The organism is Bradyrhizobium sp. NDS-1 (assembly GCF_032918005.1).
In the GTDB taxonomy this organism is placed as follows: Bacteria; Pseudomonadota; Alphaproteobacteria; order Rhizobiales; family Xanthobacteraceae; genus Bradyrhizobium; species Bradyrhizobium tunisiense.
Window position 1 is genome coordinate 3808046 of sequence record NZ_CP136628.1, and the last position, 56308, is coordinate 3864353.

Annotated in this window: 54 protein-coding genes and 2 tRNA genes (1 of these 56 only partly in view); 35 read left to right on the forward strand and 21 right to left on the reverse strand. The window is 64.5% G+C overall.

Features of this window, described 5'->3' with window-relative positions; all coding sequences use genetic code 11:
• Positions 1-150 precede the first annotated feature (150 nt).
• From RX330_RS17985 to RX330_RS18000, 4 genes are all read left to right on the forward strand, one after another.
• Entirely contained in the window at positions 151-786 is a 636-nt protein-coding gene (locus RX330_RS17985) for an ATP-dependent Clp protease proteolytic subunit (protein ID WP_212089845.1), read from the forward strand.
• A gap of 457 nt (positions 787-1243) precedes the next feature.
• Positions 1244-2515, forward strand: coding sequence for an ATP-dependent Clp protease ATP-binding subunit ClpX (gene clpX, locus RX330_RS17990; protein ID WP_091965274.1), 1272 nt, complete (start codon positions 1244-1246; stop codon positions 2513-2515).
• Positions 2516-2835: 320 nt separating this feature from the next.
• Complete coding sequence (lon, locus tag RX330_RS17995) at positions 2836-5259, forward strand: endopeptidase La (protein WP_212089847.1); 2424 nt, start codon at positions 2836-2838, stop codon at positions 5257-5259.
• A gap of 74 nt (positions 5260-5333) precedes the next feature.
• A complete protein-coding gene (locus RX330_RS18000) occupies positions 5334-5738 on the forward strand; it encodes a GFA family protein (RefSeq protein WP_317243834.1) in 405 nt (134 codons plus the stop codon).
• Between the two features lie 142 nt (positions 5739-5880).
• Here RX330_RS18000 and RX330_RS18005 read toward each other — a convergent pair.
• Together RX330_RS18005 and RX330_RS18010 are read right to left on the reverse strand one after the other, a co-directional pair.
• Positions 5881-5957 (reverse strand) — tRNA-Val (locus RX330_RS18005).
• 142 nt (positions 5958-6099) lie between these two features.
• Positions 6100-6462 (reverse strand): hypothetical protein, encoded by a 363-nt coding sequence (locus RX330_RS18010; protein WP_317243835.1) that lies wholly within the window; start codon positions 6460-6462, stop codon positions 6100-6102.
• Between the two features lie 299 nt (positions 6463-6761).
• Here RX330_RS18010 and RX330_RS18015 point away from each other — a divergent pair, with 299 nt between their 5' ends.
• Positions 6762-7622, forward strand: coding sequence for a class I SAM-dependent methyltransferase (locus RX330_RS18015; RefSeq protein ID WP_317243836.1), 861 nt, complete (start codon positions 6762-6764; stop codon positions 7620-7622).
• 128 nt (positions 7623-7750) lie between these two features.
• Here the strand turns inward: RX330_RS18015 and RX330_RS18020 are convergent, their stop codons facing one another.
• From RX330_RS18020 to RX330_RS18045, 6 genes are all read right to left on the reverse strand, one after another.
• On the reverse strand, positions 7751-8731 hold the full coding sequence (locus RX330_RS18020; RefSeq protein WP_212089874.1) for a cation diffusion facilitator family transporter: 981 nt from the start codon (positions 8729-8731) through the stop codon (positions 7751-7753).
• A 2-nt stretch (positions 8732-8733) separates the two neighbouring features.
• Positions 8734-11952, reverse strand: a complete 3219-nt coding sequence (locus tag RX330_RS18025; protein ID WP_317243837.1) for an efflux RND transporter permease subunit — start codon at positions 11950-11952, stop codon at positions 8734-8736.
• Complete coding sequence (gene ihpB / locus RX330_RS18030) at positions 11945-12922, reverse strand: divalent metal ion exporter adaptor subunit IhpB (RefSeq protein ID WP_317243838.1); 978 nt, start codon at positions 12920-12922, stop codon at positions 11945-11947. The genes RX330_RS18025 and ihpB overlap by 8 nt, the downstream gene beginning before the upstream one ends.
• A complete protein-coding gene (ihpA, locus tag RX330_RS18035; protein ID WP_317243839.1) occupies positions 12919-14193 on the reverse strand; it encodes a divalent metal ion exporter subunit IhpA in 1275 nt (424 codons plus the stop codon). Before ihpA ends, ihpB begins: the two co-directional genes overlap by 4 nt.
• Positions 14194-14247: 54 nt before the next feature.
• Positions 14248-14610, reverse strand: coding sequence for a hypothetical protein (locus tag RX330_RS18040; protein WP_317243840.1), 363 nt, complete (start codon positions 14608-14610; stop codon positions 14248-14250).
• A gap of 117 nt (positions 14611-14727) precedes the next feature.
• Entirely contained in the window at positions 14728-14970 is a 243-nt protein-coding gene (locus tag RX330_RS18045; protein ID WP_212090464.1) for a hypothetical protein, read from the reverse strand.
• Positions 14971-15356: 386 nt separating this feature from the next.
• Here RX330_RS18045 and RX330_RS18050 point away from each other — a divergent pair, with 386 nt between their 5' ends.
• Positions 15357-16214 carry a hypothetical protein gene (locus tag RX330_RS18050; protein WP_317239311.1) on the forward strand — a complete coding sequence of 286 codons (858 nt, stop codon included), beginning with the start codon at positions 15357-15359 and terminating at the stop codon, positions 16212-16214.
• Positions 16215-16233: 19 nt separating this feature from the next.
• On the opposite strand, the gene RX330_RS18055 is transcribed toward RX330_RS18050, so the two are convergent.
• The 5 genes from RX330_RS18055 to RX330_RS18075 all read right to left on the reverse strand — a co-directional run bounded on the left by RX330_RS18055 (position 16234) and on the right by RX330_RS18075 (position 19437).
• Entirely contained in the window at positions 16234-17070 is an 837-nt protein-coding gene (locus RX330_RS18055) for an alpha/beta fold hydrolase (RefSeq protein WP_317239312.1), read from the reverse strand.
• Between the two features lie 19 nt (positions 17071-17089).
• Positions 17090-18340, reverse strand: a complete 1251-nt coding sequence (gene pepT, locus RX330_RS18060) for a peptidase T (protein WP_317239313.1) — start codon at positions 18338-18340, stop codon at positions 17090-17092.
• A 103-nt stretch (positions 18341-18443) separates the two neighbouring features.
• Complete coding sequence (locus tag RX330_RS18065) at positions 18444-18788, reverse strand: HU family DNA-binding protein (RefSeq protein WP_317239314.1); 345 nt, start codon at positions 18786-18788, stop codon at positions 18444-18446.
• A 209-nt stretch (positions 18789-18997) separates the two neighbouring features.
• Positions 18998-19074 (reverse strand) — tRNA-Asp (locus tag RX330_RS18070).
• A gap of 159 nt (positions 19075-19233) precedes the next feature.
• Positions 19234-19437 (reverse strand): hypothetical protein, encoded by a 204-nt coding sequence (locus RX330_RS18075; protein WP_212089891.1) that lies wholly within the window; start codon positions 19435-19437, stop codon positions 19234-19236.
• A gap of 488 nt (positions 19438-19925) precedes the next feature.
• Between RX330_RS18075 and RX330_RS18080 the strand changes: the two genes are divergently transcribed.
• The 23 genes from RX330_RS18080 to RX330_RS18190 all read left to right on the forward strand — a co-directional run bounded on the left by RX330_RS18080 (position 19926) and on the right by RX330_RS18190 (position 43003).
• Positions 19926-22172 carry a TonB-dependent siderophore receptor gene (locus RX330_RS18080; RefSeq protein WP_317243923.1) on the forward strand — a complete coding sequence of 749 codons (2247 nt, stop codon included), beginning with the start codon at positions 19926-19928 and terminating at the stop codon, positions 22170-22172.
• A 22-nt stretch (positions 22173-22194) separates the two neighbouring features.
• A complete protein-coding gene (locus RX330_RS18085) occupies positions 22195-23562 on the forward strand; it encodes a PepSY-associated TM helix domain-containing protein (protein ID WP_317239315.1) in 1368 nt (455 codons plus the stop codon).
• Between the two features lie 259 nt (positions 23563-23821).
• On the forward strand, positions 23822-24187 hold the full coding sequence (locus RX330_RS18090) for an NADH-quinone oxidoreductase subunit A (protein ID WP_212089895.1): 366 nt from the start codon (positions 23822-23824) through the stop codon (positions 24185-24187).
• A complete protein-coding gene (locus RX330_RS18095; RefSeq protein WP_167533053.1) occupies positions 24178-24765 on the forward strand; it encodes a NuoB/complex I 20 kDa subunit family protein in 588 nt (195 codons plus the stop codon). The genes RX330_RS18090 and RX330_RS18095 overlap by 10 nt, the downstream gene beginning before the upstream one ends.
• 11 nt (positions 24766-24776) lie before the next feature.
• Positions 24777-25391, forward strand: coding sequence for an NADH-quinone oxidoreductase subunit C (locus RX330_RS18100; protein WP_212089897.1), 615 nt, complete (start codon positions 24777-24779; stop codon positions 25389-25391).
• 2 nt (positions 25392-25393) lie between these two features.
• Positions 25394-26590 (forward strand): NADH-quinone oxidoreductase subunit D, encoded by a 1197-nt coding sequence (locus tag RX330_RS18105; protein WP_028136066.1) that lies wholly within the window; start codon positions 25394-25396, stop codon positions 26588-26590.
• Positions 26590-27555 carry an FkbM family methyltransferase gene (locus RX330_RS18110; protein WP_317239316.1) on the forward strand — a complete coding sequence of 322 codons (966 nt, stop codon included), beginning with the start codon at positions 26590-26592 and terminating at the stop codon, positions 27553-27555. The genes RX330_RS18105 and RX330_RS18110 overlap by 1 nt, the downstream gene beginning before the upstream one ends.
• Positions 27556-27567: 12 nt before the next feature.
• On the forward strand, positions 27568-28179 hold the full coding sequence (gene nuoE, locus RX330_RS18115; protein WP_011087680.1) for an NADH-quinone oxidoreductase subunit NuoE: 612 nt from the start codon (positions 27568-27570) through the stop codon (positions 28177-28179).
• Positions 28179-28379 (forward strand): hypothetical protein, encoded by a 201-nt coding sequence (locus RX330_RS18120; protein ID WP_212089909.1) that lies wholly within the window; start codon positions 28179-28181, stop codon positions 28377-28379. The genes nuoE and RX330_RS18120 overlap by 1 nt, the downstream gene beginning before the upstream one ends.
• Before the next feature lie 15 nt (positions 28380-28394).
• On the forward strand, positions 28395-29720 hold the full coding sequence (nuoF, locus tag RX330_RS18125) for an NADH-quinone oxidoreductase subunit NuoF (RefSeq protein WP_212089911.1): 1326 nt from the start codon (positions 28395-28397) through the stop codon (positions 29718-29720).
• A 5-nt stretch (positions 29721-29725) separates the two neighbouring features.
• A complete protein-coding gene (gene nuoG / locus RX330_RS18130) occupies positions 29726-31801 on the forward strand; it encodes an NADH-quinone oxidoreductase subunit NuoG (protein ID WP_212089919.1) in 2076 nt (691 codons plus the stop codon).
• A 10-nt stretch (positions 31802-31811) separates the two neighbouring features.
• Positions 31812-32879, forward strand: coding sequence for an NADH-quinone oxidoreductase subunit NuoH (gene nuoH, locus RX330_RS18135; RefSeq protein ID WP_131868155.1), 1068 nt, complete (start codon positions 31812-31814; stop codon positions 32877-32879).
• A 14-nt stretch (positions 32880-32893) separates the two neighbouring features.
• Positions 32894-33382 (forward strand): NADH-quinone oxidoreductase subunit NuoI, encoded by a 489-nt coding sequence (gene nuoI / locus RX330_RS18140; protein WP_026232873.1) that lies wholly within the window; start codon positions 32894-32896, stop codon positions 33380-33382.
• Between the two features lie 9 nt (positions 33383-33391).
• Positions 33392-34030, forward strand: coding sequence for an NADH-quinone oxidoreductase subunit J (locus RX330_RS18145; protein WP_063194767.1), 639 nt, complete (start codon positions 33392-33394; stop codon positions 34028-34030).
• Complete coding sequence (gene nuoK / locus RX330_RS18150; RefSeq protein ID WP_015685769.1) at positions 34027-34335, forward strand: NADH-quinone oxidoreductase subunit NuoK; 309 nt, start codon at positions 34027-34029, stop codon at positions 34333-34335. The genes RX330_RS18145 and nuoK overlap by 4 nt, the downstream gene beginning before the upstream one ends.
• A 61-nt stretch (positions 34336-34396) precedes the next feature.
• Positions 34397-36475: an NADH-quinone oxidoreductase subunit L gene (gene nuoL, locus RX330_RS18155; RefSeq protein WP_212089921.1), complete on the forward strand. Its 2079-nt coding sequence runs from the start codon at positions 34397-34399 to the stop codon at positions 36473-36475.
• Positions 36476-37984, forward strand: a complete 1509-nt coding sequence (locus tag RX330_RS18160) for an NADH-quinone oxidoreductase subunit M (protein ID WP_212089923.1) — start codon at positions 36476-36478, stop codon at positions 37982-37984.
• Between the two features lie 22 nt (positions 37985-38006).
• Positions 38007-39443: an NADH-quinone oxidoreductase subunit NuoN gene (gene nuoN, locus RX330_RS18165; RefSeq protein ID WP_317239317.1), complete on the forward strand. Its 1437-nt coding sequence runs from the start codon at positions 38007-38009 to the stop codon at positions 39441-39443.
• 1 nt (position 39444) lies between these two features.
• A complete protein-coding gene (locus RX330_RS18170; protein ID WP_212089927.1) occupies positions 39445-40251 on the forward strand; it encodes a biotin--[acetyl-CoA-carboxylase] ligase in 807 nt (268 codons plus the stop codon).
• Positions 40251-41921, forward strand: coding sequence for a ribonuclease J (locus tag RX330_RS18175; RefSeq protein WP_317239318.1), 1671 nt, complete (start codon positions 40251-40253; stop codon positions 41919-41921). The genes RX330_RS18170 and RX330_RS18175 overlap by 1 nt, the downstream gene beginning before the upstream one ends.
• Before the next feature lie 12 nt (positions 41922-41933).
• Positions 41934-42338 (forward strand): methylmalonyl-CoA epimerase, encoded by a 405-nt coding sequence (gene mce / locus RX330_RS18180; protein WP_212089931.1) that lies wholly within the window; start codon positions 41934-41936, stop codon positions 42336-42338.
• Positions 42339-42347: 9 nt separating this feature from the next.
• Positions 42348-42623, forward strand: a complete 276-nt coding sequence (locus tag RX330_RS18185) for a DUF1467 family protein (protein WP_212089933.1) — start codon at positions 42348-42350, stop codon at positions 42621-42623.
• A 32-nt stretch (positions 42624-42655) separates the two neighbouring features.
• Positions 42656-43003 carry a hypothetical protein gene (locus RX330_RS18190; protein ID WP_212089935.1) on the forward strand — a complete coding sequence of 116 codons (348 nt, stop codon included), beginning with the start codon at positions 42656-42658 and terminating at the stop codon, positions 43001-43003.
• A gap of 89 nt (positions 43004-43092) precedes the next feature.
• Here the strand turns inward: RX330_RS18190 and RX330_RS18195 are convergent, their stop codons facing one another.
• On the reverse strand, positions 43093-43356 hold the full coding sequence (locus RX330_RS18195; RefSeq protein WP_317239319.1) for a GlsB/YeaQ/YmgE family stress response membrane protein: 264 nt from the start codon (positions 43354-43356) through the stop codon (positions 43093-43095).
• Between the two features lie 28 nt (positions 43357-43384).
• Positions 43385-43852 (reverse strand): YidB family protein, encoded by a 468-nt coding sequence (locus RX330_RS18200; protein ID WP_317239320.1) that lies wholly within the window; start codon positions 43850-43852, stop codon positions 43385-43387.
• Positions 43853-44071: 219 nt separating this feature from the next.
• Here RX330_RS18200 and RX330_RS18205 point away from each other — a divergent pair, with 219 nt between their 5' ends.
• Together RX330_RS18205 and mtnK are read left to right on the forward strand one after the other, a co-directional pair.
• On the forward strand, positions 44072-44704 hold the full coding sequence (locus RX330_RS18205; RefSeq protein ID WP_317239321.1) for a class I SAM-dependent methyltransferase: 633 nt from the start codon (positions 44072-44074) through the stop codon (positions 44702-44704).
• A gap of 115 nt (positions 44705-44819) precedes the next feature.
• Entirely contained in the window at positions 44820-46130 is a 1311-nt protein-coding gene (mtnK, locus tag RX330_RS18210; protein WP_317239322.1) for an S-methyl-5-thioribose kinase, read from the forward strand.
• 80 nt (positions 46131-46210) lie between these two features.
• On the opposite strand, the gene RX330_RS18215 is transcribed toward mtnK, so the two are convergent.
• The gene (locus RX330_RS18215; RefSeq protein ID WP_317239323.1) at positions 46211-47194 is read right to left on the reverse strand and encodes a hypothetical protein; all 984 of its coding nucleotides are present in this window, start codon (positions 47192-47194) and stop codon (positions 46211-46213) included.
• A 6-nt stretch (positions 47195-47200) separates the two neighbouring features.
• Entirely contained in the window at positions 47201-47830 is a 630-nt protein-coding gene (locus RX330_RS18220; protein WP_317239324.1) for a LysR family transcriptional regulator, read from the reverse strand.
• A 20-nt stretch (positions 47831-47850) separates the two neighbouring features.
• Here RX330_RS18220 and RX330_RS18225 point away from each other — a divergent pair, with 20 nt between their 5' ends.
• Positions 47851-48351, forward strand: a complete 501-nt coding sequence (locus RX330_RS18225; protein WP_317239325.1) for a RidA family protein — start codon at positions 47851-47853, stop codon at positions 48349-48351.
• A 47-nt stretch (positions 48352-48398) separates the two neighbouring features.
• Positions 48399-49103 (forward strand): L-2-amino-thiazoline-4-carboxylic acid hydrolase, encoded by a 705-nt coding sequence (locus tag RX330_RS18230; RefSeq protein ID WP_317239326.1) that lies wholly within the window; start codon positions 48399-48401, stop codon positions 49101-49103.
• A 239-nt stretch (positions 49104-49342) separates the two neighbouring features.
• Here the strand turns inward: RX330_RS18230 and RX330_RS18235 are convergent, their stop codons facing one another.
• The 4 genes from RX330_RS18235 to RX330_RS18250 all read right to left on the reverse strand — a co-directional run bounded on the left by RX330_RS18235 (position 49343) and on the right by RX330_RS18250 (position 53471).
• Positions 49343-50371, reverse strand: a complete 1029-nt coding sequence (locus RX330_RS18235; protein WP_212089965.1) for an ABC transporter permease — start codon at positions 50369-50371, stop codon at positions 49343-49345.
• 12 nt (positions 50372-50383) lie between these two features.
• Positions 50384-51886 carry a sugar ABC transporter ATP-binding protein gene (locus tag RX330_RS18240; protein WP_317239327.1) on the reverse strand — a complete coding sequence of 501 codons (1503 nt, stop codon included), beginning with the start codon at positions 51884-51886 and terminating at the stop codon, positions 50384-50386.
• Between the two features lie 21 nt (positions 51887-51907).
• Complete coding sequence (locus RX330_RS18245) at positions 51908-52930, reverse strand: sugar ABC transporter substrate-binding protein (protein ID WP_212089969.1); 1023 nt, start codon at positions 52928-52930, stop codon at positions 51908-51910.
• 136 nt (positions 52931-53066) lie between these two features.
• Positions 53067-53471 (reverse strand): globin, encoded by a 405-nt coding sequence (locus RX330_RS18250; protein ID WP_317239328.1) that lies wholly within the window; start codon positions 53469-53471, stop codon positions 53067-53069.
• 473 nt (positions 53472-53944) lie between these two features.
• On the opposite strand from RX330_RS18250, the gene RX330_RS18255 reads away from it, so the two are divergent.
• Together RX330_RS18255 and RX330_RS18260 are read left to right on the forward strand one after the other, a co-directional pair.
• Positions 53945-54331, forward strand: a complete 387-nt coding sequence (locus tag RX330_RS18255; protein WP_317239329.1) for a DUF2946 family protein — start codon at positions 53945-53947, stop codon at positions 54329-54331.
• Between the two features lie 82 nt (positions 54332-54413).
• A protein-coding gene (locus tag RX330_RS18260; RefSeq protein WP_317239330.1) for a TonB-dependent receptor family protein crosses the window boundary here: on the forward strand, positions 54414-56308 show its 5' portion. Its footprint extends 313 nt past the window's final position; the window shows 1895 of its 2208 coding nt (coding positions 1-1895); it begins with the start codon at positions 54414-54416; the stop codon falls past the right edge of the window.

The window sequence follows — 56308 nt, forward strand, 5'->3', positions numbered from 1 at the left end:
TGTCAGGAGCGAATTGGGCTATATCTGTCGGTAGCCTTTCTGCTTCTTACCCAAGTTCCTGCATCACAGGACGTCCATCCGCCCCGGCAAATCCAGCCAGACTGGCAAGCCTGCCCGGCGGTGTCCGTCTCCGAAAACCCTAGGTGACTCATGCGCGATCCGGTTGAAACCTACATGAACCTCGTGCCCATGGTGGTCGAGCAGACCAACCGTGGCGAGCGCGCCTACGACATCTTCTCGCGCCTGCTGAAGGAGCGCATCATCTTTCTGACCGGGCCGGTCGAGGACGGCATGTCGACGCTGGTCGTCGCTCAGCTCCTGTTCCTCGAAGCGGAAAATCCGAAGAAGGAAATCTCGATGTACATCAACTCGCCGGGCGGCGTGGTGACGTCGGGTCTTGCCATCTACGACACCATGCAGTTCATCCGCCCGCCGGTCTCGACGCTGTGCACGGGGCAGGCCGCCTCGATGGGCTCGCTGCTGCTCTGCGCCGGCGAGAAGGACATGCGCTTCTCGCTGCCGAACGCGCGCATCATGGTGCATCAGCCTTCCGGTGGCTTCCAGGGCCAGGCCACCGACATCATGCTGCACGCCCAGGAAATCCTGAACCTGAAGAAGCGGCTCAACGAAATCTACGTGAAGCACACCGGCCAGACCTACAAGTCGATCGAGGACGCGTTGGAACGCGACAAGTTCCTGACCGCGAACGACGCCAAGGAGTTCGGCCTGGTCGACAGGGTCATCGACAAGCGCGCTGAGGAAGCGGCAGGAACGAAGACCCCGTAGCACCACTGGAACGCGACGCGATCCCTCGGCAGCCGCTTGGGATCGTCTCGCACCATCAGGGTTGCGTTCACGCTATGGACGCGTGTGCGCGTTGCAAAACGCGGTTTTGCGCCCTGCGGCAGGCAGAAAGTTCCGCTTTCGTGCTTGTTTTTCGTGGCAATCCAGCAACGTCGGGGTGATTTCGATCACTTCGCCCGTGCCAAGACCGGAAATCACGGTATTGTCACGGGTAGCCGACGACCCCCGATTAGCGAATTCTTGATAGTCGGGTGACAGCATGGTTGGCTACGATTGATCGGCTATGATCGCGGAGAATCGAGCGGCCGTGATTCGCACGGTGTGTAACGCGTAGGGTCTTTTTTGGTACGGAATTTGCTCTACTTAAGCTTCATGCCGGCCTTCGTGTCGGAATGGAGCGATCGAGCGGAACGGGATCGAACCGCGGACGGAGACATGAATGAGTAAGGTCGGCACGAGCGACTCCAAGAACACGCTATATTGCTCGTTCTGCGGCAAGAGCCAGCACGAAGTCCGCAAACTGATCGCGGGTCCCACGGTCTTCATCTGCGACGAGTGCGTCGAGCTCTGCATGGACATCATCCGCGAGGAGAACAAATCCTCGCTGGTCAAGTCGCGCGACGGCATTCCGACGCCGAAGGAAATCTGCAAGGTCCTGGACGATTACGTGATCGGCCAGAGCCATGCGAAGAAGGTCCTGTCGGTCGCGGTGCACAATCACTACAAGCGCCTCAACCACCAGACCAAGCACAACGACGTCGAGCTCGCGAAGTCGAACATCCTCCTGATCGGTCCGACCGGTTCGGGCAAGACGCTGCTCGCGCAGACGCTCGCCCGGATCCTGGACGTGCCGTTCACGATGGCGGATGCGACGACCCTGACCGAAGCCGGCTATGTCGGCGAGGACGTCGAGAACATCATCCTGAAGCTGCTTCAGGCCGCCGACTACAATGTCGAGCGTGCCCAGCGCGGCATCGTCTACATCGACGAAATCGACAAGATCAGCCGCAAGTCCGACAACCCCTCGATCACGCGCGACGTGTCGGGTGAGGGCGTGCAGCAGGCGCTGCTCAAGATCATGGAAGGCACGGTGGCTTCGGTCCCGCCGCAGGGCGGCCGCAAGCATCCGCAGCAGGAGTTCCTGCAGGTGGACACCACCAACATCCTGTTCATCTGCGGCGGCGCGTTCGCCGGCCTCGAGAAGATCATCTCGGCACGCGGACGGTCGACCTCGATCGGTTTCGCGGCCCAGGTGATGGCGCCGGAAGATCGCCGGACCGGCGAGATCTTCCGTCACGTCGAGCCCGAGGATCTCCTGAAGTACGGCCTCATCCCCGAATTCGTCGGCCGTCTGCCCGTCGTGGCGACGCTCGAGGATCTCGACGAGGCCTCGCTGAAGAAGATCCTCACCGAGCCGAAGAACGCGCTGGTGAAGCAGTACCAGCGGCTGTTCGAGATGGAGAACATCGAGCTGACCTTCGCCGACGAGGCGCTTGGCGCGGTTGCCCGCAAGGCGATCGAGCGCAAGACCGGCGCGCGCGGCCTGCGGTCGATCCTCGAGGCGATCCTGCTCGAGACCATGTTCGACCTGCCGGGCCTGGAAGGTGTGGAAGAAGTCGTGATCTCCCGCGAAGTCGTGGAAGGAACGGCGCGTCCGCTCTACATCTACGCCGATCGGTCCGATCGCGCCGTCGAGAACGCCAGCGCCTGATCTGGCGGCCGGAACGCTGCAATTGTATCCCCAAGTCGGGCTGCGGAAGTGTATCTCCGCAGCCGGTGTTGCGTCGCTTACCGCGTTGCGTAAGCGCCTGATGGCGCGTGTTTTTCGATGACTTGACACCCCCCGGGTCGATAGCCACCTAATGTCGGCGGCGAGCGAAAATTCTCTTCCAGATTCGCCTCAGTTCCGATCCGGCGAGCCGGTCCAACTCGTAGAGGACCGACCGGCCTTGCGGATCAATTCGGCACCTTGTGGCGGTTGCGCATGATCAGCGGGCTGCGTGCGAGGGGGTAAAGCAAAAGGAAAAGGCCATGACTAATCCAAAACCCCGGCCAACCATCGTTCATGGCGAAACGCACGCCTATCCCGTGCTGCCGCTGCGCGACATCGTCGTGTTCCCGCACATGATCGTTCCGCTCTTCGTCGGCCGCGAGAAGTCGATCCGCGCGCTCGAAGAGGTGATGAAGAACGATGCGCTGATCATGCTCGCGACGCAGAAGAACGCGTCCGACGATGATCCGGCGCCCGATGCCATTTACGAGACCGGTACGCTCGCCAGCGTGCTGCAGCTCTTGAAGCTTCCCGACGGCACCGTGAAGGTGCTGGTCGAAGGGCTCGAGCGTGCGCGCGTTCAGAAGTACACCGATCGCGCCGACTATTACGAAGCCACCGCCATTGCACTCGCCGACACCGATGCGAAGTCGGTCGAGGCCGAAGCGATGGCACGCTCGGTCGTGTCCGACTTCGAGAGCTATGTGAAGCTCAACAAGAAGATCTCGGCCGAGGTCGTCGGCGTCGTGCAGGCGATCACCGATTTCGCCAAGCTCGCCGACACCGTTGCCTCGCATCTCGCCGTCAAGATCGCCGACCGCCAGGGCATCCTGGAGACGCTGTCGGTCACCACGCGCCTGGAGAAGGTGCTGGGCCTGATGGAGAGCGAGATCTCGGTGCTGCAGGTCGAGAAGCGGATCCGCTCGCGTGTCAAGCGCCAGATGGAGAAGACCCAGCGCGAGTATTATCTCAACGAGCAGATGAAGGCGATCCAGAAGGAGCTCGGCGACGACGACGGTCGCGACGAGCTCGCCGATCTCGAAGAGAAGATCTCCAAGACCAAGCTTTCCAAGGAAGCGCGCGAGAAGGCGCAGCATGAATTGAAGAAGCTGCGCCAGATGTCGCCGATGTCCGCGGAAGCGACCGTCGTGCGCAACTATCTGGATTGGCTGCTGTCGATCCCGTGGAATAAGAAGTCCAAGGTGAAGAAGGACCTGGAGCAGGCGCAAGCCATCCTGGACTCCGATCACTACGGGCTGGAGAAGGTCAAGGAGCGCATTGTCGAGTATCTCGCCGTGCAGTCGCGTGCCAACAAGCTGACCGGACCGATCCTGTGCCTCGTCGGACCTCCCGGCGTCGGCAAGACCTCGCTCGGCAAGTCGATCGCGAAGGCGACGGGGCGCGAATTCGTGCGCGTCTCGCTCGGCGGCGTGCGCGACGAGGCCGAGATCCGCGGTCACCGCCGCACCTATATCGGCTCGATGCCCGGCAAGATCATCCAGTCGATGCGCAAGGCCAAGTCGTCCAATCCGCTGTTCCTGCTGGACGAGATCGACAAGATGGGCGCCGATTTCCGCGGCGATCCGTCCTCCGCCTTGCTCGAGGTCCTCGACCCCGAGCAGAACGGGACGTTCAACGACCACTATCTCGAGGTCGACTACGATCTGTCCAACGTGATGTTCATCACCACCGCGAATACGCTCAATATTCCGGGCCCCCTGATGGACCGCATGGAGATCATCCGGATCGCGGGCTACACCGAGAACGAGAAGGTCGAGATCTCGCGCAAGCATCTGATCCCGAACGCGGTGTCCAAGCACGGTCTGGATTCCAAGGAGTTCGCGATCGACGACGACGCGCTGCTGCTTCTGATCCGCCGCTACACCCGCGAAGCGGGCGTGCGTAACCTGGAGCGTGAGCTTTCGACACTCGCCCGCAAGGCGGTGAAGGAGCTGATGATCTCCAAGAAGAAGTCGGTCAAGGTCACCGAGAAGACTCTGGAAGAGCTGCTCGGCGTGCCGAAGTACCGCTTCGGCGAGATCGAGAGCGAGCCGCAGGTCGGTATCGTCACCGGCCTTGCCTGGACCGATGTCGGCGGTGAGCTGCTGACCATCGAAGGCGTCATGATGCCCGGCAAGGGCAAGATGACGGTCACGGGCAATCTGCGTGACGTGATGAAGGAGTCGATCTCGGCGGCGGCGTCCTATGTCCGCTCGCGCGCGATCAACTATGGCATCGAGCCGCCGATGTTCGATCGACGCGACATCCACGTGCACGTGCCGGAAGGCGCGACGCCGAAGGACGGTCCGTCCGCGGGTGTCGCCATGGCCACCGCGATCATCTCGGTCATGACCGGCATCCCGGTCCGCCACGATGTCGCGATGACCGGCGAGATCACGCTGCGCGGCCGCGTGCTGCCGATCGGCGGCCTGAAGGAGAAGCTGCTGGCTGCGGCCCGCGGCGGCATCAAGACGGTGCTGATCCCCGAGGACAACGCCAAGGATCTCACGGAGATTTCCGATGCGATCAAGGGCGGCATGGAGATCATCCCGGTCTCGCGCCTCGACGACGTCGTCGCCAAGGCGCTGGTGAAGAAGCCTGTGCCGATCGTCTGGGAAGAGGACACCAAGGTGACGGTGAAGCCGGACGGCGATGAAGCCGCCGGCGGCCTGACCGCTCACTGAGATCGCAGTTCGGAATGATGATAAAACGGCGCCTTCGGGCGCCGTTTTTTTATGGGGGCAGGGAGACGAGGGCGATGCAAGTCGACGGGCGATGCCATTGCGGGACAATCACCTTCGAGGCCGAGGTCGATCCGGAGGCGGTTTCGGTCTGCCACTGCACCGACTGCCAGGCGCTGACCGGCTCGCCGTTCCGGGTGACGGCCGTCTGCACCAGGGACGACGTCCGCCTGACCGGCGGCACGCCAAGAATCTACGGCAAACGCGGTGACAACGGCCGGATGCGCTTCCAGCACTTCTGCGCGGACTGCGGTTCCCCGCTGTTCACCAGCGGCGAGGGCGATCAGGCGGACGATTGGGGGATCCGCTGGGGCTCGATCCGCCAGCGTGACAAGCTGCGGCCGGTGAGGCAGATCTGGTGCCAGTCCGCAGCAGTGTGGATCGATGCCGTGCCGCTGCTGCCAGGAAGGCCAGGGGATTGAGGTGGGCTTGTCGAGCCAGGCTCGCGGCGGCAGCAGCCCGCCTACGCCCGTTGGGCTTCGGCGCGGCAGCCTTCGCTTGCTTCGCGCTCATGACCTTGCGGTGCTGGCTTGCCGAGCCGCAGTTCGCGAAGCGAGCGAAGGCTGGTGGGCGGTCACGGATTCGAACCGCGGACCCTCTCGGTGTAAACGAGATGCTCTAACCAGCTGAGCTAACCGCCCAAGTGCGCCTCTTTAGCGCCCCGGCGGGTGACGAAGCAAGAGCCGAGCACGGGCGAACTGGCCCCAATCGGCGGCTTGGTCACAGTTCTCCCGCTGGCGGCGAACTGCCCTGCAGCAGGCCCGGTGCAGGGCAATTCCCTTGTCAGGCCGTCTTGGTGAACATCGTCAGAACCCCGTCGGCGATGTTGATCGCGACGACTTGTGACGAACTCAAGCCCTTGGCCTTGAGCACGGACGCTGCCTCCGGCGTGGCGTCGATGGACTGCCGGAGCGACTGGATGTCTTGATCGGTTGTGTGCGCCACGAGTTCATCGACTTTCGCCCGCACGGCCGGCTGCAATTCCTTGACGTCGACAACCTGTATGCTCCGGATCACCGTGCTGGACTGTGTCGACGACTGTTCCTCGCCGGGTTGCGACGATGCGCCCTGTGCCTGCACCAGAGCCGGTGTTCCGAGCGAGAGAGCTGCAATGATGACGGATGCCGTGAAGCTGCGCATGGTCATGCCTTTCCAGTTTGAGGAACGGCGAACCTATCGAGGAAATCTGGTTGGCATCTGATTCCGATGTGTCCGTTCGGTGAAACCAATGCGGCCGTAATGCGCAGGCACGAGATCGGCTGCTTCGGGTCTGGAGGCATTTATGGCAAGGGGGCTGGCTGGGCCCGCAGCGTCGCGTAGGAGACCGGCGCAGCCAGCTCCGGTTCCGGGAAGGGGTGCGCCGGACATCCCAACGTGATATCGCCGGTGTGCGGTTGTAGAACCGCGACGGACGGGCATCGCGAAAGGGAATGACCGGAGACATCATGCAACAGCCCAGCGGACATGAGCAAAACGCCGACCAGATCGCCTATTGGAACGGCCCGGGCGGGCAGCGCTGGGCCGATCGCCATGCGGTCCAGGAGAAGTTGCTCGGGCCTATCGCCGAGGTGCTAATCGACCGCGCCAAGCCCGGGCCGGGCGAGCGCGTGATCGACGTCGGCTGCGGCTCCGGTGCGACGACGTTCGCGTTCGCGAAGGCAGTGGCGCCCGACGGGTTCGCGCTCGGCCTCGACGTCTCTGAGCCGATGCTGTCCCAGGCGCGTTCGCTGGCGCCGAAAGGCTTGCCGATCGATTTCGTGCTGGCGGATGCGACGGTTCATCCGTTCGAGCCGGCGAGCTATGATCTGCTCGCCTCGCGTTTCGGCGTGATGTTCTTCGCCGATCCCGTTGCGTCCTTCACCAATCTCCGCCGCGCGCTGAAGCCGACCGGTAGGCTCGCCTTCGTCTGCTGGCGCGAGCCGAAGGAAAATCCCTGGATGATGGCGCCGCTGATGGCGGTCTACAAACACGTGCCCAAAATGCCGCCGGTCGGGCCGGAGGAGCCGGGCCCGTTCGCATTCGCCTCGGAAGAGCGTGTGATGCGAATTCTCAAAGGCGCAGGCTTCACAGGCGTGGCGATGGAGCCGCATGATCTCGCGATGGACGTTGCCATCGGCGGCGGCCTCGATGCAGCCGTGGACGGCGCTCTCCAGATCGGCCCCGCCAGCCGCGCACTCCAGGGCCATCCGCCGGAGACATATGAAGCTGCCAAGGCTTCGATCCGCGAGGCGCTCGCACCGTTCCTGAAGGGGCAGAGCGTGGCGCTCCAGGGCGCGATTTGGATCGTGACGGCAAAGGCTGGGTAGGGCACCGCGCTCTCTCCGCGTCATTGCGAGGAGCGCGTGCGACGAAAGCAGTCCAGAGTCCCTCCGCGGCGACAGTCTGGATTGCTTCGCTGCGCTCGCGATGACGACGTGGACGGGGCTGTGCCGCCTCAAACCACATCATCGGGCGCCAGCGCGCAGCCGTTGTCGGGATGCGTTTCCACCTGAAGCGTGGTGTGGCCGATGCGGTAGGCGGTCTTCAGCATCTGCGCCGTCTCCATCAGGAACGCATCGCCGGTGCCGGCGGGCATGACGAGGTGGCAGGTCAGCGCCGTCTCGGTGGTCGAGATCGGCCAGACGTGGAGATCGTGGATCGCCGAGACACCGGGCCGCGCGAGCAGGAACGCCCTGATCGCGGCGAGGTCGGTGCCCTTGGGCGCTGCTGCCATCGACATGTCGATGGAGCCGCGCAAGAGGCTGGTCGTGCTCCAGAGGATGGTGGCGCAGATGACGAGGCTGGTGACGGGGTCGAGCCAGAGCCAGCCGGTCCAGATGATCAGCGCGGCGGAGACCACGACGCCGAGCGAGACCGCGGCGTCGGCGGCCATGTGCAGGTACGCGCCTTCGATGTTGATGTCGTCCTTGCGCCCGCTCGCGAACAGCAGGGCCGTGAAACCATTGATCAGGATGCCGATGCCGGCGACCACCATCACGGTCACGCCTGCGACCGGCTCCGGCTCGCGCAGGCGCAAAATCGCCTCCCAGCCGATCGCGCCGGTTGCGACCAGCAGGAACACCGCATTGGCCAGCGCCGCCAGGATGGTGGAGGCGCGAAAGCCGTAGGTGAAGCGGCCGCTCGGCGCCCGCCGCGCCGCGATCGAGGCGCCCCAGGCCACGACTAGGCCGAGCACGTCGGACAGGTTGTGGCCGGCGTCCGCGAGGAGGGCGGTGGAGTTGCCGATATAGCCGTAGACCGCTTCGGCCACGACCAGCGCGATGTTGAGCGAAATGCCGATCGCGAAGGCCTTGCCGAAATTCGCGGGCGCGTGGACATGCGAGTGATCATGGCCATGACTGTGGTCGTGACCATGACCATGCGTATGGTCGCCATGATCATGGTGGTGATGACCGTGGTGGTCGTGGCCGGCCAATCCTAACGCTCCCGGGAAGTCGCCAAATCAGACGCCATTGTAGGCGTTTCACTTGCCCCGTCACGGCGGAACAGCATGTAGAGCGCCGGCAGCACCAGCAATGTCAGCACCGTCGAGGAGAGGATGCCGCCGATCACCACGGTCGCAAGCGGCCGCTGCACCTCGGCGCCGGCGCCGGTGGCGAGCGCCATCGGCACGAAGCCCAGTGAGGCGACGAGGGCCGTCATCAAGACCGGCCGCAGCCGCGTCAGCGCTCCCTCGCGCACGGCATCCACGACGGAATGCCCCTCGCTGCGCAGGCGCTCGATGAAGGCGATGATGACGAGGCCATTGAGCACGGCGACGCCCGACAGGGCGATGAAGCCGACACCGGCGCTGATGGACAGCGGGATGTCGCGCAGCAGCAGCGCCGCAACGCCGCCGGTCAGCGCCAGTGGCACGCCGGAGAACACCAGCGCCGCATCCGCCGCCGATCCCATCGCCATGAACAACAGCAGGAACACCAGCAGCAGCGCCACCGGCACCACGATCGTCAGCCGTTTGGTCGCCGAGACCAGCTGCTCGAACTGCCCGCCCCAGCCGATCCAATAGCCGGGCGGCAGCTTGACCTTCTCCGCCACCGCCGCTTCCGCCTCGGACACGAAGGAGCCGAGGTCGCGCGCGCGGACATTGGCCGTGACGACGATCCGCCGCTTGCCGTTCTCGCGGCTGATCTGGTTCGGACCGGGCGTCGCATCGACGGTCGCAACCGAGGACAGGGGCACATAGCGCATCTGGGTGAGCGGGGAGGTGGCCAGTGCCGTTCGAACGGCAGCGCCGGAGCCGGCCTCCTCACCGGGCGGCAGCGGGATCGGGATGGCCCTGATGGCCTCGAGATTGCCGCGCAAATGCTCGGGCAGGCGCACGACGATGTCGAAGCGGCGATCGCCCTCGAACAGCTTGCCGGCCGACTTGCCGCCGACCGCGATCTCGACGATGCCCTGCACCTCGCTGATGCTGAGCCCGTAGCGGGCGAGCGCCTGGCGGTCGAGCCGGACGGTGAGGATCGGCAGGCCCGCGACCTGCTCGATCTTGACATCGCTGGCGCCGCGGATGCCGCGAATTGCGGCCTCGACCTGCTTTGCAGCCCCTTGCAGGATGTCGAGATCGTCGCCGAAGATCTTGACGCCGACATCGGTGCGCACGCCGGAGATCAGTTCGTTGACACGGAACTGGATCGGCTGGGAGATTTCATAGGCGCTGCCGGGAATCTCGTCAGCGGCATGCTCGATGGCCTCGATCACCTCGGATTTCGACTTGTCCGGGTCGGGCCATTCGGCGCGCGGCTTCAGCATGACGTAGCCGTCGGTCTGCGCCGGCGACATCGGATCGGTCGCGATCTCCGCGGTGCCGATGCGGGTGAAGAACTCCTTCACCTCAGGGATCCGCACGATGCGCTTTTCCAGTGCCTTCTGCAGGTCCAGCGATTGGGTGAGGCTGGTGCCGGGAATCCGGATCGAGGCCAATGCGACGTCGCCTTCGTCCAGGCTCGGAATGAACTCGCCGCCCATGCGCGAGGCGGCGATGCCGCTTGCGACCACGATGACGACGGCCATCATGGCGACGGCGGCCCGGTTGTCGATGGCAAACCGAAGCAGGGGGAGATAGGCGCGCTTCGCCGCCCGCATGAACAGGTTTTCGTGCTCGGACACCTTGCCGGTGACGAAGATGGCAACGGCCGCCGGCACGAAGGTGACGGAGAACAGCACGGCGGCGCCGAGCGCCATCAGCACGGTCAGCGCCATCGGCGTGAACATCTTGCCTTCGACGCCGGTCAGCGTCAGCACCGGCAGGTAGACCACCGCGATGATCAGCGTTCCGAACAGGCTCGGCTTGATGACGTCGCTCGACCCGCGCAGGATCGCGCGCAGTCGTTCGGGCGTCGTCAGCAGCCCGCCTTTCTCGCGCTGGGCGGCGGCCAGCATGCGCAGGCAGTTCTCGACGATGATCACGGCGCCATCGACGATGATGCCGAAGTCGATCGCGCCCAGGCTCATGAGGTTGGCGCTGACCTTGGTCTCGACCATGCCGGTGATGGTCAGGGCCATGGACAGGGGGATGACGCAGGCCGTGACCAGCGCGGCACGGATGTTGCCGAGGATCAGGAACAACACGGCCACGACCAGCGCCGCGCCTTCCAGCAAATTGTTCTGGACCGTGCGGATGGTGGCCTCGACCAGATCGGTGCGGTCGTAGACGGTCCGCGTCACGATGCCCTCGGGCAGCGATTTGCCGATGTCCTCCAGGCGGGCTGCGACGCGGCGCGCCACGCTGCGGCTGTTCTCGCCGATCAGCAGCATGGCGGTGCCGAGCACGGTCTCCTCGCCGTTCCACGTCGCCGCTCCCGTGCGAAGATCGCGGCCCTCTCTCACGCTCGCGACGTCCCTGATCCGGACGGGATTGCCGCCGCGCGAGCCGATGACGATGTCCTGGATCTCGCTGACATTGCCGACCTGGCCCGGCGAGCGAACCAGATATTGCTCGCCGTTGCGCTCGATATAGCCGGCCCCGACATTGGCATTGTTGGCGGCGAGGGCCGTCATGACGTCGCGAAAGCCGAGCCGGTAGGCCATCAGCTTGCCCGGGTCGGGCAGGACATGGAACTGCCGCTCGAACCCGCCGATGGTGTTGACCTCGATCACCCCCGGCACGTTGCGAAGCTGCGGCCGGATGATCCAGTCCTGCACGGTGCGCAAATCGGTCAGCGAATAGTCATGGCCGCCTTGAGTCTTGGCGCCCGCCTTCGCCTCGACGGTGTACATGAAGATTTCGCCGAGCCCGGTGGAGACCGGCCCCATCGCGACCTCGATGCCCGCCGGAAGCTGGTCCTTCACCTGCTGGATGCGCTCGCCGACGAGCTGGCGGGCGAAAAAGATGTCGGTGCCGTCCTTGAAGACGACCGTCACCTGGCTGAGGCCGTAGCGCGACAGCGAACGGGTGTAGTCGAGCTTGGGCAGGCCGCCCATCGCGGTCTCGACCGGGAAGGTGATGCGCTGCTCGGTCTCCAGCGGCGAATAGCCGGGCGCGCGGGTGTTGATCTGGACCTGGACGTTGGTGATGTCGGGCACGGCGTCGATCGGAAGGCGCTGGAAATTCCAGGCGCCGAAGGCGAGGGCGCCGAGCGCGAATATGAGGACCAGCCAGCGCTGCTGCAGCGAGACGGCGATGAGGCGCTCAATCATGTTCGGCCTCGCCCTTGCCCATCTCCGCCTTCACGACGAAGCTGTTTTCGGCGACGTAGTGCTCGCCGGCCGCAAGACCGGCCTTGATCTCGACGAACCTTGGATCGGAATCGCCAAGCTCCACCGGGCGCGCCTCGATCTTGTCGCCGTCCTCGCGGACGAACACGATGGTCCGGTTCTCCAGCGTCTGGATCGCGCTGCGGCGCACGGCGACCGCGACCTCGCGGGCGGCGAGGATCAGCCGTGCCGTGACGAACAGTCCGGGGCGCAGGCGGCCGTCCGGATTTTGCAGCACCACACGGGCGAGTGCGGTCTGGGTCTCGCTCGAGCCGATCGGCGCCATGTAGGAGATCGTGCCCTTGATCTCGCCACGGCCGTCGTCGGGATCGATCAGCACCTCGTCATTGAGGCGAACGCGCCGGAGGTCCTGCCGGTAGATCGACAGATCGACCCAGATGGTGGAGAGATCGGCGACGACGAAGGCCGGCTTCTGCTCGGAAGCGTATTCGCCGAGCGAGATCTGTCGCTCGATGATGGTGCCGGCGATCGGCGCCTTCAGCTCGTAGACGGTGAGGCTCTGGTTGCTCTCGATCGCGGCGAGCAGATCGTCCTTGCCGACCTTGTCGCCGATGCGTTTCTGGATGGATTTGGCGAGGCCCGGGAAGCGCGGCGTCACCTGTACCACCGCTTCCTGGTTGGCGCGCAGGATGCCGTTGAAGGCGAGCGTGTCGGTGAGTGTCGCGCTCGCAGCCTCTGCCAGCGTGACGCCCGCGGCCGCGAGCTTGACGTCGGAGATGCGGATGCGATCGGCACCGTGCTCATCCTGCTCGACATGGTCGTTCGGCTTCTTGTGTTCCGAGTGCTCGGCATGCTCGCCGTGCGCAGGCTTGCCCGGCGCGAGCAGGGAATAGCCGTAAGCGCCGAGTACGGCGGCAAGGATGGCGACGAGAAGTGTAGAGGACGTCTTCATCGTGCGCTCTCCCGCGCCAGCGTGAAGGGGTTGCCGACGAGGCCTTCGATGGTTGCAACGCCCGCGTGGAAGTTCTGGAGTGCCTCCTGCTCCCGCAGCCGCGCCTGGGTGACGCTCGCCTGGGCGTCGAGCACCTCGAGCAAGGTGAAACGGCCCTGGCCGTAGCCTTGCGCGATCGCCTCGGACGCTTCAACGGCCTTGGGGATAGCGGTCTCGCGCAAGATCGCCAGTTCGCGCAGCGAGCCTTGCAGCGAATCGTAGGCCCGCCCGGCGATCACGATCAGCGTGTTGCGGTTGGCCTCGCGCTCGGCTTTGGTCTTGGCGAGGCTTTCCTGTGCCGAGAGGATGTTGCCCTGGTTCTGGTCGAACACGGGGATCGGCACCGAGAGGGTGAAGCGCACGGCATCGTCATTGGTCTCGTTGTAATGGCGCCAGCCGGCGGCGATCCGCACGTCGGGGTAAGGCCTGAGACGTGCCAGCAGGAGTTCAGCATTGCGCTGGGCGTACACGGCGGTCCAGCGCACCAGTTGCGGATTGGCGTCGATGGCGGCGACCACCGCCTGGAACGCGGGCGGTCGTCCCGTGGTGTCGAGCCGGCCCGAGACCTCGCCGAATTTCGCGGTGGGATCTCCCATCAGCACCGCAAGCTCGCGCCGGGCGCTGGCCAGCGTCGCCTTGAAGCGCTCGCGGTCGGCCTTCACCAGGGCAGAGGCAACCTCGGCGCGGCCGGTCTCGGCCGGCGAGGAGGCCCCAGCCTCGACGCGGCGACGCAGGAGCGGCGTCAATTGATCGATCGCGGCGATCTGCTCGTCCAGGATCTGGATGCGCCGCTGTGCGCCGAGCACGCTGAGGAAGGCGATCGCGGTCTCCGACAGCACCTCGAGCCTGACGGCCTTGCGCTGGATCGCGGCGACTTCGATGCCGGCTTGCCCGGCTGCGACCCGGGCCTCCCGCTTGCCGAACAGCTCGAAGGCCTGGCTGATCTGGAGCGTGGTCTCGGCCGATCGCGTCCCGCGATATCTGCCGGAGCCGAAGGAATCGTCCTGTTCATAGGTCAGTTCCGGATTGAGCAGCGCGCCGGCCTGGATGCGCTGTCCCGTGGCGACGCCGACGTCGCGCTCCGCCGCCGTCAGCCGCGGGCTTGCGGTCAGCGCGCGCGACAACGCGCTCCGCATCGTCAAAGTCTGGGCGTGAGACGGCGCAAGCGCCGCTCCAACAATCAGACACGCCGCCGCGCACGCCAGACGCGCAGCCATTCCCCTGCGAAACATGAAACCGACCTGTGAAGGATGAACCTATTGGGCGCCGAACGCCCGACCAATCCGTCAGGCAATATGTTTGGGAGGCGGGGAGTCGGTATCGGGGACAATTCCGGCGAGCCGGGGTGTGTGTTGCGACCTGGTGGCCGACACAAGCGCGACCGATGCGCCCGATGGCGCCGGCTGCGTCACCGTGAGCGAGAAGCAACCGTGGCAATGATGCCCGCCGACGGCCTTGTGGTCGGTGTCAGCCGGGGAGCCTTCAAGAACCGCAGCGATCTCCGAGCTGCCGCCGGGCGTGGTGACGTCGATGTCGTGCGAGCCGTGCAGCGCGCTCGCGAGCAGATAGACAACCGCGATCAGCACAGACAGCAGCCCGCGCCAATGGCGCGGACGGGAAGTTCTGCAAGGCTGCCGGTTCGCGAGCACGACGTCACTCTGGTTACGGTCTGTGCCCGGCCTAGCATGGCGACGGGAACAGTGTCGACCCGCAACATTGTTACGTCCATGGAACAATTGCCGCAGCACTGCGTCGCGGCTGCCTCTTCACTGGCGCGCGATGACGCGTCGGCGCGGGGCAGTGGCTTCGATGTCGGCCGGGACGGTCGGGTCTTGGACGTGGTTGCCATCGTAGGCTTCCACGGTGATGGCGGCACGACGACCCGCTTCCATCGCCCGCTCCAGCCATTTGATGGCTTCATCGATCCACTGATCGTGGTGTTCGGGATCGGCGAGGGCCTTCTCCCGGAATGCATCCGCCTGATGCAGGCACGCCGTTCTGCGGTCCACGCGCCGCTCCCGATCCAGAAGGTTCCGCCCCGATCGCATCTTTGATGATCCCGGGGCCGGCGTCGTTAACATAGGACAAGCGAGGAAGAGATCAGGCGCTCCAAACGCGGAAAGGCCCCAGCCCTGACCGGCTGAGGCCTTTGTGTTCACAATCTTCATCCTTGGGACTTGGACAGGTAATGCCCGCCTTGCCGGTTCGTTCCGCAACTGACACCGGATTAGGAACGTTATTCCTTCCTCCCGATTAGCGACCATAAAAAGGAGGATGGGACTATGGACGGATTGATTTATCTCATCGGCTTGATCGTCGTGATCATGGCGATCCTGTCGTTCTTCGGCCTGCGCTGAGAGGACGGCAAATGGAAACCCTCGCACGGGATAACAGGATGGAAGGCGGTGCGGCTGTCGACGACCGCCGGACCATCCAGTGGAGTTCGGTGCTCGCAGGCGCTCTCGCCGCGGGCGCAATGTCCTTCATCCTGGTCGGCTTTGGTGTTGCGGTCGGCCTCGGTGTCAGTTCGGCCTCGCCGACATGGCGCGATGCCTCGGCGGCGCTGGCGCTGCTCTCCGGGCTCTATCTGATCATCCAGGCGATCATCAGCTTCGGCGTCGGCGGCTACATCGCCGGACGGACGGCGCGACCGGCGCCTGCCCTGGCAACGGTCGAGGACGATGGCGAGCGGCGCGACGGGCTGCATGGACTGACGTCGTGGGCGCTGGCCGTGCTGGCTGGTGCGGCTCTGCTGGCGCTTCTTGGCGCTGCTGCGATCGACCGTTCGCCGGTGCGCAGCTCGGCGAGCAATACGTCCGCAGCCGAGCCTCTGTTGAGCTATGAGCTCGACAAGCTGTTCCGCGCGCCGCGCCGCGCGCCCAACACGGATCTGAGGGAAGCCCGCGCCGAAGCGGGGCGCGTCCTCATGACGTCATCCAGCCACAGCGGCGTCAGCGCCGATGACCGGACCTACCTCGTGCAGCAGGTCGCCGCGGTGACGGGGCTGGCCGCTCCCGACGCCGAGCGGCGCGTCGATGCGCTGATCGCAGACTCCCGGACGGCCATCAACCGCGCGCGGCGCAACTCGATCATCGTTGCCTTCTCGGTTGCAGCCGCGACCCTGATCGGCGCCGCGGTCGCTTGGGCGGCGGCTGTCGCCGGCGGGCGCCACCGCGATGGAGAGCCGCTGCCGAACTGGATGGCGAGCTCCAACCGTTTCCATCGCAGCCCGCGCGCGATGCCGGTGCCGTAAGCTTGTCGGGGGCGAGGACCTATCGGTCCACCCCCGCATGCCGCTGAACGAACTCGGTAACGAGGGCAGTGATCTCCGCCGGGCGCTCCAGGCTGGGAAGATGGGCCACATCAGGCAATTCACGGCCCTCCGCGCCCGAGACTGCCGCGACGAGATGGCGACAGCGGTCCTGAACATAGGGGAAATCGAGGTCACCCCATATCACGAGGGTCGGCACCGCGATCTCGTGGAGCCGGTGGAAGAACGGTGTGACGTCGATGTCCGATCCGAACGGTGGAGAGCGGAGCGCGATGCCGTTCATCTCAAGCAGCAGATCGCGAGCCGGGCCGGCAACGCGGCCTTCGGGGGCCCGCGGTCCGTCCAGCCAAAGACGTGCCTTCATCGCGTTCATCCGATCGAGATCGCCGGATGCCTCGATCTCCTTCCATTGCATCATCAGTGTCGCGATGTCGGCGGGATAGGTTGGATCGGGTGCACCCGCGACATTGGGGGCAATCAGAACGAGCGCACGAACTCGCGAAGGATGGCGGATCGCGGCATCGAGCGCGATGCGCCCGCCGAGAGAACAGCCGACGAGGATTACGGGCCTGCCGCCTGCAGTCGCCTCCAGCACTGCGACGAGATCGGCGAGGGCGGAAAAGTCTTCAGGCTCGACGCGGGTTTGGCCGAACCCGCGCCGGTCATAGGCGATGGCCTTGTGCGTGGCGCTCATTCCGTCGAATTGAGCGCGCCACATGCGCCGGTCGCACACATTGGCATGGAGAAAGACGACCCCGGTGCCTTCGCCTGCGACTTCTGTCGCAAGGCCGGCACGGCCAGACGCGATGTATTGCATCGAGGCGCGATGATGATTCATTCCAGTCTCGTCGCGCGCTTCAGGCTTTCTCTTCCCAAATCATCGCCAGATGGACAATGGTCTGCACGGCTTTCTCCATGTCCTGCCGGCTGACCCATTCCAGCCGCGAGTGGAACGCATGCTCGCCGGCGAAGATGTTGGGGCAGGGCAGGCCCATGAAGGACAGGCGCGAGCCGTCGGTGCCGCCGCGGATCGCGGTGCGCATCGGACGCAGGCCGGCACGACGGATCGCCTCGATGGCGTATTCGAGCACGTGCGGGTGACGGTCGATCACCTGCTTCATGTTGCGGTACTGCTCGCGCACCTCGAACTTGTAGGTCGAGCGCGGATAGTCCTTCATGACGTCCTTGATGATGCCCTCGAGCAGGTCCTCTTTCTCCTTCAGCCCTTCCTCGGTGAAGTCGCGGACGATGAAGGACAGGCTTGCCTGCTCCAGTGCGCCCTCGATGCCGATCGGATGCAGGAAGCCCTGCTTGCCCGACGTCGTCTCCGGCGAGCAGCCTGCCTTCGGCAGTCGCTCGACGATGGCGGCGGCGATCTTGATCGCGTGCTCCATCTTGCCCTTGGCGTAGCCGGGATGGGCGCTGACGCCGTTGATGGTGATGGTGGCGCCGTCGGCCGAGAAGGTCTCGTCCTCGACGCAGCCCGCGCTCTCGCCGTCCATGGTGTAGCCGAAATCGGCGCCCAGCTTCGTCAGGTCGACATTGTCGACGCCACGGCCGATCTCTTCGTCCGGCGTGAACAGGATCTTGATGGTGCCGTGCTTCACATCGGGGTTGTTGATGAAGAAATGCGCGGCATCCATGATCTCGGCGACGCCGGCCTTGTTGTCGGCACCGAGCAGCGTGGTGCCGTCGGTGGTGATGATGTCGTTGCCGATCTGGTTCTTCAGCGCAGGGTGCTCATTGAAGCGGATGACCTGGCTGGTGTCGCCCGGCAGGGTGATGTCGCCGCCACGATAGTTCTTCACCAGTTGCGGCTTGACGTCCTTGCCCGTGACGTCGGGCGAGGTGTCCATGTGCGAGCAGAAGCAGATCACCGGCACCTTCTTGTCGGTGTTGGCCGGGATCGTGCCGTAGACATAGCCGTAATCGTCGAGATGGGCGTCCGTAACGCCCATGGCTTTCAGCTCGGCGGCGAGCACGCGGCCGAGATCCTTCTGCTTCTCGGTGGATGGCGAGCTGGGGGATTCCGGATCGGACTGGGTGTCGATGGTGACGTAGCGCAGGAAGCGCTCGGTCACGGTATGCGAGAAGGTGAGGGAGGACATTTCTGGTCAAACCGCCGAGGTCAGGGGAAGCGGGCGGTATATCAGAAAAAGCGGGCCGCGATGCGGCCGGAACGGCGCGGAGCAGGCCTGGCGAACGCTGACCTCAGATCGCCTCTTTCAGTTCCTTGACCGGGCGGAAGGTGACCTTCTTGCTGGCCTTGATGTGGATCGGCTCGCCGGTGGCGGGATTGCGGCCGGTGCGGGCGGCCCGTTTGCGGACCTGGAGGATGCCGAGGCCGACGATGCGGACGCGATCGCCCTTCTTCAGGTGCCTGGTGATCAAATCGACCATGTCGGTGAGGACAGATTCGGCGTGCTTTTTCGACAGGTCCTGACTCTCCGCGATGTCAGCGGCGAGGTGCTTGAGGGTGAAGGTGGCGGGAGTGGCTGCCTTCTTTGCCGAATCCTTCTTGGCCAGATCCTTCTTAGCCAGATCCTTCTTCGCCATGGCAGGCCTCCTCGACGGTCCAATGACGGGGCATCCCTGGAAAAGCCGAGAATGGGGTGGGGATCCCTCTAAGTGCTTTCAGGCGTAGACGATTCGGGCGCGGGTTGACCATGCCACGGGTTCCCGCCGGCCGAACGCCGTCCACGGCTCGCCGCAGCCGCGGCAGACCTCGAGGATTTCAGGCTAAGACTTTGAGGGGATTGCCAAAATGGCGCGAGAGACGGGGCTCGAACCCGCGACCTCCGGCGTGACAGGCCGGCGCTCTAACCAACTGAGCTACTCCCGCGTGGTTCGCTGATGCGCGCGGAACGAGGGGGGACTTAAAGGCGGGGCTGGGTGAAGTCAAGGACGTTGCGCTGGCGTGGTGGATCTCGGCTAAGCATTGCTCTGGAAAACGAAAATGGCCGCCCGGAGGCGGCCATGGGTCAGCCCGGAAGAGGACGTTTCAGCGAATCTCCGACGTCCCGGCGCTCGTCACCACCACCGGCTTGCCGGCCTTGATCACGGGCGTGGACTGGGCGGTCTGGGTGTGATCGGCATTGGTGCGGGCTGCGATCCCGAAGCCGGCCACCATGATGCCGGCCACCAGCGCCACCACCACGATCTTCAGGTGGGTCGCACGATCAGCGGAGTGAATTGAGTGGTTCATCTGAGCCTCCCGACGGGCTTTGCCGCCGTCTATGGCTCTTGTCTTAAGGACCATCTGTTTCCGGATGGTTTCGCGGGTTCCGCGAAATGGTTTCATCTCCCGCCCAAGCGGTTTCGCCGGATGGGGCGGGCCGGACCCGGTCTCAGGCGCCGGCATGGCCGTAGTCATCCCGGATCGCGCGGGCGGCCCAATGAGCAAGAGCGTGCGAGCATGGCGATGACCGCCGAGGCTTGGTGACCCGGCTTGGCGGTCCTGGGGGCAGGTCGATCAGCTCACGGCGATCGCCGCCGACATGCTCGAGAGTGAGAAGAGTTCGCGCTGATCTCGCCGCGATCGTCGTTAGATCGACTCTAAGAGTCGTTCTAAGAACATTTCAATTAGGGAATTCGCGCACCCTCCCATAAGCCTCATCGCAGCGCATGCCGTCACGGGACTGACGGCATGACGCATGCAAAATACGTTTGGGGTGGCGCGTGAACAGACTTGGAATGCTGCGGTCGGCCGTGTTGGCGACCGCATCCGCTTTGATTTTGGTGCCGCAGGCATCGCTTGCACAAACGTCCGCGCAGAGCGGCGCGACGAACCTGCCGTCGGTGACCGTCACCGCGCCGGACGCACGCCGGCGAGCTGCCGCGACGCCGCAGCGTCGCGCGCCGCGGTCGGCGCAGACCGCGGCCAGGAGCAGGCCGCAGCCGCAGCGCAATGTCGGCTTCGTCGAGACGCCGCGTGGCCCGGTGAACGGCTACGTCGCCGGTCGCAGCTCGTCCGGCACCAAGACCAACACGCCGATCATGGAGACGCCACAGTCGGTGTCGGTGATCGGTGCCGAGCAGATCCGCGACCAGAAGCCGAACAAGCTCGACGAGGTGCTGCGCTATACCGCCGGCGTGCGCGCCGGCACTTTTGGCGCGGACACGCGCAACGATTGGTGGTTGATCCGCGGCTTCAAGTCCGACGACATCGGACTGTTCCTCGACGGCATGCAGCTGTTCTACACCTCCTATGCGAGCTGGCGGCTGCCGCCCTCCAACATGGAGCGCGTCGAGGTGCTGCGCGGTCCGTCTGCCGTGCTCTATGGCGGATCGAGCCCGAGCGGCATCGTGAACGTCATCAGCAAGATGCCGCCGGCCGAGCCGATCCGCTACATCGAAACCGGCTTCAACAATTTCGGCAATGCCTATATCGGCTTCGATGTCGGCGGGCCGATCGCGACGCAGCCGCAGGACGGCAAGCTGTTCTACCGCGTCGTCGGCGAGGTCAGGAACGGTGGTACGCAGGTCGACTTCACACCCGACAACAACTACTTCATCGCGCCGTCGTTCACGTGGAAGCCGGATGCCGACACGACCTTCACGGTTCTCGCATCGGCCTCGAAGACGGACACAAGAGGCATCAACTTCCTGCCATACCAGGGCACGGTGACGAACGCGCCGTTCGGCAAGATCCCGACCAGCTTCTTCGTCGGCGATCCCAATGTCGACAAGTTCACGCGCGAGCAGGAGATGCTCGGCTACCAGTTCGAACGTCATCTCAACGACGACCTGACGTTTCGCCAGAATGCGCGGTTCGCGCACATCGACCTGACCTATCGCGGGTTCATCGGCAACGGCTGGGACAACATCAACACGGCGACGATGGGCCGTTATAACTGGTACGCGAAGAACACGGCGAACCAGGCCAATCTCGATAACCAGCTGGAGTATCGCTTCAATACGGGGCCGGTGCGGCACACAATGCTGTTCGGGGTGGACCTGAAGGGCTATCAGATCGACGACTACCAGAACTTCAATTTCGGCACCGTCCCGTCGATCAATGTCTTCAATCCCGTCTACGGTCTCAACATTCCGCTCACGGGCGCTCCGTTCCGCAATTTCCAGATCACGCAGAAGCAGGCAGGCGCCTACCTTCAGGATCAGATGAAGCTCGGCAACTTCACGCTCGTGCTGAGCGGCCGCAACGACTGGGTCGAGACAAAGCAGGACGCGCGTGACACCGGGGCCGCGGTGGCCAGCCGTGACGACAGCAAGTTCAGCGGGCGGGCCGGGCTGATCTACAATTTCGACAACGGCATCGCGCCCTATATTTCCTATGCGACGAGCTACAATCCGGTCATCGGTCTCAACGCCAGCAACCAGCTCTTCCTGCCGGAGACCGGGCAGCAGACCGAAATCGGCGTGAAGGTCGCGCCGAAGGGGTTCGACGGCTATTTCACCGCCTCGGTGTTCGACCTGAAGCGGCAGAACGTGGCGACGACCGCCGGTACGCCGATCCTGCTGAACCAGACCGGCGAGGTGACCTCGCGCGGTATCGAGCTCGAAGCGGTGGCCAATGCCACCAAGGAACTCAAGCTGATCGGCGCCTTCACCGCCTATCATCTCTTCAACAGCCGGGATCTCGATCCGTCGTTGGTCGGCAAGGCGCCGACCAATACGCCTCAGCTCCTGGTCTCCGGCTGGGCCGACTACACCTTCAAGGATGGGCCGCTCGAAGGCTTCGGTTTCGGCGGCGGCGTGCGCTACGTGGGCTCGTCCTGGGCCGACCCGGCCAACACCCTCGAGGTTCCCGCGGTGGTGCTCGGCGATCTCGCGCTTCATTACGAATGGCAGAACTGGCGTACGGCGCTCAACGTGGTCAACCTGACCGACAAGATCTATGTCGCGAGCTGTTCGTTCCCGACCTCCTGCTTCTACGGCGACCGCCGGCGCGTCACCGCCAGCGTCTCCTACAAGTGGTAAGCGCCGGCGAGGGGAGGGCTTCGTGAAGGCGCGCGCGGTCAGGCTCTGGTCCGTGGTCCACACCTGGACCAGCCTGATCTCGACCGTCTTCCTGCTGCTGCTCTGCCTCACCGGCCTGCCGCTGGTGTTCCACCACGAGATCGATGAGCTCCTGGGCTATGCCCCCCAGCCCGAAGCTCATGCGAGCGCGGCGCGCGCGAGGCCGCAAGCCATCGCCGACGCCGCGCTCGCCGCCGATCCGGGCCGGGTGATGCAATATATCTCCTGGGACAAGGACGAGCCCGGGATCGTGATGGCGTTCACCAACAATGCGCCTGACGGGCTTCCCGACAATGCGACGGTGCGGGCCTTCGACGCCGTCTCGGCAAAACTGCTCGGGCCGGTCGGCGTCGGGCCGATGCTGATCGTCCTCAAGCTGCACACCGACATGTTCGCAGGCCAGGCCGGAAAATTGTTTCTCGGTGCGATGGGGCTGCTATTCGCCGTCGCCATCGTCTCTGGCGTGGTGCTGTATTGGCCGTTCACCCGCCGCCTGCGCTTTGCCACGATCCGTGATCATGCGTCCCGACGCGTGCGCTGGCTCGATTGGCACAATCTGATCGGGGTGGCGACGGTGGCCTGGGCGCTGGTGGTCGGACTGACCGGCGTCGTCAACACCTGGGCCGAGCTGATGCTGAACCAGTGGAAGGCGACCGAACTCGCCAGCATGGTCGCACCCTATGCCGGCAAGCCGCCGCCCGTGCATCTGGCCTCGCTCGATGATGTCGTCTCCCGCGCGAAAGGGGCGGCCCCCGGCATGGAGATCGCGTTCATTGCTTTTCCGGGCACGCCGTTCACGTCCTCGCATCATTTTGCCGCCTTCATGCGAGGCGACTCGGCGCTGACATCGCGGCTGCTCAAGCCAGTCCTGCTGGACGGCGAAAGTGGGGAGGTCGCCGACAGCAGGGCACTGCCGCTCTATCTCCAGGCCCTGCTGATCTCGCAGCCGCTGCATTTCGGCGATTACGGCGGCATGCCGCTCAAGGTGATCTGGGCCGCACTCGACCTGCTTACCATCGTCGTGATCGGCAGCGGCCTCTATCTCTGGCTGGCCCGGCGGCGGAAGCGAACGTCCCCCCCGCGCCGACGCATTCGCCGGACGAGCCCCGGTCCCGTCGTGATGCATGGCTGGTCCGATCGCTCGCGCCTGTGGATACGTGTCTTTGCTGCACCTATCATGCTCGCGGGTGCGACCATCACCGGTCTCCTGGCTGCGCTCCTCTGGGGGACGGCCGGCCAATATGTCGCCTGGCTGACGGTGGGGGCCCCCGTGCTGGTCATCGCCTGGGTTTGGGTGCGCTGCCGCACTCAAAAAACCGGGCAATTTTCACGGCCGGCACGCGATCAGTAGCTGACGCAGCCTGCGCGCAGCAAATCCGGACGTGCTGCCGGCCCTGCAGTTCTGCAAAACGCGGGCGCCCTTGCTGGGCCCAGCGATCTGCTCCATACCACCCGCGGGGTGATTCCGGGATTTTCACCGTTCTGGGGGCGGCAAAGGGCCTAAAAAGAGCGTGTCTTGCGCCCATTGGTGCACTGCGCTAAGGCTCAGAATAATTCCAAATCGGACGAATCCGTGGCTGTCCCGAGGCTGCGGGAAAAAGGGCTCGCCAATGAGCGGCATTCTGCAGAACTATCTTCCACTCGTCGTCTTTATAGGGGTAGCGAGCCTGATCGGCCTCGTGCTGCTGATCGCGCCCTTCGTCGTGGCGTTCCAACAGCCGGACCCGGAAAAGCTGTCGGCGTATGAGTGCGGTTTCAACGCGTTCGACGACGCGCGCATGAAGTTCGACGTGCGCTTCTACCTGGTCGCCATCCTCTTCATCATCTTCGACCTCGAGGTGGCGTTCCTGTTTCCCTGGGCGGTGGCGTTCGGCAAGCTTGGCGCGACCGGCTTCTGGTCCATGGTGGTGTTCCTCGCCGTGCTGACGGTCGGGTTCGCCTATGAATGGAAGAAGGGAGCACTCGAATGGGATTGAACCCTGCATCGTCCACGGGTCCGGTTCTCGCGCCGGCCCCCAAGGGCATCCTGGATCCGTCGACCGGCAAGCCGGTCGGCGCCAATGATCCGTTCTTCCTCGAGGTCAATTCCGAGCTGTCCGACAAGGGCTTCTTCGTGGCCGCGACCGACGACCTCATCACCTGGGCGCGCACCGGCTCCCTGATGTGGATGACCTTCGGTCTCGCCTGCTGCGCGGTCGAGATGATGCAGGTGTCGATGCCGCGCTACGACGTCGAGCGCTTCGGCTTCGCGCCGCGTGCCTCGCCGCGCCAGTCCGACGTGATGATCGTCGCGGGCACGCTGACCAACAAGATGGCGCCCGCGCTGCGCAAGGTCTACGACCAGATGCCGGAGCCGCGCTACGTCATCTCGATGGGCTCCTGCGCCAATGGCGGCGGCTACTATCACTATTCCTACTCGGTCGTGCGCGGCTGCGACCGCATCGTGCCGATCGACATCTACGTGCCGGGCTGCCCGCCTACGGCGGAAGCGCTGCTCTACGGCGTGCTGCTGCTGCAGAAGAAGATCCGGCGTACCGGCACCATCGAACGCTAAGGTTTTACGTCATGGACGACGCCAAGCTCGACGCCCTGGGGCAGACGATCGTTAGCGCGCTTCCGGGCGCCGCCACCGGTCATTCGGTGGCCTTCAACCAGCTCACGGTCGATGTCGAGGCAAGCAAGATCGTCGAGGTGGTCAAGTACCTCCGCGACGACCCGAACTGCCGCTTCATCAACTTCACCGACATCACGGCCGCGGACTATCCGTCGCGCGAAAAGCGCTTCGACGTGATTTATCACTTCCTGTCGCCGACCCTGAACACCCGCATCCGGCTCAAGGCCCAGGCCGACGAGACCACGCAGGTGCCGTCGCTGATCGATGTGTTCCCCGGCGCCGACTGGTTCGAGCGCGAGGCCTACGATCTCTACGGCGTGTTCTTCGTCGGCCATCCCGACATGCGCCGCATCCTCACCGACTACGGCTTCGAGGGTCATCCGCTGCGCAAGGATTTCCCGACCACCGGTTTCGTCGAGGTCCGCTACGACGATCAGGAGAAGCGGGTGGTGTACGAGCCCGTCCGGCTCAACCAGGAATTCCGCAAGTTCGATTTCCTCTCGCCATGGGAAGGGGCGGACTATCCGGTCCTTCCGGGAGATGAAAAAGCGGGGCCGAAGGTCTGATCATGAACGAGCAACCCGAACAGCTTCGCAATTTCACCATCAACTTCGGGCCGCAGCATCCGGCGGCGCACGGTGTGCTGCGCCTCGTGCTGGAGCTTGACGGCGAAGTCGTGGCCCGCGTCGACCCGCATATCGGCCTGCTTCACCGCGGCACCGAGAAGCTGATCGAGCAGAAGACCTATCTCCAGGCGATCCCGTACTTCGATCGCCTCGACTACGTCGCGCCGATGAACCAGGAGCACGCCTTCTGCCTCGCGGCGGAGAAGCTGCTCGGCATCGAGGTGCCGCGCCGCGGCCAGTTGATCCGCGTGCTCTATTGCGAGATCGGCCGCATCCTGTCGCACCTGCTCAACGTCACCACGCAGGCGATGGACGTCGGCGCGCTGACCCCGCCGCTGTGGGGTTTCGAAGAGCGCGAGAAGCTGATGGTGTTCTACGAGCGCGCCTCGGGCAGCCGCATGCACGCGGCCTACTTCCGCGTCGGCGGCGTGCATCAGGACCTGCCGCAGAAGCTGGTCGACGACATCGAGGCCTGGTGCGATCCGTTCCTCAAAGTGGTGGACGACCTCGACCGGCTCCTCACCGCCAACCGCATCTTCAAGCAGCGCAACGTCGACATCGGCGTGGTGCCGCTGAAGGAAGCGTGGGAGTGGGGCTTCTCGGGCGTGATGGTGCGCGGCTCGGGCGCGGCCTGGGATCTGCGCAAGTCGCAGCCCTACGAGTGCTACGCCGAGATGGATTTCGACATTCCGATCGGCAAGAACGGCGACTGCTACGACCGCTATCTGATCCGCATGGAAGAGATGCGCCAGTCCGTGCGCATCATGAAGCAGTGCATCCAGAAGCTGAACGCGCCTGACGGCAAGGGCCCCGTCGTCGTCGAAGACAACAAGGTCGCGCCGCCGCGCCGTGGCGAGATGAAGCGCTCGATGGAAGCGCTGATCCACCACTTCAAGCTGTACACCGAAGGCGTTCACGTGCCGGCCGGCGAGGTCTACGCCGCGGTCGAGGCGCCCAAGGGCGAGTTCGGCGTCTACCTGATCTCCGACGGCACCAACAAGCCTTACAAGTGCAAGATCCGCGCGCCGGGCTTTGCGCATCTGCAGGCCATGGACCACATCTGCCGCGGCCATCTGCTGGCCGACGTCTCGGCGATCCTCGGCTCGCTCGACATCGTGTTCGGAGAGGTCGATCGCTGATGGGGCAGCAGGCGCCAATCCAGTTCGACCGCGCCTCGGGGGCCCTTGAAGGGGCCAACCTGTGGGAGCGGACGGCTGCCTTGGCGCTGATGACGGGATCCAAGATCTCCTCGCACTTCTCGCATATGGGCTACATCGCCTGCGCCAATCTGCTGCGGAAGACGCTGCCCGAGCGCAACATCGCGATCAGGCTCAATCCCGACGCCGTGTTCGAATTCCCCTATGGCGACGGCTATTGGAGCAAGCTGCTCAACCGCTCCTATAATTACGAGGACGAACTCGAACTCTTGTTCGCCGACTCCATCGACGTCGACTACACCTTGCTCGATTGCGGCGCCAATTACGGCTACTGGTCCGTGCTGGTCTCGAGCGAGCCGTTCGGTTCGCACAAGGCCATCGCAATCGAGCCGTCGGGGCAGAACTACCCGAAGCTCGCCAACAACGCCCGTGTCAACGGCGGCCGCTTCGAGACCATGAAATGTGCGATCGGCGCCACCCGCGGCACGGCGCGGCTGTCGGGCACCAAGCACGAAGCCTTCAGCATCGCCGGCGATCCGTCGGCCGGCGGTGAGGACGTGCCGGTCATCTCGCTCGACAATCTGATCGAGGACGGCAAGGTCGCGGCCACCGGCAAGTACCTGATCAAGCTCGACGTCGAGGGCGTCGAGATCGAGGCGATCAAGGGCGGCGCCCGGCTGCTCCAGGCCGACAGCGTCATCATGTGCGAGGAGCACGGCAGCGACCGCTCTCATGCGGTGTCGCGCTTCATCCTCGAGCAGACCCCGCTGAAGCTGATCGTGTTCGATCCGCGCAGCAACCGAATGGAGACCGTGACCGAGCTGTCGATCCTAGACCGCATCAAGGTCTCGACCCACGTCGGCTACAACGTTTTCGGCACCGCAAGCGCATTTTGGCAGGACAGGATCGAAGCCCTGAATGCGAAAACAGCGCGCCGCATGCAGTGAGAGATTGAAGAGATGTCCGTTCGCCGATTAGCACCGAAGGAAGTCCAGCCCGCGAGCTTCGCGTTCACGGAGGAGAACCTCGCGTTCGCCAAGCAGCAGATCGCGAAATATCCGGCCGGCCGCCAGGCCTCCGCCGTGATCGCCATCCTCTGGCGCGCGCAGGAGCAGCACGACGGCTGGGTCTCGGAAGCCGCGATCCGCGTCATCGCCGACATGCTCGACATGCCCTATATCCGCGTGCTGGAAGTGGCGACCTTCTACACCATGTTCCAGCTCGCGCCCGTGGGCAAGAAAGCCCACGTCCAGGTCTGCGGCACCACGCCGTGCCGGCTGCGCGGCGCCGAGGATCTGATCCACGTCTGCGAGCACCGCATCCATCACGAGCCCTTCCATCTCTCCAAGGACGGCAATTTCAGCTGGGAAGAGGTCGAGTGCCTGGGCGCCTGCGTGAATGCGCCGATGGTGCTGATCGGCAAGGACACCTATGAGGACCTGACCAAGGAGAGCTTCGGCAAGGTGCTCGACGGTTTCGCTTCGGGCAATCCGCCCAAACCCGGTCCGCAGAACGGCCGCCAGTTCTCGGCGCCGATCACCGGGCCGACAACGTTGAAGGAGATCACCTGATGCGTGATCTCATCGCAATGGGAGGGACCGCGGCCGTGAAGAGATGGGGCTTTGTCGCCATGCACGCCGCGATCGCGGCTGCCTTCATGTTCCTGCTGCAGCGTTTCTTCATGAACGCGTCGCAGGAGACCAGTTTGCTCTGGGCGCTGTTCTTCGCTGTCTGCGCCGCCGGACTTGCCTACAAGCAGTCCATTCGTTGATCGGAAAGCACTGATATGCTCGAGGACAAGGACCGCATCTTCAAGAACCTCTACGGCCTCCACGATTGGGGGCTCGAGGGTGCGCGGCGCCGCGGCGCCTGGGACGGCACCAAGAACATCATCGACAAGGGCCGCGACTGGATCATCAACGAGATGAAGGCCTCCGGCCTGCGCGGCCGCGGCGGCGCCGGCTTCCCGACCGGCCTGAAATGGTCGTTCATGCCGAAGGAATCGACCGACGGCCGGCCGAGCTATCTCGTCGTCAACGCCGACGAGTCCGAGCCCGGCACCTGCAAGGATCGCGAGATCATGCGGCACGATCCGCATCTCCTGATCGAAGGCTGCCTGATCGCGAGCTGCGCGATGAATGCGCATGCCTGTTACATCTATGTCCGAGGCGAATTCATCCGCGAGCGCGAGCATCTCCAGGCCGCGATCGACCAGGCCTACGAGGCCAAGCTGGTCGGCAAGGACAACGTCAACGGCTGGCCGTTCGACATCTACGTCGCCCACGGCGCCGGCGCCTACATCTGCGGTGAGGAAACCGCGCTGCTCGAAAGCCTCGAAGGCAAGAAGGGCCAGCCGCGGCTGAAGCCGCCGTTCCCGGCCAATGTCGGCCTGTTCGGTTGCCCGACCACCGTGAACAACGTCGAGTCCATCGCGGTTGCGCCGGACATCCTGCGCCGCGGCGCGGCCTGGTTCGCCGGCATCGGCCGTCCGAACAATGTCGGCACCAAGCTGTTCTGTATCTCCGGCCATGTCGAGCGGCCCTGCAACGTCGAAGAGGCCATGGGCATTCCGTTCCGTGAGCTGATCGACAAGCATTGCGGCGGCATCCGTGGCGGCTGGGACAACCTCAAGGCCGTGATCCCCGGCGGATCGTCGGTGCGCATGGTGCCGGCCGAGCAGATCATCGACACGCCGATGGATTTCGACTCCTTGAGCAAGCTGCGCTCCGGCCTCGGCACTGCGGCCGTCATCGTGATGGACAAGTCGACCGATCTGATCCGCGCCATCGCCCGCATCTCCTATTTCTACAAGCATGAGAGCTGCGGCCAGTGCACGCCGTGCCGCGAGGGCACGGGCTGGATGTGGCGCGTGTTGACCCGCATGGCCGAAGGCCGCGCCCACAAGCGCGAGATCGACATGCTGCTCGAGGTGACGAAGCAGGTCGAAGGCCACACCATCTGCGCGCTCGGCGACGCGGCGGCCTGGCCGATCCAGGGTTTGATCGCGCATTTCCGTCACGAGATCGAGGCGCGCATCGACGAGTATTCGCATAGAGCTGACATTGACGATATCGGCGTCCGCGATCCCGTGAACATGGTCGCGGCGGAGTAAGAAGAATGACCAAGCTCATCATCGACGGCAAAGAGATCGATGTCCCCGCCGAGTACACGCTGTTGCAGGCGTGCGAAGCGGCCGGCGCCGAGATTCCGCGCTTCTGCTATCACGAGCGGCTGTCGATCGCCGGCAATTGCCGGATGTGCCTCGTCGAGGTGAAGGGCGGCCCGAAGCCGGTCGCGAGCTGCGCCTGGGGCGTGCGCGATTGCCGTCCGGGTCCCAAGGGCGAACCGCCGGAAATCTCGACACGATCGCCGATGGTGAAGAAGGCGCGCGAAGGCGTGATGGAATTCCTTCTGATCAACCATCCCCTGGACTGCCCGATCTGCGACCAGGGCGGCGAGTGCGACCTGCAGGACCAGGCGATGGGCTACGGTGTCGACACCAGCCGTTTCGCCGAGAACAAGCGCGCGGTGGAGGACAAATATCTCGGCGCGCTGGTCAAGACCTCGATGAACCGCTGCATCCAGTGCACGCGCTGTGTCCGCTTCTCGGCGGAAGTGGCGGGCGCCCCTGAGATGGGTGCGACCGGTCGCGGCGAGGACATGGAGATCACGACCTATCTCGAGCACGCGCTGACGTCTGAATTGCAGGGCAATCTCGTCGACATCTGCCCGGTCGGCGCGTTGACCTCGAAGCCTTATGCCTTTGCGGCGCGCCCGTGGGAGCTCGGCAAGACCCAGTCGATCGACGTCATGGACGGCGTTGGATCTGCGATCCGCGTCGACACCCGCGGCCGCGAGGTGATGCGCATTCTGCCGCGCATCAACGAGGCGGTGAACGAGGAGTGGATCTCCGACAAGACCCGCCACGTCGTCGACGGCCTGCGCACCCAGCGCCTCGACCGGCCCTATATCCGGGAGGCCGGCAAGCTGCGCGCGGCGAGCTGGAGCGAGGCCTTTGCTGCGATCGCGGCCAAGGCGGCGCGCACCGACGGCAAGCGCATCGGCGCGATCGCGGGCGATCTCGCCGGCGTCGAGGAGATGTTCGCGCTGAAGGACCTGCTCGCCAAATACGGCTCGGCCAATCTGGCGGTGCAGGGCGGCGACGCCTTCGATCCCGCGCTCGGCCGCGGCTCCTACATTTTCAACCCGACGCTGGCAGGCGTGGAGCAGGCGGATGCGCTGCTCATCATCGGTGCCAATCCGCGGAAGGAGGCGGCCGTGTTCAACGCCCGCATCCGCAAGCGCTGGCGCGCCGGCGGTTTCAAGGTCGGCGTGATCGGCGCCAAGCCAGATCTGACCTACGACTACGATCACCTCGGTGCGGGCACCGAGACGCTCGGTGAGCTGGCGGCCGGCAGGCACTCCTTCATGGACGTGCTGAAGAACGCCAAGAACCCCATCATCCTGGTCGGCGGGGGCGCGGCCTCGCGCCACGACGGCGCGGCCGTTCTCGCGGCCGCTGCCAAGCTCGCGCTCGACGTCGGGGCGGTCAAGGACGGCTGGAACGGCTTTGGCGTGCTGCACGAGACCGCCTCGCGCGTCGGCGCGCTCGATATCGGCTTCTCCGCAACCGGCGGCGGGCTGAACGCTGCGCAGATGACCACGTTCGGCACGCTGGACTTGCTGTTCCTGCTCGGCGCCGACGAGATCAACGCGCCTGACGGCACCTTCGTCGTCTATATCGGCACCCATGGCGACCGCGGCGCACACCGCGCCGACGTCATCCTGCCTGCGGCGGCCTATACCGAGAAGTCGGCGATCTACGTCAACACCGAAGGCCGCGTGCAGATGACCGGCCGCGCCGCGTTCCCGCCGGGAGAGGCCCGCGAGGACTGGGCGATCATTCGCGCGCTGTCGGAAGCGCTCGGCAAGAAGCTGGGCTACGACTCGCTTGCGGCCCTGCGTCAGGCGGTGTTCAAGGCGGTGCCGCACCTGATCCGTCTCGATCAGATCGAGGCCGGCTCGGCCGACCAGATCAAGAAGCTGGCAGGGAAGGGCGGCTCGCCGGAAAAGGCGCCGTTCAAGCCGCTGGTCGAGGACTTCTACCTGACCAACCCAATCGCGCGTGCCTCCGCCGTGATGGCGGAATGCTCGCGCCTCGCCTCCGGGCATATGCTGACCGCAGCGGAGTGAGCGTGATCTGATGGAATTTTTCGAAAGCGCATTCTGGACCGGGTTCCTCTGGCCGCTGATCATCATGGTCGCGCAGAGCGTCCTCGTGCTCGTCGTCCTCCTGGTCGCGATCGCCTACATCCTGCTCGCCGACCGCAAGATCTGGGCGGCGGTGCAGATCCGGCGCGGCCCGAACGTGGTCGGCCCCTGGGGGCTGCTGCAATCCTTCGCGGACCTGCTCAAGTTCGTGCTGAAGGAGCCGATCATCCCGGCCGGCGCCAACAAGGGCGTGTTCCTGCTGGCCCCGCTGGTGTCGTGCGTGCTGGCGCTCGCGGCCTGGGCGGTGATCCCGACCAATCTCGGCTGGGTGATCGCCGACATCAATGTCGGCGTTCTCTTCATCTTCGCGATCTCGTCGCTGTCGATCTACGGCATCATCATGGCCGGCTGGTCGTCGAACTCGAAATACCCGTTCCTCGCCGCGCTGCGCTCGGCGGCGCAGATGGTGTCCTATGAAGTCTCGATCGGCTTCGTCATCATCACCGTGCTGCTCTGTGCCGGCACGCTGAATCTCTCGGCCGTGGTCGAAGCCCAGCACGCGCGCGGCCTTGCCAGCCTGATCGGGCTGCCGCAGCTGACCATCCTGAACTGGTATGTCTGGCCGCTGTTCCCGATGTTCGTGGTGTTCTACGTCTCGGCGCTGGCGGAAACCAACCGCCCTCCGTTCGACCTCGTGGAAGCTGAATCCGAGCTCGTCGCCGGCTTCATGGTCGAGTACGGCTCGACGCCGTACCTCCTGTTCATGCTCGGCGAGTATGTCGCGATCGTCACGATGTGCGCGCTGGCGACGATCCTGTTCCTCGGAGGCTGGCTGCCGCCGGTCGACCTGCCGCCCTTCAACTGGGTGCCGGGGATCATCTGGTTCTCGCTGAAACTGTTCTTCATGTTCTTCCTGTTCGCGATGGCAAAGGCGATCGTGCCGCGCTACCGCTACGATCAACTGATGCGCCTCGGCTGGAAGGTGTTCCTGCCGCTGTCGCTGGTGATGGTGATCGTGGTGGCCGGCGTGCTGCATTTCGCCGGCATCGCGCCGAAGTGAGGGCCGTCATGGGTATCAACATCAACGCCACTGCTCGCTCGCTTCTGCTGTCGGAATTCGTCTCGGCGTTCTTCCTCGCCATGCGCTATTTCTTCCAGCCGAAGCCGACGCTGAACTATCCGTTCGAGAAGGGCCCGATCTCGCCGCGCTTCCGCGGCGAGCATGCGCTGCGCCGCTATCCGAACGGCGAGGAACGCTGCATCGCCTGCAAGCTCTGCGAAGCGGTCTGCCCGGCGCAGGCCATCACCATCGAGGCCGGCCCGCGCCGCAACGACGGCACTCGCCGCACCGTGCGCTACGACATCGACATGGTGAAGTGCATCTATTGCGGCCTCTGCCAGGAGGCCTGTCCGGTCGACGCCATCGTCGAAGGTCCGAACTTCGAGTTCGCGACCGAGACCCGCGAGGAACTGTTCTATGACAAGGCCAAGCTGCTCGCCAACGGCGATCGCTGGGAACGCGAGATCGCGAAAGCGATCGAGCTCGACGCGCCGTACCGGTGAGGTGAGGGCATGATCCTTCCCGCGCTCTTCTTCTATCTCTTCGCCGGCGTCTGTGTCGCCTCGGCGGTGATGGTGATTGTCTCGCGCAATCCCGTGCACTCCGTGCTGTACCTGATCCTGGCCTTCGTCAACGCATCCGGCCTGTTCGTGCTGATGGGCGCCGAATTCCTCGGCATGATGCTGATCGTCGTCTATGTCGGCGCGGTCGCTGTGCTGTTCCTGTTCGTGATCATGATGCTCGACGTCGATTTCCTCGAGCTGCGCGAGGGCTTCATCGAGTATCTGCCGGTTGGCCTCGTGATCGGCGGCATCTTCCTGTTCGAGCTGCTGCTCACCGTCGGCTTCTGGGTCATCAACCCCGGCGTCGCCAAGACGATCACGGCGGCGATCCCGGCGAACGTCTCCAATACCGAGGCGCTCGGGCTCGTGCTCTATACGAAGTACATCCACTACTTCCAGCTCTCTGGCATGGTGCTGCTGGTCGCCATGATCGGCGCCATCGTGCTGACGCTGCGCCACAAGGCGAGCGTCAAGCGGCAGGACATCAACGTTCAGAACGCGCGCACGCCCGAGATGGCGATGGCGATGCGCAAGGTGGCGCCGGGGCAGGGGCTCTCGGACGCCGATGCGGCGGAGTGGGTGAAATGACGATCGGGCTCGGGCACTATCTGGCGGTCGGCGCGATCCTGTTCACGCTGGGGATCCTCGGCATCTTCCTGAACCGCAAGAACATCATCGTCATCCTGATGTCGATCGAGCTTATCCTGCTCGCGGTCAACATCAACCTCGTGGCGTTCTCGACCTTCCTCGGCGACATCGTCGGCCAGGTCTTCGCGCTTTTGGTGCTGACCGTCGCAGCCGCTGAAGCCGCGATCGGTCTCGCCATCCTGGTGGTCTATTTCCGCAACCGCGGCTCGATCGCGGTTGAGGACGTCAATCTGATGAAGGGCTGATCGCATGATCCGGAAAAGTGGACACCGGTTTTCCGACCAGATCATGCGGAAAGAGTAAGTCATGGTTCAGGCAATTGTCTTTCTGCCTCTGCTGGGCGCCGTTCTGGCCGGCCTGATCGCGCTATTCGGCGCGCATGCCCGCAACCCCTCGGGCGACGAGCTCGATCATCACGGCGACCATGGCCATGGCGATGCCCACGCGTCGGCGGCCCACGACTCTCATGGGCATGACGACCATGGCCACGACGATCACGGCCATGGCCCGACCGAGCCCGCCGCGGCGGGCTCGCGCGGCGCCGAGCTGATCACGACGGCTTTGCTGTTCGTCTCGGCGGCGCTGTCCTGGATGACGCTGGTCGATGTCGGCTTCATGCACCACGACTACAGGATCCAGATGCTGCCCTGGATCTTCTCGGGCGACCTCCAGGTCTGGTGGACGCTGCGCGTCGACACGCTCACGGCCGTGATGCTGGTGGTGGTGACCACCGTCTCCTCGCTCGTGCACCTCTATTCCATCGGCTACATGGACGAGGATCCGAACCGGCCGCGCTTCTTCGGCTATCTCTCGCTGTTCACCTTCGCCATGCTGATGCTGGTGACGGCGGACAACCTCGTGCAGTTGTTCTTCGGCTGGGAAGGTGTGGGTCTGGCCAGCTATCTGCTGATCGGATTCTGGTACCAGAAGCCGTCGGCGAACGCCGCCGCAATCAAGGCCTTCGTCGTCAACCGTGTCGGCGACTTCGGTTTCGCGCTCGGCATCTTCGCGGTCTTCATGCTGGCCGGCTCGACCGATTTCGAGACCATCTTCCATGCCGCGCCTGGCCTAACCGGCAAGACCATCAACTTCCTCGGCTGGCATGCCGACGCGCTGACGCTGACCTGTCTCCTCCTGTTCATGGGTGCGATGGGCAAGTCGGCACAGTTCCTGCTGCACACCTGGTTGCCGGACGCGATGGAAGGCCCGACCCCGGTCTCCGCGCTGATCCACGCCGCGACCATGGTCACCGCCGGCGTGTTCATGGTGGCGCGCCTGTCGCCGCTGTTCGAACTCGCCCCGAACGCGCAGGCCGTCGTGATGTTCTTCGGCGCCACCACGGCGTTCTTCGCCGCGACCATCGGCCTCGTCCAGAACGACATCAAGCGCATCGTCGCCTATTCGACCTGCTCGCAGCTCGGCTACATGTTCGTGGCGATGGGAGCAGGGGCCTACTCGGTCGGCATGTTCCATCTGTTCACGCACGCCTTCTTCAAGGCGCTGCTGTTCCTGGGTTCCGGCTCGGTGATCTACGCGATGCACCACGAGCAGGACATCCGCAACATGGGCGGCCTCTGGAAGAAGATCCCCTACACCTATGCGGTGATGGTGGTCGGCACGCTGGCGCTGACCGGCTTCCCGCTTACCGCGGGCTATTTCTCCAAGGACGCGATCATCGAAGCGGCCTACGCCTCGCATAATCCGTTCGGAGTGTACGGCTTCCTGATGACGGTCGTCGCGGCCGGCCTGACCTCGTTCTACTCCTGGCGCCTGATCTTCAAGACCTTCCACGGAGAGCCGCATGACGAGCATCACTATGAGGCCGCGCATGAGGCTCCGATCTGGATGCTGATCCCGATCGGCGTGCTCGCGGTCGGCTCGTTCGTCGCGGGCCTGCCGTTCAAGGAGCTGTTCGCCGGTCACGGCATCGAGGAGTTCTTCCGCGAGTCCGTGAAGATGAATCCGCACATCATCGAGGAGATGCACCACATCCCGCAGGCCATCGCGTTGCTGCCGACCGTGATGATGGTGCTGGGCTTCCTGGTGTCGTACTTGTTCTATATCCGCCGGCCCTACCTGCCGGTCGAGCTCGCGAACACGCAGCCGATGCTGTACCAGTTCCTGCTCAACAAATGGTACTTCGACGAGCTCTACGACATCATCTTCGTCCGTCCGGCGAAGTGGATCGGTTACCAGCTCTGGAAGAAGGGCGACGGCTTCATCATCGACGGCCTCGGTCCCGACGGCGTTTCGGCCCGGGTCCTGGACGTCACCCGCAACGTCGTGAAGATCCAGACCGGCTATCTCTATCACTACGCGTTCGCCATGCTGATCGGCGCCGCCGGCCTGATCACCTGGTTCATGTTCGGCTTTGGAGGCCAGTAAATGACAACCTGGCCCATTCTTTCGGTCACGACGTTCCTGCCGCTGGTCGGCGCGCTGATCGTCTATCTCAGCCGCGGCGATGACGAGGCGGCCAAGCGCAACTCGCGCTGGATCGCGCTCTGGACCACGCTGATCACCTTCGCGGTGTCGGTGATCCTGGTCATGCGCTTCGACCCGTCGAATCCCGACTTCCAGTTCGTCGAGAAGGCGAACTGGCTCGCCACAGGCATCACCTACCACATGGGCGTCGACGGCATCTCGCTGCCGCTGGTGATCCTCACCACCGCGGTGATGCCGTTCTGCATCATCGCGAGCTGGAAGGCGATCACCAACCGCGTCCGCGAATACATGATGGCGTTCCTGATCCTGGAAACGCTGATGATCGGCACCTTCTCCGCGCTCGATCTCGTGCTGTTCTATCTGTTCTTCGAGGGCGGCCTGATCCCGATGTTCCTGATCATCGGCGTCTGGGGCGGTCCGCGCCGGGTCTACGCGTCATTCAAGTTCTTCCTCTACACGCTGCTCGGCTCGGTCCTGATGCTGCTCGCCATCATGGCGCTGTACTGGAACGGCGGCACCACCGATATCCCGACCCTGATGCACACCGCCGTGCCGCGGTCCCTGCAGACCTGGGCCTGGCTCGCCTTCTTCGCCTCCTTCGCGGTGAAGATGCCGATGTGGCCGGTACACACCTGGCTTCCCGACGCGCATGTCGAGGCGCCGACGGCGGGCTCGGTGGTCCTCGCCGCGATTCTGCTGAAGATGGGCGGCTACGGCTTCCTGCGCTTCTCGCTGCCGATGTTCCCGCTAGCCTCGCACGACTTCGCGCCGCTGGTCTTCACGCTCTCGGCCATCGCCATCATCTACACCTCGCTGGTTGCCTTGATGCAGGAGGACATGAAGAAACTGATTGCCTACTCGTCGGTGGCGCATATGGGCTTCGTCACCATGGGCATCTTCGCGGGCACCATGCAGGGCGTCGCCGGCGGCGTGTTCCAGATGATCTCGCACGGCATCGTCTCCGGCGCGCTGTTCCTCTGCGTCGGCGTCGTCTACGACCGTCTGCACACCCGCGAGATCGCGGCCTATGGCGGCCTCGTCAACCGGATGCCGCTCTACGCGATGACATTCATGGTCTTCACCATGGCCAATGTCGGTCTGCCCGGCACGAGCGGCTTCGTCGGCGAGTTCATGACGCTGCTCGGCACCTTCAAGGTTTCGATCCCGACGGCGTTCTTCGCCAGCTTCGGCGTGATCCTGTCGGCGTGCTACGCGCTGTGGCTCTACCGCAAGGTCGTGTTCGGAGCGCTGGTCAAGCCGCAGCTCGCGAGCATGAAGGATCTCACTTTCCGCGAGTGCCTGACGCTGTTCCCGATGATCGCGCTGACGATCCTGTTCGGCGTCTACCCGAAGCCGGTGCTCGACATGTCGGCCGCCTCGGTCCAGCAACTCGTCAACAACTACAACACCGCTGTGACGGCCGTGAAGGCCGCCGCACTGCTCCAGTGATCGGGCAGGTCAGGATATCGCCATGAGCTTTGAGACTGCAGGTTATCAACTGGCGCCGGTGCTGCCCGAGATCGTGCTCGCGGTCGGCGCCATGGCGCTCCTGATGCTGGGAGCCTATCGCGGGCAGGGGACGACCGGCGCAATCACCTCGCTGGCGGTCGTGCTCTTGGGGGTGGTCGGCATGCTCGAATACATGCTGCCCGCGGGCAAGCATGTGACCTTCGGCGGCAGCTTCATCGTCGACGACTTCGCCCGCTTCATGAAGATCCTGGCCCTGATCGGCTCGGCGGTGACGCTGGTGCTGTCGACCGAGTTCCTGTCCGACCCCTCGCGCCGCATCTTCGAATACGCCATCCTGGTGCTGCTCTCGACCCTCGGCATGATGGTGCTGATCTCGGCCGGCGACCTGATCTCGCTCTATCTCGGCCTCGAACTGATGTCGCTTGCGCTCTACGTCGTGGCGGCCTCCAACCGCGACAACGCCAAGTCGACCGAAGCCGGTCTGAAGTACTTCGTGCTCGGCGCGCTGTCGTCGGGCATGCTGCTCTACGGCTCCTCGCTCATTTACGGCTTTACCGGAACTGTCAGCTTCACCGGCATCGCTGCGGCGGCGACGGTCTCGAATGTCGGCCTCGTGTTCGGCCTCGTCTTCCTGCTCGTCGGCCTCTGCTTCAAGGTCTCGGCCGTGCCGTTCCACATGTGGACGCCTGATGTCTATGAGGGCGCGCCGACCCCGGTCACCGCCTTCTTCGCCTCGGCGCCGAAGGTGGCCGCGCTCGCGGTTTTCACCCGCGTCACACTGACCGCATTCCCGGGCATCGTCTCGCAGTGGCAGCAGATCCTGGTGTTCGTGGCGATCGCCTCGATGGCGCTGGGTTCGTTCGCCGCGATCGGCCAGAGCAACATCAAGCGCCTGATGGCGTACTCCTCGATCGGCCACATGGGTTTTGCTTTGGTCGGCCTTGCCTCGGGCACGGTCGAGGGCGCGCAGGGCGTCTTGATGTACATCGTGATCTATGTCGCGATGACGCTGGGCTCGTTCTCGATCATCCTCGCCATGCGCCGCAACGGCCAGGCCGTCGAGCAGATCAGCGATTTCGCTGGTCTGTCGCGCACCAATCCGCTGCTTGCCTTCATGTTCGCGATGCTGCTGTTCTCGCTCGCCGGCATCCCGCCGCTCGCCGGCTTCTTCGCCAAGTGGTATGTCTTCGTCGCCGCCATCAAGGCGAATTTGTTCACGCTCGCCGTCGTCGGCGTGCTGACCAGTGTGGTCGGAGCCTACTACTACCTCGCCATCGTCAAGACGATGTATTTCGACGAGCCGGCCGGGCAGGTCGATCCGGTGCGCGTCGAGGTGAAGACGGTGCTGGCGGTGTTCGGCCTGTTCAACATCCTGTTTGCGCTGTTCGCAGGTCCGGTGGTGAGCGTCGCGTCCGCCGCCGCAAAGTCGCTGTTCTAGGATGGCTTTCGCGCTCGGTCCTCGCGCATCGGCCGCGGGCTACAAGCTCGCGGCGTTCGAACGGATCGGCTCGACCAATACCGAGGCGATCGAGCGGGCGAGGGCCGGCGAGCGTGGCCCGATCTGGTTCGTCACGTCGGAACAGACCGCCGGCCGCGGCCGCCGCCAGCGCGCCTGGATCGCGCCGCGCGGCAATCTCGCCGCCAGCATCCTCGAAGTCATGGACGTCGCCCCTGCCGTCGCCGCCACGCTCGGCTTTGCCGCGGGGCTCGCCGAAGAGGCGGCGCTGGAAAAGGTCAGCCTCGAGGCCGCGCTGCGGCTCGGCGAGGGCCGCCCCCGCTACGCCCTGAAATGGCCGAATGACGTGCTCGCCGGTGGCAAGAAGCTGGTCGGCATAGCGCTCGAAGCCGAGGCCATCGGCGATCGCCTCGCTGTGGTGGCGGGCATGGGTACCAATGTCGTCGCCGCGCCTGAGGGTACGCCGACGCCTGCGGTGTCCCTGGCTGCGCTCGGCGTCCAAATCAGCGCGGAGGAGCTGTTCTCGGCGCTCTCCGACGCCTGGGTCGAGTTCCGCGGCATCTGGGACAATGGCCGCGGCTTCGCCGAGATCCGCAGGCTGTGGCTGGAGCGCGCCGCCGGTCTCGGGGAGAAGGTCGCGATCCACACGGGAACGACGACGCTGGAAGGCATTTTTGACACCATCGACGACACCGGCTGCCTGATCGTCCGTACCGCGGAGGGCCGCCGCGTACCGGTCGCCGCGGGCGAGGTGTTCTTCGGCCCGGTCGCCTCCGTGGGAGCTGCGTGATGGCGAAGCCCGAGGAACTGGTATTTGCGCCGCTTGGCGGCGTCGGCGAGATCGGCATGAACCTGTCGATCTACGGCCTCGGCAGCCGCCAGCAGCGGGCCTGGCTCGCGGTCGATCTCGGCGTCTCCTTCGGCGACGAGGAGCATCTGCCGGGCATCGACCTGATCATGCCCGACATCAGCTTCCTGGAGAAGGAACGCAAGAACCTGATGGGGCTGGTGCTGACCCACGCCCATGAGGACCATTTCGGCGCCATCATCGACCTCTGGCCCAAGCTGAAATGCCCGATCTATGCGACGCAGTTCAGTGCCGCTTTGTTCGAGGCCAAATGCGCCGCCGAGCGCAACGCGCCGAAGATCCCGGTGACGGTGGTGCCGTCGGGCGGCCGCGTCGATGTCGGCCCGTTCAACGTCGAGTTCATCCCCGTCGCGCACTCCATTCCCGAGGCACACGCGCTGGCGATCCACACCTCGGCCGGCACGGTGCTGCACACCGGCGACTGGAAGATCGACCCGACGCCGACCCTCGGACGTCCGACCGACGAGAAGCGGCTGCGCGAACTGGGCGATGAGGGCCTGATCGCCCTGATCGGCGATTCCACCAACGCGGTGCGCGACGGCCGCTCGCCTTCGGAAGCGGACGTCGCCCAGACCATCATCGACCTCGTGAAGGCGGCCAAGGGCCGCGTCGCCGTCACGACCTTCGCCTCCAACGTCGCCCGCATCAAGGCGGTGGCCGCCGCTGCGAAAGCTTCCGACCGCGAAGTCGTCGTGGTCGGCCGCGCCATGGAGCGCGTGGTTCAGGTCGCGCGCGAGACCGGCTATCTCGACGGCGTGCAGAATTTCCGCTCGCCCGACATCTACGGCCACCTTCCGCAGGACAAGGTGCTGGCGCTCTGCACCGGCAGCCAGGGCGAGCCGCGCGCCGCGCTGGCGCGCATCGCCAATGACGACCATCCCGAGATCACGCTCAACCGCGGCGACAGCGTCATCTTCTCCTCACGCACCATCCCGGGCAACGAGAAGGCGGTCGGCTCGATCGTCAACAATCTGGTCCTGCAGGGCGTCGAGATCATCACCGACCGCGACGCTCTGGTCCACGTCTCCGGTCATCCCCGTCGCGACGAATTGCGCGACCTGATCGCCTGGACCAGGCCGCCGCTCCTGATCCCCGTCCATGGAGAGGCCCTGCATCTGCACGAGCACGCCAAGCTGGCGCGCGCTGCCGGCGTGCCGCGCGTGCTGGTCTGCCGCAACGGCGACCTCGTCAAGCTCGGCCCCGGCGATCCCGGCATCATTGGCGAGGTGCCGTCGGGCCGTCTGTACAAGGACGGCACGATCCTGGAGGATTCCAAATCCCGCGCGGTGGTCGAGCGTCGGCGCATGGCCTTCTCCGGCTGCGCCTTCGTCGCGATTGCCATGACCGAGCAGGGCGAGCTTGCCGACGATCCCGAGGTGGATCTCGTCGGCATCCCCGAGAAGAACAGGGCGGGCGAGCCCTTCGACGACCTCGTCTTCGATGCCGTGATGTCGACCATCGAGGGACTGCCGAAGGCGCGCCGCCGCGATGCTGACGCTCTCGCCGAGTCGGTGCGACGCGCTGTCCGGGCCGTCATCAACGAACATTGGGGCAAAAAGCCCCCCTGTCTGGTACACGTACTGACAGTCTAAGGGGAGAGAACCATGCTGGGCCGGCTCAACCATGTCGCGATCGCGACCAAGGATGCCGTCAAGGCCGCCAGGATCTATGGCGCGGCGTTCGGTGCCGAGATCTCGGAGGCCGTTCCGCTGCCCGAGCACGGCGTCATCACCGTGTTCGCCACGCTCCCCAACACCAAGATCGAGTTCATTGAGCCGCTCGGCGAGGCCTCGCCGATCGCAAAATTCGTCGAGCGCAATCCCGACGGCGGCATCCACCATGTCTGCTACGAGGTCGTGGATATCATCGCCTCGCGCGACACGCTGGTGAAGGAGGGGGCTCGCGTGCTCGGCGACGGCGTGCCGAAGATCGGTGCCCACGGCAAGCCGGTGTTGTTCCTGCACCCGAAGGATTTTTCCGGGGCGCTGGTCGAAATCGAGCAGGCGTAAGGCCGTCCCATGGCCATCCAGATATCGACCGCGATCGCGATCTACTTCGTCATCTGGTGGGTCGCGCTGTTCCTGACGCTGCCGTTCGGCGTGCGCAGCCAGCACGAGGACGGCGTCGGCGCGCCCGGCACCGACCCCGGTGCCCCGATCCTGACCCGGATGGGCCGCAAGCTGATCTGGACCACGATCATCTCTGCGATCATCTATGGCCTCGGCATGATCGCCTTCAACGCCGGCTATCTCTCGATCGAGCGCCTGTCGAAACTGATGGGAATGCCGTTTTAGTCGCCTTTGCTGACGACATTTTTGGGGGACACATGACTTTTCAGAGGATCGTCATTGCGCTTCTGGTGCTGATCGTCGCAGGGCTCGGCGCCGTCGGCTATATCGAATGGAAGATGGCCGTGCAGGTGCGGACGCTGAAGGCATTCGTCGAGGGCTATGTCTTCAACGAAGCCGTGATGGCCTGCGAGCAGACCAAGAGCTCGACGCCGTTCAAATGGAACGGCGGCAAGAGCACCTCGGTGATCGGCCTGAACTCGGTCAAGACGGACAAATACACCGTCAGTGCCAGCTACACGCTGGTGGCGGACCTCGTTTATTGTGATTACGATCCCATCAAGAAAAAGGCCGAGATCGGCTCGAGCTTCCTGGAGCGCGAGTAACGGTTCGGCCTCGCCGGGCGTGAACTCGGCAAGGCCTGCACGATTCTCGCGCGAGGGCGTCCCTGCAAGGGAGGCTTTACGCGCGGCGGTCAGATGGCTCGGCGTTGCCGGCCTGCAACCATGCCATAGACGAACAGCACGATGATCGCCCCGACGACCGCACCGATCAATCCCGCGCCTTCTCCGGGACGATACCAGCCGAGTGACTGGCCGAGGTAGGTCGCAACGAAAGCGCCAACGATTCCGAGGATGGTCGTCAGGATGAAGCCCGACGGCTCGTTGTCCCCGGGCATGATGAACTTGGCTATGACGCCGGCGATGAAGCCGATGATGATCGTCCAGAGAATGCTCATGTCCAAAACCTCTTCACGTTGAGCAGATTCAAGCCTGGGGCAGGCGCCCGTCCGGCGTGTACTTGTCGACCGCTGCGGGCAATTCCCGGGACAGCCTTGCGAGGATCTCGTCCTGCGAGAGCCCCGTCTGCTGTTCGAGTTGCTCGAGCAGGTCGGCGCCGACGGCAGTTTTCAGCTCAGGCGGAGAGATTTCTTTGTTGGGGCCGGGCTTTACCCAGGAATCGGCGATCTCGCCCTTGCCATTCTGGTTAAACCTTTCCAGGAGCTCGCCAATTCCGCCATTGAGCAGACCCCCGATCCCGCCTGCGCCGAGCATGCCGCCGAGGTTGCCGAGCAGCCCCCCGAGCGGCTCCTGAGCATTCGCGCCGGCAGGTCCTCCGCCAGCAGATCCCGCGCCTGAACCTTTGAGCATTTCGGCCAGCTTGTCGCGGTTTTGGTAGCCAGCTATTGCCAGCATCGCCAGCAGGGCAGTCATGGAAGGCATTCCGCGGGCCATTGACGTCTCCGTGAGATCCAAGACAAGCGAAACTGTCTCAGCCCGCTTGAGTTCCCGAAGTCGCCAACGCTCATGCGCGGCGAAGCGTCCCGGCCCGCGCGGCCGTAGAAGCGCGCGCTGCAACGGCCGGCCGGGGACAGCGCGCCAGGACGTGGTAGATCGTCTTGAAACGGACCGGAGCCGGAGGAGCCCGGGACGAAGCACCGCGCGAGAACGAAAATGACATCATCCGACGCCGCCGACCGAATCGTCGATCTCTACCAGCGCCATGCATCGGACTGGATCGAGCGGCGTGCCCGGAGCGGCCTGTTCGAACGCGCCTGGGTCGACCGCTTCCGAGCGCTGCTGCCTCCGGGCGGCGCGGTGCTCGATTTGGGCTGCGGTTCGGCCATGCCGATTGCCGGATACCTGATCGGTTGCGGTCTCAGCGTCGCCGGCGTGGATTCTGCGCCGGCGATGATTGCAGCCTGCCGACGTCGTTTTCCGGAGCAGGAATGGATCGTCGGCGACATGCGGCGGCTTGCATTGCAGCGCCGCTTTTGCGGCATCCTGGCCTGGGACAGCTTCTTTCACTTGTCCTTTGATGACCAGCGCCGCATGTTTTCGCGCTTTCGCGAGCACGCCGCACCAGGCGCGGTGCTGATGTTCACGAGCGGTCCGGCGCATGGCGAGGCGACCGGACAATTGGGGGGTGAGACGCTGTATCACGCGAGCCTGGATGCAAGCGAATATCGCGCGCTGCTCGATCGGAACGGTTTTCGCGTCGCGGCGCATGTGGTCGAGGACCCCGCTTGCGGGGGCCACACCGTCTGGCTGGCACAGCTCATCGACGCGCCCGGTCGAGCTGAATGATCGTCGCGATAGGCGATGGCGTCCTTTGCGACTATGATGGCCTGAAAACAAGGCCGGCCTGAATCCTGACATGGGAGTGCACGATTGCTTCCGCCGGCAGAGGGGGGAGACCGGCATGAGTTCATCGCCTCGAACGTTGGCCGATCCGCGGCGCCAGGATTATCGGATTCTCCAGGAAGCCGATCTGCGGGACTACATTGCGGATGTCTTCGATGTCGCAGCCCGACTGGGCGGCCCGCCGGCATCCTGGGCGATCACCGAGGTCGGCGACGGCAATCTCAATCTCGTCTTCATCGTGAAGGGTGCACGTGGCGGCATCGCGGTGAAGCAGGCGCTGCCTTATGTCCGTCTCGTCGGCGAGAGCTGGCCGTTGCCGCTGTCGAGGGCCCATTACGAATATTTGGCGCTGTCCAGGCACGCCCGGTTCGCGCCCGGCCTCGTCCCGGTAGTGCTGCATCATAACGAGGCGCTGGCGCTGACGGTCATGGAGCTGCTCGAGCCCCACATCATCATGCGCAAGGGGCTGGTCGCGGGAACGCGCTATCCGCGCTTCGTGGACGACATCACCACGTTCATGGCGCGGACCCTGTTCTTCACCTCCGACCTCGCATTGTCGGCGGCAGAGAAGAAGGAGGGGATCGCCGCCTTCGCCGGCAACCACGCGCTCTGCAAGATCACCGAGGACCTGATCTTCACAGATCCCTACCGTATTGCCGAGCAGAACCGCTGGACCGCGCCCTATCTCGACGGCCTGGCTGCCGAGCTGCGCGACGACATGGAGCTGCACGTTGCGGTCTCCCGCCTCAAGCTTAAATTCATGGCGAGCCCGGAAGCTCTGCTGCACGGCGACCTCCACACCGGCTCGATCATGGTTACGGACAGCCAGACGCGGGTGATCGATCCGGAATTTGCTTTCTACGGCCCGATGGGGTTCGACGTCGGCGCCGTGCTGGCCAACCTCTTGATGGCCTTTTTCGCCTCCGCCGGCCACGAGCGCTCGCCGGGCGAGCGGGCCGCGTTCGAGACCTGGGTGCTGGAGACGGTCGAGCAGGTCTGGCACGGGTTCGTCCGGAAATTCCTCGAACTCTGGCGCGCGGGCGGAGCAGGCGACGCCTATCCGGCCTCGCTCTTCGCGGGGGAGCCGGGCGCAGCACGGCTGGAGGCCGAACGGCAGGCCTACATGCAGCGCCTGTTCACTGATGCCGTCGGCTTCGCCGCCGCAAAAATCATCCGCCGCATCTTCGGTCTCGCCCACAACATCGATTTCGAGCTGATCGAGGATCCGAAGAAGCGCGCCATCAGCGAAGCCCGCGCCGTGCGGCTCGCACGGGCGATGATGATGGAGACGGGGACATTTCGGACAATCGCCGACGTCACGAGCGCCGCGCGAAGACTGCGCGATTGGCAAGCGGAGCTATCCGGCTGAAGACGTCGCGAAAAGCGACCTCGCAGACTCCGTCATGGCGAGGAGCTCTTGCGACGTTGCCATCCAGCACAGACGCGCGCTCAATAAAGCCGCATCGGGAGCGGTGTGCCATCGGGGCCGACCAGCAGGCCCCAGGTCTCGTCGGCCGCGACCTCGAACTCCCGCTTCTGCGCCGCGCCGCCTTCGAGCTTGAGGGTGACCTTGTACCTGCCCGGCGGCAGATCGATCTTCTGGTTCTCGGGCAGCTTGTCTGCGGCGGCGTCGGTGTCCATCAGTTTCTCTCCGGCGCGAGCCGCCAGTCTGATGGTTCGCTCATTGATGGTGATGTCCGCCGCTTCATCCGTCTTGTTGCCGAGCAGCAACGTCACTTGTCCCGACGCCGGGCGAATACCGGCTGTGGCAGCCAACGGCTTGCGCAGCGAAAGGTCGGCGATCGTCGTGTTGTCCTGACGGACAAGCCGGAGCAGCCCCGGCCCATCCGACGTCGTGAAGGCGACAACGGCTCTGTCAGGCTCGACGACTGCACCGCCGTTTTCAGTCCAGCCGCGCTTTTCAAGGGCGGCGCGATAGACGCCGAGCACGGCCTCGAGACCGAGCGGCGTCTCGACGTGAGCCGACCTGATGTAGGGTGAATTCTTCGCGGTCATCAGGCTCCAACGGTCGGCGAGCGGCAGGCCAATGTCGTCGGACATCCTGGCTTCGAACGTCCGGCTCGTGGCCCGTGCCAGAAGCCCGACGGCATCGCAGAGCAGGCGCTCGCCAAGATAGTCCGGGGCGCAACGGTCCCTCAGTGCCCACCATGTATTGTCGACAAAACCGTTCGTCCGCGTGGTGCGGGACCAGTTGATCTGGATGGTGTTCGTCGGGCTGTCGCGAACAGGGTCTGGCGTGACAGGGATCGCCATTGCCGCCGTCGCGGCGACCAGGCTGCCGGCCAGCAGGATAGCCAGTGTTCCGCGTCTCATTTTTCGGCGGTCCTTGGGGCCCAGATAACGATCCTGAGCTTGGTCGCGTCGATCACGAAAAATGTTCAGTGCTTCTGGCTGGGCGACGACGCACCGCAAGGCGCCTCAACGTCCGCTGATGCCGACCAGGCGAGGGCGGTGGTGGCTTGCGCGCGGGTTCTCGGCCGGTAGAGCGCGTAGCCATTCACGGAAGCTGACGACTTCCGGGCAATCCGCCGTGCCTTCGGGCGCAATCAGCCAATCGCCTGGACCAGATCCCTCACTGATCCGATCGCAGCGATAGCCCGGATGGTGGCCAAGTCCGCGAGCTATCAGCAGGTCGACCTTGCCCTCGACCAGCTCGTGCAGGCCGGCAGGCTGCAGCACCCGCAGACCGATGTCCGAGTGTGCGCTGCGAAACTCCGCGAGATCGAGGCGGCGCAGGTCGATGGTGCCATGGACCCCCAATTGCAGCAGCACCGCACCTGCCGGCTTCAGATGCGAGGTCGCCTCGGCAATGTGACGAAAGCCCTCGGATATCCCGGGCAGATAGGCCCGGCCTGCTGGGGTGAGGATGAGCTGCTTGTGCAGCCGATCGAACAGGCGCACGCCGAGGCGCGCCTCCAGCGCCTTCACCTGCTGCCCCACGGCGGCGGGCGTGACGTGGAGCTCGTGCGCGGCCAGTTTGAAGCTGAGGTGTCGCGCGGCGGCCTCGAAGGCGCGCAGCGCGTTGAGCGGGGGAAGGGCGTAGGTCATCGCGCCGCACTTTGACACCGATGGAGCCCGGCCTTGCAATAGATTTTCTTGCGCTGAACCGCAGGAATGATGCTTTGCGCCGCGGCGCCGCCTCCGGATACGGTCATCCCGCAATCTGGAGAAACAACATGGCGCCAGCCCAAATCGTCACTCACAATCCCGCAACGATCCATGCTCCGGCCAGCGGCTACAGCATGGGACTTGAACTCAGTCAGCATCGTCGCCTGCTGTTCATCAGCGGACAGGTGCCGGCGACATCGGACGGCAGCGTGCCGGACGGTTTCGAGGCACAATGCGAGCAAGCCTGGCGCAATGTCATCGAGGTACTCGCCGCTGCCGGCCTCGATGTAACGAATCTGGTGAAGGTCACCACGTTCCTGACCGACCTCAGTCAGGTCGTGCCCAATCGTGGCGTGCGCCGCAAGATGCTGGCGGGACACGAGCCCGCGCTGACCGTCATGATCGCGCAAACCGTCGACAGCAAATGGCTGCTGGAGATCGAGGCGATCGCCGCGGCATGAAGCCAGCTCGGCGAACGCGCAATAAGTCAACTGCGTCAGGTGTACCCATGGCTGAGACCATCCATCCCTTTTACGAGGTCCATCGTGCGGCAATGGAAGCCGCAATGCGCCACCGGCTCGACCTCGCCGAACCAATGCTGCGCGAGCGCGCGGACCTGCCCGATTTCGATGCGATCCGGCAGGAGGTGATGAACGAATTCGCGCTTGTGCTTGCCCAGACGCCCTACGTTGGAGGAGCAGCAAACCGCATGAGCGATTTTTTCATGCGTCTCCTGGGCTTCATGGCCATCAGCCGCGTGCTCCGGCGACATGGCGTGCCGATGCCGGTGATCGGCGACATCGAGCGGGAAACCTACAAGGCGCAGTTGCTCACGGTGCCCGAGGCGGAACGTCTCGCCGCGGGACGCCAATTCATGTCGTCGGAAAACAAGAATTTGCTGCGCGAGCAAGCCGCGAAAAGCGTCACGAAAAGCCACAGGGACGCGTTCCCGGGCGATTTCGTCTACGATTTCGTCGAGCCGGGCCCGAATGACGATTTCGAATTCGGCATCAACTACAAGGCCTGCGGCTTCTGCAAATTCGCCGCACGCCACGGCGACAAGGATATCCTGCCGAACATCTGCGGGCTCGATTTCGACGCATACGCGACGCGCGGTATCCGTCTGGAACGGACGCAAACGCTGGCCGGCGGCGCCAGCCATTGCGATTTCAGGTTTTCGCAGCTGCCGCCGCACGGGAAGGAGGGAAGCTAACGGCGTTCTCGAGGTTCTTCCGCTCTCCGCCGCCGTGCAATGACAGAGGTACCCGGGGCATTCCACCATTCACGTTCGAGGTGACCGCCATGGAGACGGCATGGCGGTGTTTTGCCCGACGCGTCAAACGGATTGCGTCAAATCAGAAGTCGTCCGGCGGTTGCCGCAACCCATTGATATCGCTAGCCCCGGCTACTGTGCATGGGGTTGTTTTCGCACTTTTTGATGCGCGGGGCGCCTTACTCCGCGGCTTTCTCCCTCAAGCGCTGCGCATAGACGTTGATGACCAGCGCCGCCAGCAGGATCAGGCCGCGGATCAGGATCTTCAGGAAGCTGTCGATGTTGACGTGGTCGAGGCCGTTGTTGAGGACGCCGAGCACGAACAGGCCGACGATGGTGTTGCCGATGCCGCCGCGGCCGCCGAACAGGCTGGTACCGCCGACGACGACGGCGGCGATGGAGTCGAGCAGATAGGTGTCGAACTCGTTCTGCTGCGCGCTGCCGAAATGGGCGACGCCGAGCATGCCGCCGATGCCCGAGCAGACCGCCGAGATCACCATGACGGCGCCGAGGATGAGCTTGACGTTGAGGCCGGAATATTCGGCCGCCTCGCGATTGCCCCCGACCATGTAGACGTAGCGGCCGAAGCGCGTGTAGGTCAGCACCAGATGGCCGGCGAGCAGCATGATGGCGGCGACGATGACGAGCCAGGGGATGCCGCCGATCGAGCCCGAGCCGAGCGTCGTGATCAGGCTCGGCACCTTGTAGGCGATCTGGCCGCGCACCAGGAGCGCCGAGACGCCGGCGGCGATCTGCATCATCGCCAAGGTCATGATGAAGGAGGGGATTCCGATCACGGTCAGCCCCAGCGCATTGACGAGGCCGAGCAGGGCGCAGAGCAGGATCGAGAGGAGAATTGCGACCGCGCCGGGCAGCGGCACATTGGCGATGTTGACGTAGGATTCCTGGAGCGTGAAGTAGGCGACCGCGATGCCGGTGACGTTGGCGATGGCCGCGATCGAGAGGTCGATCTCGGCGCAGAGGATCACGAAGGTGAGGCCGACCGCGATGATGCCGGTGATCGACACTTGCGTGAGGATGTTGCCGAGATTGTCCAGCGTCGCGAAGGAGGGGCTGGCAAAGGCGAAGAAGGCGGTCAGGAAAATCAGCGTCAGGAACGGCGCAATGTTGCGCATCTGCGAGCGCAGGAAGGGCGCGAGCCCCCGCGCCCGCGCACCCGCCGCTGGAACCGTGTCACTGCTCGCCATAATGCTTCTCCGTCACGCCGCTTCCAGCAGGCGGTCCTTGCTGACCGGCTCGTTCCTGAATTCCCGCACCAAAGCGCCGCGCTTGAGCACGAGGATGCGGTTTGCCAGCGACAGCACCGTTTCCGGCTCGGTCGACAGCACGATGATCGCAAGCCCCTTGGCGCGGAGATCGCGGACGATGTTGATGACGTCGTTCTTGGCGCCGACATCCATGCCGCGGGTCGGCTCGCACAGCACCAGAAGCTTGGGCGGGTAGGTCAGCCATTTCGCTAGCGCGACCTTCTGCTGGTTGCCGCCCGAGAGCATGCCGAGGTCGAGACCGACCACCGGGGGCCTGATCTGCAACTGCTCGACCTGACGCTGAGCAATGTCGCGCTCCTGGGCCGGCTTCAACAGCAAAGACGAGATGCGATCCAGGATGCTGATCGAGATGTTCTTGTAGACCGGCTCCTGGTGAAACAGCATGTCGCGCCGGCTCTCGGGCACCAGCGCCACGCCGGCACGCCGTGCCGCCGCCGTGCTGGCGAAGGTCTTTGGCTTGCCATCGACGAGAAGCGTGCCGCTGTCCGGCTTCAGCTTGCCGAACAGGATGCGCGACAGCTCCTGCTGGCCGCAGCCCATGAAGCCGTAGATGCCGAGCACCTCGCCGGCGCGGGCCTCGAACGAGACGGCCCGCAAGCTGCGGGCCAGGGACAGCTGGTCGACCTTCAGGACGACCGGGCTCTCACTTGGGCGCGGCAGCAGCAGATCGTCGGTGTAGCTGTGCTCGAGCGCTTCGCCGCCGCGGCCGATCATGGCCTCGATCAACGCGCCCTTGCTGGTGGCAGCGCTCGCCGTCTCCGCGACCTTCCGCCCGTTGCGGAACACGGTCACGGTGTCGGAGACGCGTAAAATGTCCTCGATGAAGTGCGAGATGAAGACGATGGCAGTGCCTTCCTCGCGCAGTCGCCGGAGCGTGGCGAACAGGCGCTCGACCTCCGGCGGGGAGAGGGCGGAGGTCGGCTCGTCCAAGATGACGATGCGGGCGCCGGAGAACAGCACGCGGGCGATCTCGATCAGCTGCTGCAGCCCGATGGGTAAGTCGCCGAGTCTCGACATCGGATTAACGTCGATGCCGAAGCGGGCGAGCTGTTCGCCCGCTTCGCGCGCCATCCGTCGCCACTGCACGAGGCCGAGGGCGTTGGTCGGCTGGTTACCCAGGAAGACGTTCTCGGCGACGGTCAGGTCCGGTGCGACAGAGAGCTCCTGATGCACCATGGCGATGCCGGCCGCGTGTGCATCACGCGCCGAACGGAAATGCGTCTCCGCGCCGTCGATCAGGAAGCGGCCGGAGAACTCGGTGTGCACGCCGGCGATGATCTTCATCAGCGTGCTTTTTCCGGCGCCGTTCTCGCCGACGAGACCGTGGATCTCGCCGGGAAGGAGCGCCAAATCGACACCACGAAGCGCTTCGACACCGCCGAAGCTCTTCGTGATGCCCTGCAGTTCAAGGATGGGCGAGCGACCCTCTGACATGAAAGTTGAGATCTTGGAGGCTCAGATCAGGTAGTGATCCTGCATCCACTGCATCCCCGCGGCGTTGGCCTTGGTCACGACGGGGCCGTCGGTGACCACGTTCTTGGGAATGCCCTGACCGCTCTTCTCGCCGCCGACCACAGCCGAGACGCCCGCGATGATGGCGCCGCCGTGGATGCGGCAGGAAGGATTGCGCACGGTCGCGAACATGCGGCCTTCGCTCACTGCCTGGATCGCCGGCGGCATGGCGTCGACGCCGCCGATCAGGATGTTGGTGCGGCCCCGCGCCTTCATGATGTTGGCGGCGGCGAGCGCCATGTCGTCATTGTGGAAGAACGCCGCATCGATCTGCGGATATTTGGTCAGATACGTTTCCCACAGACGCGCCGTCTTGGAGACGTCCCAGTCGGCCGGCTGGGTGTCGAGCACCTCGATGCCCGGGAATTGCTTGACCACCGAGGTGAAGCCCTTGGCCCGTCCTTGCGCGCCGGTATGGCCGAGCGCGCCTTGCGTCATGATGATCTTGCCCTTGCCGCCCATGGCATTGCACAGCGCCTGGGTCACCGAGGCGCCCATGAACTCGTTGTCGGGAGCGAGGAAGGAGTGGACGTTGATCTGATCGAGCGGCGCGATCAGCGTGTCCATGTCGATCACAGGCGTGCCGGCGTCGATCATCTTCTGCACGGGCTGGGTGAGGGTGCCGATGCCGAAGGCCTGGATCGCGACGAAGTCCCATTTCTGCGAGGCCATGTTGTCGATTGCCGCGCGCTGCTTCACCGCGTCGAGCTGACCGTCGAACCAGGTCACCTCGACGTTGAACAGCTTGCCCCAGAATTCCGCGGCCTTCTTGCCTTGGGCGCACCAGGTGGCCTGGAGGCCCGCATTGGAGAACGCCGCCTTCAGCGGCTTCTCGCTGCGTCCGACTTCGGCGGCCAGTGCTGGATTGATACCCATGCTGCCGAACAGGGCAGCTCCGGCGCCGGCGGTCGCTGCCGCCTGAAGAAGATCGCGCCTCGTCGTCGAGAAATCTTTCGTCCCGGACATCGCTCGCTCCCATGTATTTTGTCGTCGGTGCGTCATTGATAGCGCTACCGATCTCCGAAAGTGTCTCACAAGAGTTGATGCCACTCAATCCGCAATCACTCGCGCGCGGCGAGCTGCGTTGGTGCAGCGCAAAGCGTCAGCGTGCTGCGCCGCTGAGTGTGTCGATGCCCACGAGCAACGTGTCCCAAGCCTGTGCGATCCCGGTTGACCATTCATCGCCCAGCAGATCGCGTAACGTATCCCTGATCACGGTGAAGAACGCGACGAACAGCTCCCGCGACGTGCCGTAGGCGTCGTGGGAGGCGGCCTCGCAGGCGATCAGCCGGAAGTGCCCATGGCGCTCACCGGCGAAATCGAGGATAGCCTCGATCGTCAGCGCGAGCATCGACCCCTTCACGAGGTCAGCGCCGCCCGAGCGGAACATCGCCTGCGTTTCGGGATGCGCGTCGAACAGGCGTTGGTAGACGAGGGGCGTGAGATCCGCACAGCGCGAGGCCGCGAGTTCGAAGCTGATTTCGATCGGATTGGACGACGCCTTCATCGGCGCTTCAGCCTCGCGGACAAAAAAAGAGCGGGGCCCTAGCCCCGCTCGAAAATTGTGTCGACCCTATTATCCCCGATTCTAAGATTTGCTCTTGATTGACGGGGCGACGCTGCGTTTTGCGCGCCAGGGGCTCCTCCCGAGACTTGGACCACCAGGCCTCGACCTTGCGGTCAGCGCCTGAGCAAGAGGGATGCTAGTTCAACTTTTCTCACTTGTCATCATTTTCAGCAACGAATGTTCAAAATTCGATCAGTAGACGAAACGATTGGGTTTCATCCCGTGCCAAGTATATGACAAACATAAGAAATCTGTGGAGGGGCCGGGGCGGTTGATGTGCCTCAAATGCCCCATCGGGGTGCCGTGCAGGGTTACCCGGGCACGGTTTTCGGCAGATTTGCGCTGGGCCAAGCAGGCGGCTGAACTGACCTCGACTTGGGGCCGGGTACCGTGTTTAGTCGGCAGGCGAACGAATGGTTCGGCGGATGCGCGCACGGCTACAGAAATTCCTACCCCTGGTCCTGCTCGCCCTGGTGATGCAGGTGCTGGCGCCGATTGCCGCCTGCGCTGCGGCCGGCCTGGCCGTTGCCGATCCGCTGTCCGCCGGAATCATCTGCCACAGTGCGAGCGATCAAGGCGGGCTGAGCGACCAAACCGGCGCGCCGATCGCGCATGCCGGCGCGTGCGCGCTGTGTTGCTTGGCCCAGGCCAACGCGTCGCTCGATTCGCCCGCACACGCGGCGCTCCCGATTCCCTTCCGTCATGCCGAGCGCGTGGTGTGGCATCCGGCGGATGCGCTCGCCATCGCCGTGCACGAGGGCTCGAGCGCCCGGGCGCGCGCGCCCCCTCACATTTCCTGACGTAGCGACGAATCTGCCCCGGCGGCTGCTGCACGGGGATTCGCAATGCACCGGCGCTCGTGCCGGCATCAGGAATTGTTATATGTCTCGCTTTGGTTTGTTCCAGCACGCTTCCGCGCGCGGAATCGTGCTTGCTTCTCTCTCTGCTCTCTCCCTCCCACAGCTTGCCGATGCGCAGGAAAGTCGGGGCGAACTTCCTCCGGTGATCGTGGACTCGCCGCGGGAGAAGCGCGCCGCGCCCGCCCACCCGCGGCGGACTCCCGTGCGGTCGACGCGCGCGCGCAGCTCGGCTCCGCAACATGAGGCGCGTCCGCAAGGGGAGGGCGCCAGCGGTCCGGGTGCGTTGACCGTCCTGACGGCGCAGCAGGCCCTTGCGGAAATCAACCAGACGCCGGGCGGCGTGGCGCTGGTGACGGCCGAGGCTTACCGGAATTCCACGCCCGCGAGCACAATCAAGGACGTTCTGGATTACGTGCCCGGTGTGTTTGCCCAGCCCAAATGGGGCGACGACACCCGGCTCTCGATCCGCGGCTCCGGGCTGTCGCGCAATTTCCATCTGCGCGGTGTGCAGCTTTATATGGACGGCATCCCGATCAACACTGCGGACGGTTACGGCGATTTCCAGGAGATCGACCCGACCGCCTACAAATACGTTGAGGTCTACAAGGGCGGGAACGCGCTCCAGTTCGGAGCGAACTCGCTTGGCGGAGCGATCAACTTCGTCACGCCGACCGGCCGCGATCCGTTTCCGAACGGGGTATCCGTCGATATTGGCGGCTTTGGATACAAGCGCGCCCAGGCCAACGCTGGCGGAACGAACGGTCCTTGGGACGGCTTCGTCACGGCCTCGACGCAGGCCGCGGATGGTTTTCGAGACCACAGCTTTGGCTCGAGCAACCGTCTCAGCGCCAATGTCGGCTATCAGTTTTCGCCGGACTTCGAGACACGCTTCTATCTCAATGCCAACGAGGTGCGCCAACGCATTCCCGGCACGGTCACCAAGACGTCTGCGCTGACCAATCCCGAGGCTGCAGTTCCGGCAAATGTTGCCATGGATCAGCAGCGCAATATCGACACGGTCAGGCTCGCAAACAAGACGACGATCCGTTTCGACGAGACCAAGGTTGAATTCGGCGCCTTTGGCGTCGATCGCCATCTGATGCATCCGATTTTCCAGTGGCTCGACTATCGCTACAGGGACTACGGGGGCTTCGCGAAAGTTACCGACGAGCGCTTCATCGGCGGCTTCCGCAACAGGCTGGTCGCGGGTGTCAACGTGCTGAATGGGAGCATCGACAATCAGCAATTCGCCAACATTGCCGGACAAAAGGGAGCTCTGCGCTCATCGTCGATCGATCGATCGAGGAACACGTCCGTCTACGTCGAAGACAGCTTCTATTTCCTTCCCAGCGTTGCAGCGATCGCGGGGACGCAGTTTCTCTATGCAACCCGTAGCCGGCAGGACCGTTTTCTCAGCGACGGCGATCAATCGGGGACAACCCGCTTCAATCTGTGGTCGCCGAAAGCGGGCTTGCTGTGGCAAATCGATCCGACATGGCAGGCTTTCGCCAACGTCTCGCGGAGCGCCGAGGTGCCGAGCTTCGGCGAGAGCTCAAATGGTCCGGGCATTCCGACGATTCCGTTCACCAGCATCCACGCCCAGCTCGCGACGACCTACGAGATCGGGACGCGCATGCGGCGGCCGGACTACTCGTGGGAGCTGACGGCCTATCGCGCCAACATCCGCGATGAACTGCTATGCCTCTATAGCGCCTTCGGCAATTGCAACGTGACCAATGCGGATCGGACCATCCACCAGGGCATCGAAGCCGGCGCAGGGGCCGCGATCTTCCGCGATATCTTCGTGGCGGGAAGCGCGCCGGACAAGGTGTGGCTCAACCTGGCCTACACCTACAACGACTTTCGCTTCGACAATGATGCCATGTTCCGCAACAATCAGTTGCCGGGAGCGCCTCG

What these genes read in the sequence shown, in the direction of transcription:
- RX330_RS18100 (WP_212089897.1), top strand. Translation starts at nt 24,777, where the DNA reads ATGGACGACGCCAAGCTCGACGCCCTGGGGCAGACGATCGTTAGCGCG.
- RX330_RS18120 (WP_212089909.1), top strand. Translation starts at nt 28,179, where the DNA reads ATGCGTGATCTCATCGCAATGGGAGGGACCGCGGCCGTGAAGAGATGG.
- RX330_RS18075 (WP_212089891.1), bottom strand. Translation starts at nt 19,437, where the DNA reads ATGAACCACTCAATTCACTCCGCTGATCGTGCGACCCACCTGAAGATC.
- RX330_RS18145 (WP_063194767.1), top strand. Translation starts at nt 33,392, where the DNA reads ATGATCCTTCCCGCGCTCTTCTTCTATCTCTTCGCCGGCGTCTGTGTC.
- nuoL (WP_212089921.1), top strand. Translation starts at nt 34,397, where the DNA reads ATGGTTCAGGCAATTGTCTTTCTGCCTCTGCTGGGCGCCGTTCTGGCC.
- RX330_RS18175 (WP_317239318.1), top strand. Translation starts at nt 40,251, where the DNA reads ATGGCGAAGCCCGAGGAACTGGTATTTGCGCCGCTTGGCGGCGTCGGC.
- RX330_RS18250 (WP_317239328.1), bottom strand. Translation starts at nt 53,471, where the DNA reads ATGAAGGCGTCGTCCAATCCGATCGAAATCAGCTTCGAACTCGCGGCC.
- RX330_RS18190 (WP_212089935.1), top strand. Translation starts at nt 42,656, where the DNA reads ATGACTTTTCAGAGGATCGTCATTGCGCTTCTGGTGCTGATCGTCGCA.
- RX330_RS18110 (WP_317239316.1), top strand. Translation starts at nt 26,590, where the DNA reads ATGGGGCAGCAGGCGCCAATCCAGTTCGACCGCGCCTCGGGGGCCCTT.
- RX330_RS18225 (WP_317239325.1), top strand. Translation starts at nt 47,851, where the DNA reads ATGGAGCCCGGCCTTGCAATAGATTTTCTTGCGCTGAACCGCAGGAAT.
- RX330_RS18255 (WP_317239329.1), top strand. Translation starts at nt 53,945, where the DNA reads ATGGTTCGGCGGATGCGCGCACGGCTACAGAAATTCCTACCCCTGGTC.
- nuoK (WP_015685769.1), top strand. Translation starts at nt 34,027, where the DNA reads ATGACGATCGGGCTCGGGCACTATCTGGCGGTCGGCGCGATCCTGTTC.
- RX330_RS18025 (WP_317243837.1), bottom strand. Translation starts at nt 11,952, where the DNA reads ATGATTGAGCGCCTCATCGCCGTCTCGCTGCAGCAGCGCTGGCTGGTC.
- RX330_RS18185 (WP_212089933.1), top strand. Translation starts at nt 42,348, where the DNA reads ATGGCCATCCAGATATCGACCGCGATCGCGATCTACTTCGTCATCTGG.
- RX330_RS18055 (WP_317239312.1), bottom strand. Translation starts at nt 17,070, where the DNA reads ATGAATCATCATCGCGCCTCGATGCAATACATCGCGTCTGGCCGTGCC.
- RX330_RS18015 (WP_317243836.1), top strand. Translation starts at nt 6,762, where the DNA reads ATGCAACAGCCCAGCGGACATGAGCAAAACGCCGACCAGATCGCCTAT.
- mce (WP_212089931.1), top strand. Translation starts at nt 41,934, where the DNA reads ATGCTGGGCCGGCTCAACCATGTCGCGATCGCGACCAAGGATGCCGTC.
- RX330_RS18170 (WP_212089927.1), top strand. Translation starts at nt 39,445, where the DNA reads ATGGCTTTCGCGCTCGGTCCTCGCGCATCGGCCGCGGGCTACAAGCTC.
- RX330_RS17985 (WP_212089845.1), top strand. Translation starts at nt 151, where the DNA reads ATGCGCGATCCGGTTGAAACCTACATGAACCTCGTGCCCATGGTGGTC.
- lon (WP_212089847.1), top strand. Translation starts at nt 2,836, where the DNA reads ATGACTAATCCAAAACCCCGGCCAACCATCGTTCATGGCGAAACGCAC.
- RX330_RS18240 (WP_317239327.1), bottom strand. Translation starts at nt 51,886, where the DNA reads ATGTCAGAGGGTCGCTCGCCCATCCTTGAACTGCAGGGCATCACGAAG.
- RX330_RS18090 (WP_212089895.1), top strand. Translation starts at nt 23,822, where the DNA reads ATGAGCGGCATTCTGCAGAACTATCTTCCACTCGTCGTCTTTATAGGG.
- RX330_RS18235 (WP_212089965.1), bottom strand. Translation starts at nt 50,371, where the DNA reads ATGGCGAGCAGTGACACGGTTCCAGCGGCGGGTGCGCGGGCGCGGGGG.
- RX330_RS18230 (WP_317239326.1), top strand. Translation starts at nt 48,399, where the DNA reads ATGGCTGAGACCATCCATCCCTTTTACGAGGTCCATCGTGCGGCAATG.
- ihpB (WP_317243838.1), bottom strand. Translation starts at nt 12,922, where the DNA reads ATGAAGACGTCCTCTACACTTCTCGTCGCCATCCTTGCCGCCGTACTC.
- RX330_RS18050 (WP_317239311.1), top strand. Translation starts at nt 15,357, where the DNA reads ATGGAAGGCGGTGCGGCTGTCGACGACCGCCGGACCATCCAGTGGAGT.
- RX330_RS18000 (WP_317243834.1), top strand. Translation starts at nt 5,334, where the DNA reads ATGCAAGTCGACGGGCGATGCCATTGCGGGACAATCACCTTCGAGGCC.
- RX330_RS18220 (WP_317239324.1), bottom strand. Translation starts at nt 47,830, where the DNA reads ATGACCTACGCCCTTCCCCCGCTCAACGCGCTGCGCGCCTTCGAGGCC.
- pepT (WP_317239313.1), bottom strand. Translation starts at nt 18,340, where the DNA reads ATGTCCTCCCTCACCTTCTCGCATACCGTGACCGAGCGCTTCCTGCGC.
- RX330_RS18105 (WP_028136066.1), top strand. Translation starts at nt 25,394, where the DNA reads ATGAACGAGCAACCCGAACAGCTTCGCAATTTCACCATCAACTTCGGG.
- nuoE (WP_011087680.1), top strand. Translation starts at nt 27,568, where the DNA reads ATGTCCGTTCGCCGATTAGCACCGAAGGAAGTCCAGCCCGCGAGCTTC.
- nuoF (WP_212089911.1), top strand. Translation starts at nt 28,395, where the DNA reads ATGCTCGAGGACAAGGACCGCATCTTCAAGAACCTCTACGGCCTCCAC.
- RX330_RS18065 (WP_317239314.1), bottom strand. Translation starts at nt 18,788, where the DNA reads ATGGCGAAGAAGGATCTGGCTAAGAAGGATCTGGCCAAGAAGGATTCG.
- RX330_RS18095 (WP_167533053.1), top strand. Translation starts at nt 24,178, where the DNA reads ATGGGATTGAACCCTGCATCGTCCACGGGTCCGGTTCTCGCGCCGGCC.
- RX330_RS18010 (WP_317243835.1), bottom strand. Translation starts at nt 6,462, where the DNA reads ATGACCATGCGCAGCTTCACGGCATCCGTCATCATTGCAGCTCTCTCG.
- nuoH (WP_131868155.1), top strand. Translation starts at nt 31,812, where the DNA reads ATGGAATTTTTCGAAAGCGCATTCTGGACCGGGTTCCTCTGGCCGCTG.
- RX330_RS18080 (WP_317243923.1), top strand. Translation starts at nt 19,926, where the DNA reads ATGCTGCGGTCGGCCGTGTTGGCGACCGCATCCGCTTTGATTTTGGTG.
- RX330_RS18160 (WP_212089923.1), top strand. Translation starts at nt 36,476, where the DNA reads ATGACAACCTGGCCCATTCTTTCGGTCACGACGTTCCTGCCGCTGGTC.
- RX330_RS18205 (WP_317239321.1), top strand. Translation starts at nt 44,072, where the DNA reads ATGACATCATCCGACGCCGCCGACCGAATCGTCGATCTCTACCAGCGC.
- nuoN (WP_317239317.1), top strand. Translation starts at nt 38,007, where the DNA reads ATGAGCTTTGAGACTGCAGGTTATCAACTGGCGCCGGTGCTGCCCGAG.
- ihpA (WP_317243839.1), bottom strand. Translation starts at nt 14,193, where the DNA reads ATGTTTCGCAGGGGAATGGCTGCGCGTCTGGCGTGCGCGGCGGCGTGT.
- nuoG (WP_212089919.1), top strand. Translation starts at nt 29,726, where the DNA reads ATGACCAAGCTCATCATCGACGGCAAAGAGATCGATGTCCCCGCCGAG.
- clpX (WP_091965274.1), top strand. Translation starts at nt 1,244, where the DNA reads ATGAGTAAGGTCGGCACGAGCGACTCCAAGAACACGCTATATTGCTCG.
- RX330_RS18245 (WP_212089969.1), bottom strand. Translation starts at nt 52,930, where the DNA reads ATGTCCGGGACGAAAGATTTCTCGACGACGAGGCGCGATCTTCTTCAG.
- RX330_RS18195 (WP_317239319.1), bottom strand. Translation starts at nt 43,356, where the DNA reads ATGAGCATTCTCTGGACGATCATCATCGGCTTCATCGCCGGCGTCATA.
- RX330_RS18200 (WP_317239320.1), bottom strand. Translation starts at nt 43,852, where the DNA reads ATGGCCCGCGGAATGCCTTCCATGACTGCCCTGCTGGCGATGCTGGCA.
- mtnK (WP_317239322.1), top strand. Translation starts at nt 44,820, where the DNA reads ATGAGTTCATCGCCTCGAACGTTGGCCGATCCGCGGCGCCAGGATTAT.